The organism is Faecalibacterium sp., from assembly GCF_052358865.1.
Taxonomy (GTDB): domain Bacteria; phylum Bacillota; class Clostridia; order Oscillospirales; family Ruminococcaceae; genus Faecalibacterium; species Faecalibacterium butyricigenerans.
This window is the reverse complement of sequence record NZ_DAWCVJ010000004.1, coordinates 1-55757: the sequence shown is the minus strand read 5'-3', so window position 1 is coordinate 55757 and position 55757 is coordinate 1. Positions and strand designations below refer to the sequence as shown.

Below are 55757 nucleotides of genomic sequence, written 5' to 3'. Positions count from 1 at the left end.
AACGCCCTCCAGAGAGCGGACATCGGCAAACTCGGGGTTGTTGATGATGATGCCGATGGCCTTTGCGGTGTCCATCGAAGAACCGCCGCCGATGGTCACGATGCTGTCTGCCTCAGCAGCCTTGAAGGCGGCCACGCCGTCCTGCACATTGGCAATGGTGGGGTTGGGCTTGATCTCGCTGTAGACGGCGTAGGCGAAGTTTGCAGCATCCAGCAGGTCCGTGACCTTCTTGGTGACGCCGAACTTGATGAGGTCGGGGTCGGAGCAGACGAAAGCCTTCTTGTAGCCGCGGGCCGTCAGCTCGGGCACGATGTTCTCGATGGCGCCGTGGCCATGGTAGGAAATGGTGTTCAGAACGATACGATCAGCCATTGGTAATAAACCTCCCAATTTTGCGTCCCGCCGGGCGGCGGGCACGACTCTCTTTGCTTCTACTTTACCACTTTGTTAAAACATTTTCAATGTCATTTCTTATGATTTTCATGAAATTTTTATACTTTTTTATATTTTTGCAGAGAAATTGCCCAAATCAGGCAAAATATCCGCAACACAAAATCCCCAGCACGATTCAGACCGTGCCGGGGATTCATTGTCAGAGATATATGGATTTTATGCCGCTATGCGGCCCTCTGCCTTGCCATTTGCAATATAATGCTCGTAGTACTTCACATTATCATCTCCAAACATGGCCACAAGCTCGGGGTTATTTGCTTTATAGGTGTTCAGGTCAAATCCGCTGCTTCCGCGACGGCCTTCTTTCATGCCGCTGGTCACAAAGTGGTCAAACAGTTTTTTCTGGTCAGCACCATAAAGGGCAGCGAGGTCAGGATTGTAGGTAAGATAGTCTTGGTAGTTGTAGACAGCCTGATACTGGGCAAGCTGCTGATAAAAAGGCGGGTTTTGGAGAGTCATGCCTTGATACTTAGAGTTCGGATGATAAATTGTTTCCTTCGTGCCATCCATATAAGTGACCACCACTTTATCCACTTGAATATAAGAAATAACATTACTGTACCAGCCAACTCCATCAAATCTGCAATATGTATCTACCATCGCATTTTGGATTTCATCTTCCGTCAGATATGTAGCACTGTATATATCTCCCTGTTTAGCCTGAACAAAGAAATTCCCATTGACATCTCGAAAAACATTTTTCAGTTCATCATTACTTCCAATAGAAACATAGTACCCCGTTTCTTTATAATATTTAAACGGAAAATCTTTTGCAACCCCATATAGAGTGTTCAAGTTATTGTTGTTATCTTCATACACCTGAAAAGGCTCATTGGGACCTACCGCGGTTAATACCTGTGTGGCAATTTCTGGTATCGCATCCCCTACACGATTATATGCCGTGGCATACCATTCTGTATATTTAATATCTTTCGCTGTATTGTTTCTGAAATACACGGTTGGTGAATATGCACAATTATTCCCCCATATAACCTGTAATGTCATAAGTTCCACATTCGGCTTCGCCGCCATCGCCGAAAGTCCAAGACATCCGCACAGCAACACCGCCGTAGACAAAAGAGCTGCAAGTTTCTTTTTCATAACGCTTCCTCCTTTTCCGGAACGCTATTCGTACTTTTCTGCCGCAACCTCATATGGTCTGCCTCTTTAAATAAATTATAGCACTATAAAATCTGCTTATCAATATGATTGCCTCTCCATCTATACAGATTTCAGCTTTTCTACGCAAAAATCCCCCACGTAGCATCAGCCATGTGGGGGTTCTACACTTTATAAGTTTTTCACTTTGCCCCTTCGCCTGCGAAGAACTCCTTCGTGAGCTTTGCCACCGTGCCGGAGAGCAGAAGCAGGGCGATGAGGTTCGGGATGCTCATCAGGCCGTTGAAGGTGTCGGCGATGCTCCACAGCAGCCCGAGGTCCACTGTCGCGCCCAGAATGGACACGAAGGAGTAGACCACGAGGAACGGCCCGACCACCTTGTCGGTGTGGAACAGGAACTCGATGCACCGGGAGCCGTACAGGCCCCAGCCGATGATGGTGGAGAACGCGAAGCAGCAGAGCGCCACCGCCGTGAAGATGGACGACCAGCCGCCGTAGGTGGCCGTGAAGCCGGAGATGGTCAGCTCCGCGCCTGCCGCGCTGCCGTAGCCCACCGGCACACCGCTGCACAGGATGACCATGGCGGTCAGGGTGCAGATGACGATGGTATCGGCAAAGACCTCGAAGATGCCGAACATTCCCTGCTTGACCGGCTTGTGGGTGTCGGCGCAGGCGTGGGCGATGGAGCCTGTGCCGAGGCCGGCCTCGTTGGAGAAGATGCCGCGGGAGACGCCCTTCTGCATACTGAGAAAGACGCTGCCGATGGCACCGCCGGTGACGGCCTGCGGGTCGAATGCACCGCCGACGATGGAGGCAAGGACCGCCGGGAAGCGGCGGTAGTTGAGCGCCACGACGCCCAGCGCCAGTACAATGTAGAACAGCGCCATAAAGGGCACCAGCTTCTCGGTGACGCTGCCGATGCGCTTGACGCCGCCCAGCAGCACCATTGCCACCATCATGGCCACCACGACGCCCACGATGAGGTTGAGGGTGGGCAGGATGCCGTTCAGGCCGCTGCCGGTGGCCAGCAGGGCTGAGTCGATGGCGGTGACGATGGTGTTCACCTGCGTGGCGTTGCCGGTGCCGAAGACGGTCAGCACGCCGAACAGGGAGTAGAGGACCGCGAGGAACTGCCACCGGCTGCCGAGGCCGTTCTTGATATAGTACATGGGGCCGCCCACAAGCTCACCGTTCTTGTTCCGCTCGCGGAAGTGCACCGCCAGCGTCACCTCGGCGAACTTGGTGCACATCCCCAGCAGAGCCGAGCACCACATCCAGAACACCGCGCCCGGCCCGCCGATGGCGATCGCGCCCGCCACGCCGGCGATGTTGCCGGTGCCGACGGTCGCAGCCAGCGCGGTGCAGACCGCCTGAAACGGCGTCATTGCGCCGTCGGAGGCGTCCTTCCTGCGGAAGATGCGTCCGATGGTGGTGCGGATGGCATAGGGGAATTTCCGGATCTGCAAAAAGCCGGTCCGCACGCTGAGCAGCAGGCCCACGCCGATGATGCAGACCATCGCCGGGATGCCCCAAATGAAGCTGTTGACCGCCTGATTGACGGCTGTGATGGTTTCGAGCATGATAGTTTACGCCTTTCTTTGGAAGCTGTTTTTGTAAGCAGTGTGCAATGCTTACGAAAACGGCTTCCTGATTTTAACACAACGAAAGATATTTTATCTCATTCCACACGCTCTGTCAATTTATTCCTGAGATCTGCCCGTTCCGGCTGAAATTTTTTGGATCCGCTTCCCCTGTGTTCTCTCTGCTTCTTTGCCGCTTTTTTGCCTGCCAAAGCTCTACACAAACCACGCCGATTGTGCTATGATAAGGGTGAAATTTCGGTTTGGCACTGCCAACCGCAAGGAGATGTCATTGATGTCTGAAACATCTGGTCTGATGGATACGCTGCGGCAGGAGGGGATCTCCCCCGACCTGCTGCGGGCTGTGGAAGAATACCGCACCGCCCACCCGCTGGCCGAGGCCCTGCGTCCCCGCATCCCGGCCCCTGCTTTCGTCTACTACGGCAGAGAGGTGTGGGAGCAGGCGCTGGCCGCTCTGCTCTGCGGCGAGAACCTGCTGCTGGCGGGCGGCAAGGCCACTGGCAAAAACGTGCTGGCAGAGAACCTTGCCGCCGCCTTCGGGCGTCCCGCGTGGGACATCTCGTTCCACGTCAACATGGATGCAGCCTCCCTCATCGGCATGGACACCTTCGAGGGCGGACAGGTAAAGTTCCGGCCCGGCCCGGTCTACCGCTGCGCCCAGAGCGGCGGCTTCGGCGTGCTGGATGAGATCAATATGGCCAAAAACGAGGCGCTGGCCGTCCTCCACGCCGTGCTGGATTTTCGCCGGGCCATTGATGTGCCGGGCTACGACCGCATCCCGCTGGCCGAGGAGACCCGCTTCATCGCCACCATGAACTACGGCTATGCAGGCACCCGGGAGCTGAACGAGGCGCTGACCTCCCGTTTCGTGGTCATCCAGATGCCCACCATCACCGAAGAGAACCTTGAAAAGCTCCTGCGCACCCAGTTCCCCGACCTGAACGGCAAATACATCCGGCAGTTTGCCCTCCTCTTCCTCGACTTGCAGAAAAAGTGCGACAGCGCGGAGATCTCCACCAAAGCCCTCGACCTGCGCGGGATGCTGGACGCTCTGCGCCTGATGCGCCGGGGCGTCGCCGCCGGGGCTGCGCTGGACATGGGCATCACCAACAAGGCCTTCGACTCCTACGAGCAGGGCCTCATCCGGGACGCCATCGCCGCCCGCATCCCGGCCCAGCTCACCGCCGCAAAGCTCTTCGGCTAAAGGAGCATTCCGATGGAAGCGCAGAGCTACACCGCCGAAGAGCGGCGTGCCGCCAATCAGGTGTGGGCGGCGGCAGGGGCCTACGGCTTCGAGCCGTTGTTCCTTGCCCGCAACACCGACGGCACCATTGATTTTTACATGAACTGCATCGTGGGGCTGGTGCACAAATACTACGGCGACGCGCTGGTGCGCAGCCTCTTCGACACATGGGAGGGCGACCTCCGGCAGACCATGCTGGACGATCTGAGCTGGCTCTACCTCGAAAGCGCGGCTTACGCCCTCGAGCTGCCCGGCCGCCCGGTGCTTTCGGCCCTCCGCCGCGCCCACGCGGATTATTTTTTCGGCATCCAGTACAAGCTCTCGCGGCAGGAGTGGATGGCGAAGAACCAGCTGGTCTACTCCATGCAGGCTGCACGCTGGCGGGCCGTGCAGGGCCGGACGCCGCCCGTCATGACCCCCTACGAAAAGAGCCTCAGCGCTGCCCTCAGCCCCGAAACGCCCCCTCGCCCCGAGGAGCTGAAAGCCGCGCTGCTGGCCGTCTACGCCAAGTTCGAGCTGTTCGACGGGACGGTGCACCAGAAAGCCGGGCTGCACCTCCACTTGGACGGCCTGCTGGCGTCCCTCATGACCCGCACCATGCCCACCCAGATGATAAAGACCGACCGGGTGACGGTGGAGCACTCCGGCGCGGTGGATGCCTCCGGCGGCGGTGTCCATGCGGACAAGCGGCTGGCCCACATCACCCTGCGCCAGCGCGCCGAGGAGGACCGGGCCTACATCGAGAGCTGCTTTGGCCGGTCGCTCTACCCGCCCGAGCGGCTGCGGAAGGCCGAGCAGGAGCTTTGCACCGGCGAGCATCTGGGCTGTCATCTCTGGTTCGCCTCCGGCGTGCCCAGCCCGGAACAGGCCCCCACCCCCGAGGCAAAGCATCTGGCCGAGCAGGCCCAGCTTCAGGCCGAGCGGAACCGGGCCTATTACGCGAAAAACCTTGAGCTTCACCGCAGCGTCGTGCTCCGGCTCTCCGAACAGATCCGCAACTGCATCCTCGTCCACCAGCAGCCCAACGCCCGGGTGGCCCGCAGCGGCAATCTCGACCCCGGGCGGGTCTGGCGCACCGTCATGGACGATGGCCGGGTGTTCCGCTGTGCAGAGGAGGAGAATCATCCCTCCTTTACCGTTGATCTCCTGCTGGACGCCTCGGCCTCCCGCCTCCACTGTCAGGAGGTCATCGCGGCACAGGGGTCTATCCTTGCCCAGAGCCTCGCGGCCTGCGGCATCCCGGTGCGGGTGAGCTGCTTTTCCAGCCTGCGAGGCTACACCGTCCTCCGAGTGCTCAAGGGCTTTAAAGAAAAGAGCCTGCAGGGCATCTGCCAGTATTTCGCCTCGGGCTGGAACCGGGACGGTCTGGCTCTGCGTGCCGCAGGCGACCTCATCGACTTCGACCCCGGCCCTGCCGCACGCCACCTGCTCATCCTCCTGACTGACGCCTCCCCCAACGACAGCCGCCGCATCCCGCCCTCTCCCAACGACCCGCTGGGCCGCGATTACGGCGGGAGCGCAGGCGTGGAGGATGCCGCCGCCGAGGTGCGGGCGCTCCAGCGCAAGGGCCTGCGGGTCTCCGCCGTCTTTATGGGCGAGGACTCCAGCGCCGCCGATGCCTCCCGTATCTACGGCAAGAACATGGCCCGCATCCGGGGGATGGACCAGCTGGCCCGCGCCGCCGGACGGCTCATCCAGAACGAGATCCGGGAGCTGGGCGACTGAGCTTCTTATTTATAAAGAGAGCCTGCGGGGCCGCTGTGCAGTTGTATCTGCTGCCAGCAGCCCCGTATTTTTGTTGTCGTATACAACCATCTTGTTTTGTTTTGTCGGAAAAGCAGAAAGTTTTCTGGTTTTTTGGCAAACTTATAGTTGTATTTTGTCGTGATTTATGATATACTACATCCAACAAAGGGCCGTACCCCTCCGACAACACCCACGCTGCCCACAGGAAGGAGAACCACTATGGATGCCGCACGTTATTTTGAAGAGATGCATCTTGCCATGTCCAGCCAGAAGCCCGAGTACCGCCTTGTGCTCAGTGTCAAGGTACAAGACCTCGGCGGTGCGGACGCCTATCTCGAGCTGCGGCAGGAGCCGGTCAGCGGCAAGGCCCGGGTCTTCTATTCCACGATGGGACGCCAGAAGCTGAACTTCCAGCTCATCCGAAAGGGGTGGCAGAGCTGCCACAACGCCTCCGGCGAGCTGACGGGGCGCTTCCCTGCCACCGCCGAGGGTCTGCTGGCCCAGACGGATTTCTCTGCCTTCATCCGGGACGACGCCCTCGACAGCGGCCGGATGGAACGCATCCTTCATGTGCTGGCCCATACTGCCGGTGGTTGTGGGACGGCCGCTCCCTCCTCTGTCCGGGAAGGGGCGCTTATCACGGTGGAGCGGTTCGCAGGCCGTCCCGCCCATTGGAGCTATTGGAGCGCCCGCGCCGCAGAGCAGCTCAACATCGCGGCCATCCTCTGCTGGCTGGGCGACTATCTTGCCGGGGCCGAGCGCCGCACCCTCCAGAGCTGCCCCGAGGCCATGCAGCTTGCCGCCGCGTGGCAGGCCGCCCTCCTCTCTCCCCTGCCCCAGTCGGCCCAGCGTCCTCAGCCTGCGCAGACGCCCCGGCCCATCCGCCGTGCGCCTGCCGTCGAGAATCCGCGCTGGCAGAGCATCCTCGCCGTGCTGGCGACGGTGTAACAGAAAGGCCTCCCGCATCGGGAGGCCTTTCGCCGTATCCGGCGCGCATTCGTTCATATTTTCAGTTTCGAGAAATCGGTGCAGAGATATTCATAGAGCTTGTCAACGGCCTGAAATCCCATCTTCGCATACAGTTCCTTCGGTGTATCCTCGGAGTCAGCGTGAAGATACAGGATCTCTCCGCGCTCCTGCGCCTTTTCGGCAATATGCTTCATCAGGGTCATGGCGATGTACTGGTGCCGGAAATTCTCGTCCACCAGCAGGCCGTCCATGCAGACATACCCATCGGATGCGAAAATATAGCAATCACCCACCAGCTTCCCGCCCAGATACGCGCCGAGGTAGGTCAGCTTTTCCCGAAGACGCCGGTTGCTCCGCACCGTGTAATCATCCCCGTACAACGGGCCGTAGTATTTCAGTTCGTGTTGTTCCAGCTGGTCTGCGTCCGGGGCCTTGATCGAGACGTCCGGGTTCGTTTTCCAGCTGCGGATGTCTGTTTCCGGGGGCAGAACCATCGTCAGGGTCTCTTCGCACTCCATGCCGAATGCATCGGCCAGCGGCTCGTACCCTTCCAGCTTGAGGAAGGTGTCTCCCCGCTCTTTCTGGTAGGCCAGCGCGGCCCGGACTTCATCTGCCGAGGGCTGGCTGTAATAGCAGAACGCGTTGTGGTCGTATTTATCGCGCAGCTCGCTGTCCTCCCGCTTGGTCAGATGCTCTGAAACGGTGTGAGACGCGGAAAACAGCCGGTAAAAGCTTTCATCGGTCTTTCTTGTAGGGTTCATTGCGCTCCTCCAAACCTTATCGCTCACTTCCAGCCCCGGGCCGAGGGGTCGAGCATCTCGGCGGCGGAGTAGATGAGGGCGTTGCAGATGGCGGCGGCCACATTGCTGCCGCCCTTGCGGCCCATCGCCGCGATGGCGGGCACGCCGTGCTTTTCGCAGACGGCAAAGAGCCGCTCTTTGCTCTCCACCACATTCACGAAGCCCACCGGGACGCCAATGACCAGCGCAGGCCGCAGGCCGTTTTCGATCTGCTCTGCGATGGTCAGCAGGGCTGTGGGCGCGTTGCCGACGGCCAGGATCGCCCCGGGGTGCTCCTGTGCCGCCTTTTTCATGGCCGCAACGGCCCGGGTGGTGCCCGCCTCCTTGGCGGCAGCGGCCACCTCCGGGTCGGCCATGTAGCAGCAGGCCATGCCGCCCAGCTTTGCCAGCCCGGGCTTTGTGATGCCGGCCAGCGCCATGTTCGTATCGGTCACGATGACCGCTCCGGCGTGGAGGGCCTTGACGGCCTGCTCCACGGCGTGGGGGGTAAAGCGGAGATTCCGCGCATAGTCGAAGTCGGCGGTGGTGTGGATGACCCGCTTGACCACGGCTTCGTGCTCGGGCGGCGGGGTCAGGCCCATCATGTCCAGCTCTTCGGTGATGATGCGGAAGCTCGTCCGCTCGATGTCGGCGGGAAGATGATGCTGCGGCGTCAATATTCTATCCCCTTTCGTGCTTTTATCCCCTTCTGGTAGGGGTGGCGGTGGCATTTCATCTCGGTGGAGTAATCGGCGGCATCCAGCATCCACTGGGGCGGCGTGTGGGCCGTCAGGACGCATTCACATCCGGCAGGCCGTTCCAAGACGGCCTTTTTTAATTGGCCGACGTCCACCATCTCCAGTTCCTCGGCGCTTCCGGCCTCGTCCAGCACCAGCAGGTCGGCAGGGCGGGCCATTGCAGCGGCAAGGTTCTGATCTTGCAGTTCACGGGTCGTGGCCTTTTCTTCCGGCGTCATCTGGAACACGAATTTCTGCCCGGCCTTGCCCCGGTAGATCTCCGCCCCCAGCCGGGCCAGAAGCGGGATCTCCCCGCTGTTCCCGCCTTTCAGGAACTGGACGATGACCACCCGCTTTCCGGCTCCCAGCGCACGGAGTGCAAGGCCCATGGCGGCGGTGGTCTTTCCCTTTCCATCGCCCCAGTAGAGGTGCAAAAGTCCCTGCTCCATTTCAGTGCTTCTCCATTCCCATCGCGGCATACACCGCGTCCATGTCCAGCGCCGCCCGGACGCCGTCGGCCAGCTTGTCGAACTGCTGGCGGCGGTACTCCTCCATCGGGATGAGGGCCGCGTCGGAGGGGTCGATGCCCCTGCGGCGGCAGAGCCAGCCCGCCAGCGCCTCGGTGAGGGCGCCAGTGTCAAACAGGCCGTGGAGATAGGTGCCGAACACATTGCCCTGCACGCAGCCCTCCCGCCCGCCGTCCGGGTAGCGGGCGAACGGCTCGCCCTCGGCCTCGGTCACGCCGGTATGGATCTCGTAGGCTTCCAGTTCCGCGCCTGCAAAGGGGGCAGCAGTGACGACGGCCCGGACCTGTGCGCGGCGCTTGCGCTGGCTGAACACCGTCCGGGTGGGCAGCAGGCCCAGCCCCCGCAGCGTCTGCGGACGGCCGCTCTCGCTCCCCTCGGAGTCGTCGAGGGTCTGGCCCAGCATCTGGTAGCCGCCGCAGACCCCCAGCACCGGCGTACCTTTCCCAGCCAGCCTGAGCAGCGCTGCCTCCAGCCCGCACTGCCGCAGCCAGAGCAGGTCGTCCACCGTGTTCTTGGTGCCCGGCAGCAGGATGAGGTCGGGCGTGCCCAGCTCGTGGGCGTTCGCCACATACCGCACTCCCAGCAGCGGGTGCTGCTCCAGCGGCATAAAGTCCGTAAAATTGGACAGGTGTGGCAGACGGAGGATGGCTGCATCCAGCGGCTTTTTTCCACCCCGGCTCTCGAGGCGCTGGCTCAGGGAATCCTCGTCCTCGATGTCCACCTTCAGATACGGCACGACCCCCACCACCGGCAGATGAGTCTTCTCTTCCAGCATCGCAAGGCCGGGGCGGAGGATCTCCACATCCCCCCGGAATTTGTTGATGACAAGCCCCTTGATCCGCGCCCGCTCCTTTTCTTCCAGCAGCTCCACCGTGCCGTAAAGCTGGGCGAACACGCCGCCCCGGTCGATGTCGCCCACCAGAAGCACCGGCGCATCCACCATCTCGGCGAGGCCCATGTTCACAATGTCCTCGCTTTTCAGGTTTATCTCCGCCGGGCTGCCTGCGCCCTCGATGACGATGACGTCAGCCTCCTCGGCCAGACTATCATATGCGGCCATGATGTCCGGCACCAGCTTTTTTTTCGTGCGGAAATACTCCGCCGCCGCCATCTGGCCCCGCACTTCGCCGTTGACGATGACCTGACTGCCCACGTCGCTGCTGGGCTTCAGGAGGATCGGGTTCATCCGCACGTCCGGCTCTACCCCTGCCGCCTGCGCCTGCACCACCTGCGCCCGGCCCATCTCAAGGCCGTCCTTGGTGACGAAGCTGTTCAGGGCCATGTTCTGGCTCTTGAAGGGCACGGCGCGCAGGCCGTCCTGCGCAAAGATGCGGCAGAGCGCCGCGCAGAGCAGGCTTTTGCCCGCGCCGCTCATCGTGCCCTGCACCATGATGCATTTTGCTCTGCTCATTCCAGCACCTCCCTCATGATCTCCAGCAGCCGGGCGTTCTCGGGAGCCGTGCGCACCGCCGTGCGGTACCACTCCGGCCCGAGGCCCGGATAATTCGCGCAGCTGCGCACCTGTGTACCCAGCGGGCGGAGTCGTTCGTTCAGGTCGGCAGGGGCGCGGAAGAGCAGATAGTTCGCCCTTCCGTCGATGACCCGCAGGCCCAGCGCCCGCAGCCCTGCCGTCATGGCCGGACGCTGCTGCGCGATCAGCGCCCGCACCTCGTCCACATAGGCCGTCTCCTTCAAAGCCGCGATGCCCGCCGCCTGCGCCAGACTCGACACGGCCCACGGCTGACCCGCTGCCTGCATCTTCTCTAAAAGCGCCTCGTCGCCGCAGAGGCAGTAGCCCAGCCGGACGCCTGCCATGCCGTAGAGCTTGGTAAAGGCCTTGAAGATGACGAGGCCGCCGCTTTCCAGCAGAGGCTTCGCCGTCCACCGGTCGGCGTCGGGCAGAAAATCGAGGAAGCATTCGTCCACCGCAAGGATCGCGCGGCACGCCTCGCACCGGCGCAGCAGCTTTTCGACCAGCCCGGGCGAAGCAAGCTGTCCGGTGGGGTTGTTGGGCTGGCAGAGGAACACCATGTCGGTGCTCTCGTCCACGGCGTCCACAAGGGCATCCGTCACCGCGAAATCCTCTGCTTCCCTGAGGAAAAAGCGTTTTATCTCACAGCCCGCCGTATCCAGCGCGGCGGCGTACTCGGCAAAGGTGGGGGCCGTCACGAGCGCACGGCGGGGCTTTGCGGCCCAGACCAGCCGGAAGATGAGGTCCGCCGCGCCGTTGCCGCAGAGGATCTGCTCCGGCGGCACGCCCTCGGCCCGACTCAGCGCCGCGCGCAGGGTGCGGCAGAGGGGGTCGGGGTAGCGGTCGGCCTCCGCCAGAGCCTCCCGGATGGCCTGCGCCACCCCCTCGGGCAGGCCGAGGGGGCTGACGTTCGCTGAAAAATCCAGTGCATCGCGGCCAAAGCGTTCGCGGTAGCCCATCCAGTCACCGCCGTGGACCAGTTGTTTCATCCCAAGAACCCCCGTATCGCACATCCAAACGCCAGCGCAAGCCCGCTGGCTGCATACATCATCCGATCTGCCCGCAGAATATCCTCCGGCCCGATGGGCCGCAGCGGGTCGCCGATGGTGGGCTTCGGATAATATTCCCCGAAATAATAGGCCGGCCCGGCCAGCTGGACGCCCAGCGCACCGGCGCAGGCGCTCTCAGTCTGGGCGCTGTTGGGGCTGGCGTGATTGCGGCGGTCCCGCCGCCAGATACGCCACGCGCCCTTGGCGTCATTGCGGGTGAACGCCGCCGCCATGATCCAGAGCAGCGCCGCCAGACGGCTCGGGATATAGTTTGCCACATCGTCCAGCTTTGCCGCCGCACGGCCAAAATAGAGATATTTCTCGTTCTTGTAGCCCACCATGCTGTCCATCGTATTGATAGCCTTGTAGGTCAGGGCCAGCGGCGCACCGCCCAGCAGCATATAGAGCAGCGGCGCGATGACCCCGTCGCTGGCGTTTTCGGCCACGGTCTCCACTGCCGCTCGGGTCACGCCCTCAGCAGTCAGCGCTTCCGTGTCACGGCCCACGATGCGGCTCACGGCTTTCCGGGCGGCGGGCAGGCTGCCTTTTTTCAGCTCGGCATAGACATTCGTGCTCTCCTGCACCAGCCCTTTTGCGGCCAGCGCCTGCCCGCACCAGAACATCTGCACGGCAAGCCCCAGCAGAGGGTGGAGCCGTGCCGCACCCCAGCAGACAAGGCCCGTGAGCAGCAGCGTCCCCACCGGCAGGCAGAACGCCAGCACCGCGCCGCCCAGCAGCTCGCCCTGCGGCGTCTTCGGCAGGCGGGCGCGGAGAAATTTTTCCAGCCGGGAGATGGCCTTGCCCATGTACACCACCGGGTGGGGCAGCCACGCCGGGTCGCCGAAGATGGCATCCAGCACGAAGCCCCCCAGCACAGCCCAGACGGTCATCATGCGTCCGCCTCCGCGTCCTTCGTGTACTGCACGATCCTGACGAGGCGGAGCTGGCGCTTTTCTGCCCAGTCGGCGGCGTCCAACACATAGCCGCCCGCGTTGGGGCCGCACCACTCATAATAGCCGCGCCGGGGCAGGACATACCGCTCCATCGCCGCCATCTGGGTGCCGCCGTGGGCGAGGATGACCAGCAGCTCCTCGCCGTCGGCCAGTGCCTTGTCCACCAGACCGGAGAATGCATTGCAAATGCGGGCGGAGAAATCGTCCTTCCGCTCGCCGTCGGGGCACTTGCTCTCGCAGTTGGCCTTCACCCACGCCTGATAGTCGGCGTCGTGCTCCATCTCGACGTAGTTCTTCCCCTCGAAGCTGCCAAAGCACATCTCCTGCAGGTCTTTGACGACCACGAGTTTTGCGTCCGGGAAGAGCACCCGGGCCGTCTGGGCTGTCCGCTGCAGCGGGGTGATATAGACCACCTTCGGGTCGATGTCGGCCCGGCGCAGCTGGTGCAGGCCCTCCGCCGAGAGCGGGATGTCGCGCTGGCCCTGATAGCGCTTCTGGGCGTTGTATTCGGTCAGGCCATGACGCAGTAAATAGATCAACATGAGGGCAATTCTCCTTTCAATACCGTCGGGATGCCGCAGAACATCTGCACCACGCAGTCGGCGCGGGCGGCCAGCAGGCAGGCCAGCCGCCCGGCGGCCTCCCGCCCGGCACGCGCCCCGGCATCCATCGGGACAACACCGCCGCCGACCTCGGTGGCGATGACAATATCGTATTCCGCCAGCTCCCGGGCCAGCGCTTCGAGCTGCTCCGGGGTCTGGATTTCCGCAGCGGCGTCCTGCACATCGGCGATGACGCTGCCCCGGAACTTCCGCGCAAAGGTGCGCTTGCCGCTGTAGAGCGGCCCTGTGATGAACATCATTTACAGCACTCCTCCCCACTGGCTGACGGCCAGCGCCGCCAGCATCCACAGCTCAGCCCGCTGCAAAAACCATCCGGCCAGATCGCCGGTGATGCCGCCGAACTGCTTTTTTGCCACAAAATAATAGCGGCTCATCGCCAGAAGCGCCGCTGCCGCCAGAGCACCACCCCCCAGCACCGTCAGCGCCAGCACCAGCAGGGCCGACGCTCCGCAGAGGAAACGGCGGACGGTCTGCCTGTCCGCCGCCGTGGCGAAGGTGTGGGCAAGGCCGGTATCCTTCGCCAGCGGGAACGCCGCCACGGCAAAGCCGGACAGCGCCCGTTCCAGCACCAGCGCCAGCGTCCAGCACAGCCCCACACGAGGGGTGAACTGCACACTGCCGCAGAGGCCAAAGTAGGCGACAAAATAACTGCACAGCCGGATGACGGCAAAGGCGCCGCAGTGAGAATCCTTCAGGATCTCGAGCTTTTTTTCGCGGTCGCCGTAGCTCGAGAGGGCATCCGAGGTGTCGGCATAGCCGTCCAGATGGATGCCGCCGGTGACAGCCACCGGCACGAGGCAGAACGCCGCCGCCCGGGCCATGTCCGGCAGGGGCAGGACGCCGCAGAGGCACCACAGCCCGCCGCACACCACCCCGATGAGGGGGAAGGCACACATGGCGTACCGCATATTCTTCTCGTTCCACCCGAACTGCGGCACCGGCATGGCCGAAAACATCGCAAAGGCTACCGCGATGGTCTGCAAAATGGTCACAGCTTCTCTCCCCCCTTGTAATACACCGGCAGGCCGCAGACCACCCGGCAGACGTTGTCCGCCCGGGCGGCGAAGGCGTTGTTTACCTGCGCCAGCGCCCGCAGATACTGCCCGGTATCGCCTACATAGTCGGCCCCGCCGCTGAACACCTCGTTCGACACGACGATGAGGTCGCTGCACCCGGCGGCGAGGCGCTCCAGCCCGGTCAGGACGGCCTTTGCGGTGTGCTCTCCCGCCCCGCCGGGGTCGTAAAGCTCATTGGCCACAAGGTTGCCGAGGTCTTCCAAGAGGACGGTCCCCCGGCCGGGCAGAGCCAGATGGTCGAGGTGGAGCGGGCACTCCAGCGTCTCGAACTGCTTTTCGGCCCGCATCTTCCGGTGCTTTTCCACCCGGGCGGCGCACTCGGCGTCCCAGACCTGCATGGTGGCGAGGTAGTACCGGGGCAGGCCGGTCTTTAACACAAGGCTCTCGGCGTAGGCGCTCTTTCCGCTGGCTGCGCCGCCGATGACCAGCGTCAGCATCCCGCGCCCCCCTGCGGCGTGTAGGCATCGATGCCGCCCTCTGCGAAGGAATAGCAGCCATCGTAGACGGCCAGCGCCATATCCCACAGCGGGATGGCGGCCACCGCGCCGGTGCCCTCGCCCAGATGGAGGCCTGCCGTGATGAGGGCTTTTTTGTTCAGTGCATCCAGCACCAGCTTCGCGGCCGGCTCGGTAGAGCAATGGCTGGCAAAGACCGCCTTTTCCGCCGCCGGGCAGAGCCGGACGGCGCAGAGCGCCGCCACTCCGCTGATGAAGCCGTCGGCCAGCACGGGCACTCCCTCCAAGGCCCCGCCGAGAAAGATGCCGCAAAGCCCCGCGATGTCGAAGCCGCCCAGCTTCGCCATCACGTCCAGCGGGTCGGCGGGGTCGGGCTGATTCCGGACGATGCCGCGATGGATGGCATCGACCTTCCGGGCAAGGCCCGCATCCGAGAGGCCTGCCCCCCGTCCTGTCATCCGCTCCACCGGCTGCCCCAGCAGGACAGCGGCCACGGCGCTGGACGTTGTCGTGTTGCCAATGCCCATCTCCCCGGTGGCCAGCAGGCCGACGCCCGCTTTCTTCTGCTCCTGCACCAGCCGGATGCCCCGTCCGACCGCTTCCACAGCCTGCGCCCGGCTCATGGCCGGGCCAAGGGTAAAGTCCGCCGTGCCCGGGGCGATGCGGCAGTCGAGGACGCCTGCCACAGGCTCGCCCGCGATGCCCATATCCACCGGCACCACCTCGCACCGGGCCGTCTGGGCCATCCGGCAGACGCTGGTGCGGCGGGCGGCGAGGTTCTCGGCCACGGCGCGGGTCACGCTGCTGTCGGTCTGGCTGACGCCCTGCGCCACCACGCCGTTGTCGGCGCAGAGCACCAGCACCGCGCGGTGGGAAAACTCCAGCTTCGCGCTGCCGGTAAGGGCCGCGGCGTCTTCGAGCACGATTTCCAGTGCCCCCAGCCCGCCCAGCGGTTTAGCGAGGCTGGCCCAGTGGGCATGTGCCGCCGCCCGGGCGGCTTCGTCCGGCGGCGTGATGGCCGCACAGAGGGCGGCAAGTTCTGTCTCAGTCATGGTCTCTCCTATATGCTTCCGCCGCAGCGGCAAAACGCTGCGGCAGGGGCGTGCCCGCCCAGTATAAATGCGGGAAACCCGCATAGAAATGCTCGTTTGCAAATCCGCACCGCCATTCCGTGCCCCCCACCGGCTTGCGGGCCGTGAGGGCCGTGCCGTTGGCGGTGGAGTCCCAGTGGTGGAACTCATGGATGGGAAAATGCTCTCCGGCCCGGAAGAGCATACTGTCCTCTTCGGCCCCCAGCTCGGCATAGCCGAACCGGACGAGCCGCCCGGCGTCCTGCGCCGTCCCCGGCAGGACCCCGGCCATCGGCCAGCTCTGCCCGGCGGTGTCGGTGAGTCGCTGCCCCAGATAGAGGAAGCCGCCGCACTCGGCTACTGTGGGCAGACCGGCTTCGACCCTCTTTTTTATCTCGCGCAGAAGCGCGTTATTTTCGCTCAGTGCTCTGGCATGAAGCTCCGGGTAGCCGCCGGGCAGATACAGCCCGCCGACCTTCTCCGGCAGACTTGCGTCCCGGAGAGGGCTGAAAAAGACCGGCTCTGCCCCGGCGTCCCGGAGCGCTTCCAGCGTCTCGGCATAGGTGAAGCAGAAGGCCTCGTCCTGCGCCACAGCAATGCGGACGCGGGCCGGGGGTGTCTCCGCCTGCCCGGACAGGGCGGGCGGCTCTTTTTCGCAGAGGGCCAGCAGGCGGGGCCAGTCGATCTGCTCCTCCGCCGCTGCGGCCAGTGCGGCCAGCTTTTTTTGCAGGTCCTCCACCTCCGCCGCCGTATAGAGGCCGAGATGGCGGCTCCCGATGACGGCCTCCGGGAGCTTGGGCAGGAAACCCAGCACCGGCAGGCCCGTTTCCGCTTCCAGCATGGGGGCCAGCAGGGCGTGCATCCGGGCCGTGCAGTTGTTGAGCAGGATGCCCGCAAGATGGCTGGGGGCACGGAAGCCGTCGAGGCCCCGCAGCTCTGCGGCCAGCGTCAGGCTCTGGCCCTTCGGCTCCACCACCAGCAGCACCGGCAGGCCCAGCGTGTCGGCCAGATGCCACGCGCTGGCCTTGTCGCTCACACCGCCGAGGCCATCGTAGAAGCCCATCGCCCCCTCACAGACCGCCGCGCCGTGGCCGGAGGCTCCCTTCGCGTAGAGGGCGCGCACCGTTTCGGGCGGGGAGAAAAAGAGGTCGAGGTTGTGGCTCTCCACCCCCAGCACCGCCCGGTGGAACATGGGGTCGATGTAGTCCGGCCCGCTCTTGAAGGCGCAGGGCGTGTAGCCCCGCCGCTTGAGCGCCATCAGGAGGGCGCAGGTCATGGTGGTCTTGCCGCTGCCCGAGCGGGGTGCCGCCAGCAGAAATTGGATCATGGTCATTCTCCCGTGATGAGGTAGATGGGGTTTTGGGCCATCATGAGGTGCAGCCCGCCCACGGCTCTGGCCCGGCTGACGGCGATCTGGCTCACCTGCACCGTCCGGCCCCGGGCCGTCAGCGCAGCCACCGCCGCCGAGAGGGTCTCGAGGGCGATGGCCGACGCGCAGATGCGGGCGGCGGGGTTCTTTTCCAGCGCAGCGTCCACGATGGCGGCGAGGCTGCCCTTGCTGCCGCCGATAAAGACGGCGTCCGGCGCGGGCAGGTCGGCCAACGCGGCGGGGGCAAGCCCCTCCACGAGGGTCAGGTTGCGGGCGAGGAATCTCTTGCGGTTGGCCCGGATGAGGGCGCAGCCCTCCGGGTCGCACTCCACCGCGTAGACCCTGCCCCGGGGCGCAGCCAGCGCCAGCTCCACGCTGACACTGCCCGTCCCGGCCCCCACGTCCCATAGGATGTCCTCCGGGCGGACGGCCAGCTTTGCCAGCACAGCAGCCCGCACCTCCTGCTTGGTCATGGGGACACTGCCCCGCTCGAACGCTTCATCCGGCAGGCCCGGCGTGCGGCGGGGCTGCACCTCTGCGGCCTCCACGAGGAGGACGCTCAGGCTGTCGAAGCGGCCCGCCGCCAGCTCCTGCACCCTGCCCCGGAAGAGCTTCTCTTCCGGCGTGCCGAGGCACTGGCCCACGACGGCCTCCACCTCGCCGAAGCCCTCCGCCGCCAGCTGGGCGCAGAGGGTGGCAGGGTCTTCACTGCCGCCGGTGAGGAAAAAGGCGGGCCTGCCCTGCATACACTCGGCCACCGGGTCGCAGGCGCGGCCATGGGCCGAGACGAGGTTCCAGTCCTGCCACGGACGGCCCAGCGCCGCCGCAAGGAGCTGGACGCTGGAAAGGCCCGGCAGCACCTGGGCGCGGATGCCGAGAGCCGAAAGCTTATCCAGCAGCGCGGCTGCGCCGGAGTAAAAGCCGGTGTCGCCGCTGTAGACCAGCACGGCATTCTCTGCGCCGGAGGTGTGCAGAAGCTCCGCCACCTCGTCGGCGCGGTAGGCAGCGGCGCGGTTGGCGGTGCAGCCGGCGGGCAGAGCCGCCAGCAGACGCCGCGCACCAAGGATGAGGTCGGCCTGCCGCAGCGCGGCCAGACTCTGGAGGGTCAGGCTCTCGGGCTGGCCGGAACCCATGCCGATGAGTGTCACGTTCATCTTATCATCTCCTTGCAGCGTTTCAGCACCTCATCCGCCGTCTCGCCCTGCTCGGGCGGGCGGCGGATGACCACCAGCTGCGCCCCTGCGGCGGCAGCGGCAGCGGCTTTTTCGTCGAATCCGCCCGCTGCGCCGCCGTCTTTCGTGACCAGCCAGCGGATATGGAACTGCTCCATCATCGCCTGATTGAGCGCGAAGCTGAACGGCCCCTGCATGGCGATGATGTTGCGGTGGGGGATGCCCGCCGCCTCACAGGCTGCGATGCTTTCCAGCGTGGGCAGGACGCGGGGATAGAGCCGCTGGGGCGGGATGGCCGCAAACTGAGGCAGCTCTTTGGCCCCGGTGGCCAACAGAAGGTTTCCTTCCTTTTGCGCCAGCGCCTCCGCCGCCTGCCCGGCGCTCCCGAAGACAAGACAGCCCTCCGGCAGGGGGCTGGCCGGGCGGAGGAGGCGGAGATACCCGACCCCCGCCGACTCTGCCGCCGCCCGGATGTTCTTCGTCGCCTCCACTGCGTAGGGGTGGGTGGCGTCGATGCAGAGGGCAGCGCCCTTCAGGAGAGCGGCCATCTCATCGGGCAGGAGCCGCCCGCACCGGACGGTGACGCCGGGGGCGCTCCCCTGCTCTTCCTGTCCCAGCGGGGTGGCTACGCTGACGGTGACTTCAAGACCAAGCTCTGCCAGCCGACGGGAAAGCTCCCGCCCCTCGGTGGTACCGCTGAACAGGACCACTCTCATCGGCGATACCCCCGCGGCGTGACCATCCGCCCGTTCAGCGCACGGGTGGCCGCGTTGCCCACAAAGACGGTGGTGAACATATCCACCTCGGTGTCCCGGAGCTGGCTGAGGGGCAGGAGCTGCTTTTCCTGTCCCTCCCGGCCGATGTTCCGCACCCAGCCGCAGAGGGTGTCAGGGGCCTTGCCGTGGGCCAGCAGGATGTCCACGGCCCGGCGCAGGTAGTCGGGTCGGCCCTTGGAGGAGGGATTGTACAGCGCCAGCGCGAAATCGCCCTGCGCTGCGCAGGCCAGGCGCTTTTCGATGACCTCCCACGGCGTGAGGCGGTCGGACAGAGAGAGGACGCAGAAATCGTGGGCCAGCGGCGCTCCCAGCACCGCCCCGCCGCTGAGGGCGGCGGTCAGGCCGGGCACGACCTCCACATCAACATCCGGATACGCCTCGGCCAGCTCCAGAAGAGGGCTTGCCATGCCGTAGACCCCGGCATCGCCGGAGCAGACCAGCGCCACATCCCGGCCTGCCCGGGCGGTATCCAGCGCCCAGCGGCAGCGGTCAAGCTCCCGGGTCATGCCGGTGGCGTAGCACTCCTTTTCCGGGTAGAGGGGGCGCACAAGGTCGATGTAGACCGTATAGCCGCACAACACCTCGGCCTGCTGCAAGGCGCTCTGCGCCTGCACGGTCAGAAACTGTCCGCCGCCGGGGCCAAGCCCCACGACGAACACGGTCTTTCGGTTCTCACTCATTGCTCTGTCCTCCAATCGGGTGCAAAGGGGCGGACGGCCAGCGCCAGCGTCACGCCGCCGCCCGCTGTCTTGGGCAGCAGGAGCGCCCCGCCCGAGGCTTTTGCCGCTGCCCGCTCGCAGACGTTGTCCACGCCGGTGACACCGGCCACGAAGGCCGAAGGGGTGAACTGCCCCGGCACGGCCCGCAGCTGGTCTGCCGAATAGAATGTGATGGGCCAGCCGTGGGCTTCGCAGAACTGTGCAAGCCCCGGCTCCTCTTTTTTCAGGTCGATGCTGGCAGCCGCCGAGACTGCCGCCGGGCTGAGGCCCGACGAGGCACAGAAGGCCGAGAACGCCTCTTCCAGCCGCTCTGCCGTCGTTCCCCGGCGGCACCCCACGCCCAGCACCCCGATGGGGGGCACGAGGTGGAGCGCCCCGCCCTCCGGCGTGAGGGTGAGGGCGAAATCGGCGGCCTCGGGCGTCCCGGCCCGCTCCACCCCGGCGGGGGCCTCCCCCGCCACCGGCCACGCCGACCAGTACCGGACGGTCTGCCCGGCCAGCAGGGCGCCGCTGACGCGCTTGATGCGCTCCGGCTCAAGGAGGGCACAGCCCTGCGCCTTGGCCCAGAGGTCCACGGCAAAAAGGCCGTTGACGTCGGTGGCCGTCGTGATGACCGGCACCGCGCCGCAGACCTCCGCCAGCGCCCGGGCCAGCGCATTCGCGCCCCCCAGATGGCCCGACAACAGGGGCACGGCGAACTGCCCGCCCTCGTCCACAGCCACCACCGCCGGGTCGCTGGCCTTGCTTTTGCAATAAGGCGCGACGGCCCGGACGGCGATGCCCACAGCTCCTACAAAAATAAGCGCCTCGTTCTGTGCAAAGTGCTCCGCCGTCCAGCCCTTCAGGGTCACTTCCCCGCCGCAGCGGCTCACGCTGCCGGGCAGGGCCTCCGCCAGCCGACGGGCCAGTGCCTCGCCCCTTGCCGTAAAGGCCAGATACGCACAGCTCATTTTCCGGCCTCCGTCCCCTGCCGGAACTCGGTGGTAAAGGCAGGGTCGTAGAGCTTGCTGCGGTCGTAATCCCGCCCCAGAAAATCGCCCACGACGATGAGGGCCGTCTTGGTGATGCCGTTTTTGCGGGTCTCCTCGGCCAGTGTGGAGACGGTGCACCGCACCACCTTCTGCTCCGGCCATGTGGCCTTATACACCACTGCGGCGGGGGTGTCGGAGCGGTAGCCGCCGCTGGAAAGGAGGGCCTGCTGGACCTTGTCCACCAGCCCGATGGAGAGGAAGATGACCATGGTGGCCCCATGCGCGGCCAGCTTTGCCAGCTGCTCGGCCTCGGGGACGGGGGTGCGGCCCTCCATCCGGGTGATGATGACGGTCTGGCTCACATTGGGCAGGGTGTACTCGGCACAGAGCGCCGCCGCTGCGCCGCAGAAGCTGGACACGCCCGGGGTGTCATCGTAGGGGATGCCGTCGGCGTCCAGCGCATCCATCTGCTCCCGGATGGCCCCATAAAGGCAGGGGTCGCCGGTGTGGAGGCGGACGGTGGTGCCGCTCGCCTGCTCCGTAGCGCGGATGGTGTCCAGCACCTGTTCCAGCGTCATCTCGGCGCTGTTGTAGATGGCGCAGCCGGGCTTTGCCAGACCCAGCAGGGCCGGGTTGACGAGGCTGCCCGCATAGATGATGCAGTCGGCATCGGCCAGCAGGGCCGCGCCCCGACGGGTGATGAGGTCGGGGGCACCCGGCCCCGCTCCCACAAAATGAACCATATCCGTTACCCTTCCTTTACTAAGATCGTTGTAAAATAGCCCGCCGGACGGCTGGCATCGCAGGCAGACAGGTCGGGCCAGACCTCCTCGTCCGGCAGGCCGCAGTTGCAGACCATCGCGCTGCGGCCCAGAAGCCCGGCTTCGGCCAGTGCGGCCAGTGTCTCCGGCAGCTGACGGCCCGATTTCATCAGCACCTTCGTCCCCGGTGCGGCCAGTACCTCGGCCGCGTGACGTCCCGGGGCGATGGTCAGAGGCGCTTCCATCCCGCCCGTCAGGGGCTGGCCCAGCCGGGCCGCGGCGGCGCAGAAGCTTGGCACCCCGGGGATCCTCACGGTCTTATAGCCCTCCGCCTCCAAGATCTCCTGCAAATAGCCGAAGGTGGCATAGACCGAGACATCGCCGAGGTTGAGCATGGCGACGTCCTGCCCGGCATCCAGATACTCTTTCACCGCCCGAGCGGCCTCCTCATGGGAGGCGCGCAGCACCTCCGGGTCGCGGCTCATGGCAAAGCGCAGGGGCAGGAGGGTCTTGCCGTCCAGCCCGACCGCGCCCCGGGCGATGTCCAGCGCCAGCATCCGACCTCCGGCGGTCTGAGGTGCGGCGATGACCGGGCATTTTTCGAGGCAGCGGACCGCCTTCAGGGTCATCAGCTCCGGGTCGCCCGGGCCTACACTGACGCCGTACAAGACGCCGATCCGTTTTTCCATTCGTCCAGCAGCTCCTTTGCAGTCTTGGTCTGGCCCAGCGGGCCGTATTGGTTGGAGAAGAGCACCGCGCCCACCCGGAACGCCCCGGCGGCACGGCGGTCGAGGTGGAGCTGGATGGCGTCCAGCAGGCTCGACAGGACCGGCTCTCTCATCCCCGCCTTATCTAGGATCTCCATGCAGGCGTCGGTGGTGGCGGCACCCATCAGGGACGCGCAGACGTCCCGGGACGCGCCGCAGAGAGCGGCGTGGGCGCAGAGCAGCTCGGTGCGGCAGTCCGCCGTGCGGGAATGGGTGTTCATGACGCCGCCCGCCAGCTTGACTATCTTGCCTATGTGGCCCACCAGCACCACCTGCTCAAATCCCGACCCCGCCGCCATATCCAGCGCATCGCCGATGAAGTTCGAGGTCTTGACCACCGGGATGCACTTCAGGGCCGGCAGATTCTCGTGGAGGTAGTCCAGCCCGTAGTTGCCCGGGGCGAGGATGAGCCGCCGGGGCGTCCCTGCCCGAAGCGCGGCCTGCCCCATCTCCAGCTGGATGGTGTCGAGGATGGCCTGCTGGCTCATCGGCTCGACGATGCCGCTGGTGCCGAGGACGCTGAGGCCGCCTTCCACGCCCATGTGGGGGTTGAAGGTGCGCTTGGCTGTCTCGGCCCCGCCTTCGATGGAGATGGTGACATCGAAGCCGCCCGCATATCCGGCAGACTCCGCCTCCTTTTCCAGCGCCTCCTTTATCATGGCCCGGGGGACGTGGTTGATGGCGGCTTCGCCCACCGGCTGGTCGAGGCCGGGCTTCGTCACCCGGCCCACCCCCTCGCCGCCGTGGATGCGCACCTCTCCGGCCAGCTCCGGCCGGAGGGTCACACCGGCAATGACCGGCAGGCCGGTGGTCACGTCCACATCGTCGCCGCCGTCTTTGCGGATGGCGCACTCTGCCCCCTCGCCCGACCGGCGGCAGAAGATCGGCTCCACCTCCACCACGATGCCCTTCGGGGTGCGGAGGGCCACCGTCTCCGGGGCGCGGCCGCTGAGAAGGAGACGGGCTGCGCCCGCCGCCCCCAGCGCCGCGCAGGTGCCGGTGGTGTAGCCGCAGCGCAGGAGCTTCTGGCCGCTGCGGACATAGTGCTCAAAGCGGGGCTGCCCCGTCTCGGCGGGCTTTTTCGCTTCACCGTACAGAAAAGCGTACTGCTCGTCGCTCAAATCATAAATTTTACAGATGTTTTCCCGGGCAAACGCCTGTCCGGGCGTCATAACGTCCGAGACGCCCGCCGCCGAGACGCAGACGACCTTATCCGAGATCTTCTGGGCCAGCTCTAATTCGTGGAGGCTGAGGATGACGGCCATCTTCTTGTCCCGGGCGAGGCTCTTCAGGATGGCCAGAAGCTCGGCCTTGCCCTTGATGTCAAGGAAGGACGTCGGCTCGTCCAACAGGATCAGCTCCGGCTGCTGGCAGATGGCCCGGGCCAGCAGCACGCGCTGGCGCTGGCCGTCACTGATGCAGTTGAAGTCCCGTCCCGCCAGCGCTTCGGCCCCCACAAGGGCCAGCGCGGCGTGGACCTGCCGCCTGTCCTCCGCCGAGAGGACGCCCAGCCGCCCCGTGTAGGGGTAGCGCCCGGCGGAGGCCATCTCGAAACAGGTGGTCAACTCAGTGCGGCGGGTGTGGGGCACCATCAGGGCCATCTTCCGGGCGCGCTCAGGGCCGGAGTAGTCCGCAAGGCTCTTTCCGTCCAGCAGGACAGCGCCCCCCTGCGGGGCCAGCTGGGCCGCCAGCGTCTTGAGGAGGGTAGATTTGCCCGCACCGTTGGGTCCGATGAGGGTGAGGATGCTCCCCTTTTCGGCTCCGAGGCGGATGTGCTCCATCAGGGGCGTTTTGCCGTAGCCGATGGCAAGGTCATCGGTGCGGCAGAAGGCTTTTTCTTCGCTCATTCCCGGCCTCCCTCTGTCTGGCGGCGCACCAGCAGCCAGATGACCACCGGTGCACCAAAAACTGCTGTCACCGAGCTGATGGACAGCTCGGTGGGCGCGAACAGGCTGCGGGCGATAAGGTCGCAGAGCAGGCAGAACGCCGCCCCGCCAAGGCAGCAGCCCGGCAGGACATAGAGGGGTTTGGCGCTGCCCAGCAGGCTCTTGACCAGATGAGGCACCGCGATGCCCACGAAGGAGATCGGCCCGGCAAAGGCCGTCACGCAGGCGGAGAGGAGGCTGGAAAGGAGCACGAGAGCCGTCGAGAAGGCCCGCACCGGCACGCCGACGCTTCGGGCATAGCTTTCCCCCATCTGGTAGGCCGCCATAGGCTTGGAGAGGAGGAATGCCGCTGCCAGTGCGGGCAGCACCACGCAGGCCGCAGCGCCCACGTTGGCCCACGTCATGCCGGAAAAGCTGCCCATCGACCAGTTATGGAGGTTGACGATGTTGGAGTCCTGCGCGAAGGTCACGACGATGTCGGTGATGGCCGAGCAGATGTAGCCGATCATGATGCCGCAGATGACAAGGATGCTCATCCGGGGCACCCGCCGGGCCACCACCAGCACGAAGGCCATCGCCGCCATCGCGCCCGCAAAGGCCGCGATGATGAGGGTGGCCGAACCGGTAAGCAGCCCCCTTTGCAGGAAGACCACCATCGTGAGGGCCACGGCCAGCTTCGCGCCGCTGGACACGCCCATGACGAAGGGGCCTGCGATGGGGTTGGCAAAGAAGGTCTGCAAAAGGTAGCCCGCTGCGGAGAGGGCCGCGCCCAGCAGCACCACCATGACGGCCCGGGGCAGGCGCAGCTGCAGCACGATGCCCACAGCCAGCGCATCCCCACCCCGGCCCAGCAGGGCTGCAGCCACTGCCCCGGGCGTCAGCTCCACGCTGCCCCAGAACAGGTTGAGCGCGAACAGCACCGCAAGCCCCGCCGTGAGGGCGAGGTAGGCGAGGCTGAGGCGGCGTGTGGTGGTCATGGCAATGCTCCTTTTATACGATCTGCTGCAAAAAGCGGAGGGAGGCCGGGTCGGGCCTGCCCTCGGTAAAAACGAGGTTCATATCGGAGATGAGGTCGGCCAGCTCCATGCTCTGCTGGAACAGGCTCTGGGCCGTACACCAGCAGTCGCCGGACTGGACAGCCTTGAACTCCTCCAGCATGGGGCACTTTTCGATGAGCTGGTCACGGGTCTCCACGACGCCCTCGATGGTGCTGTTGTAGATGAGGACATCGACGTCTTTGGCCCGGGCGTAGAAGGTCTCGAGGGGCAGCTTGACGGTGGACTGGCCCGGGCTGTCCCCCTCGAGGTCGTCAAAAATGTAGACGCCGCCCGCCATCCCCACCATCTGGGCCACATAGTCGCTGGTGCGGCGGACGGTGATGAGGTTGTTCGACGTGATGGAGAAGAAAGCCACCGTTTTTCCGGTGCTCTCCTGCCCGAGGATGGGGGCCACCTGCTCCACCTTCTGGCGGAAAATTTCCTCCGCCTGCTCGGTCCTGCCCAGCAGGATGCCGTAGAGCTTGAGCCACTCCATCCGGGCCAGCGGGCCGCTCTCATAGCTCGAGCGCTCGATGAGCACCGGCACGCCGAACTTTTCCAGCTGTTCCTTGACCGCCGGGTCATGGAGGATCATGGTGTTCTCGATGGCGAGGCTGCACCCGGAAGCAAGGATCCGCTCATAGTCCGGGGCGCTGTACTTGCCAGCGTAGGCGATGCGGCCCTCCTGCATGGCCTGCTTGGCCTCCTCCACATACCAGCCCTCGGCCTTGGTGCCAGAGAGGGCGATGCAGTCCAGCGCATCCAGATGGACGAAGAGGTCCATCACCGAGGTGGAGACGAGGTAGATGTTGTCCAGCGGCTGGCGGAGCGGGACAACATCGGCGGGCAGGTCATCCACCTCTGCCGCGTCCTCGGGGATCACGAGGAATCTGCCGCTGTCCGGGATGTTCACCAGCACATATCCCCCCTCATAGCAGTCGGCGGAGAACTGAGCCGCGTAGTCCAGCGGATAGCTGTGGTCGAACACGAGAGAGGCCGTATTGGCCGGGGCGGTCTCTGCCTGCCCGCAGCCAGCGAGGGCAAGTGCGGCGGCGGGCAGGGCTTTCAGAAAATTGCGGCGCTTCATAGGCTTTAACCTCTCAGTCTGCGAAGCGGTTTACTTCAGCGTAAAGGTCAGCGTATACTCGATCTCGTGCGGGGTGCTCATGGCGACGGTATCACCCACCACATCCAGCGGGGTGTCGAGGGCGGCGACGGGGATCTCGAAGGTGGAGTTGCCCTCGGTGTTGGTGGGCAGATACTTTTCGCCGTCCACCAGCATATAGTCGTAGTTGGGGCTGGACCAGACGATGGTGGCGGTCATCCTGCCGTCGGCCACGGTCAGGGCCGCAGGGCTTTCCACGGTGGCGCGGCCGGAGCCGCCCTCAAGGGTCACGTCGCAGGTGTAGGCGCCGTCGGCAAGGGCCTCCTCCATCGTGGGCTGTGCATTGCGGACGCTGACGGTGTGGTCATACCACTTGCCCTTTTTACCGAGGATGGCAACGGAGAAGTCCGTGTCCAGTGCCTCTACCGGGATGTCGAAGCCGTACACCTCATCCGAGGTGCCGTCGCTGTAGTTCACCACATCGGTGGTGGGCTGGAGCCAGTCGGCCTCGTGGGAGGCTGCGTCCTCTGCTGTGCCGACGTAGAGGTTGACGATGTTCTTGGAGGCGAGACTGACGTGGAGCGTCATCTGACCGTCCTTCACGGTCAGCGCGCCTTTTCCGTCGAATGCCTCATTGGCGTGGAACATGGAGCTGTCGGTGTCGAAATCGGCAGTATAGGTGCCGTCGGGCAGCGCCGCCTCAGCGGAGGCAGAAGCAGCCTCGCTCACGGCAGAGGAGGCCGCCGGCTCGGAGGAAGCGGCAGAGCTGGCCGGGGCGCTGGATGCGCCGCAGCCGACGAGTGCACCGGCCAGCATCACACCGGCCAGCAGAAGAGAGCATTTATTTTTCAGTTTCATAGCAGTTACCTCGACTTATATCGTACCAAAAAGATTATAACACGCAACGGCCTGATTTCAAAGCAGGCCGAAAAAGAAATTGCCCGAAAAGGCACTCCTTTCCGGGCAATCATAGGGTCAGAATCAGCCGTTCAGGGAATCGACAGCGGCCTTGGTGTGTGCGATGTAGAGCTGCTGGATGTCAGCGATCTCGCCCAGACCTGCGATCTGGCACTCGACGGAGTCGAATGCACCGGAGGCCTCGAACTGGCTCAACCAGGAATCATCGTCGTCGCCCGCCATATCGTTGTTGGCATGGTCGCCTGCAACGACCATCAGGGGACGCAGGACGACCTTGGTGTAGCCGGCGGCCTTGACGGCCTCAATGACGTTCTCGCAGGCAGTCTCCTCCGGCTCACCCTCGACGGTGCCGATGAAGACGTTCTTGTAGCCCAGAGCGTTCATCTGAGCCTGCATCTGGCTGTAGCTCACCTTTGCGGTGTGAGAGGTGCCGTGGCCCATGAAAACGAAGGCGGTGCCATCCGCAGCAGCGGCGTCCACGCTGTCGAAGCCAGCGGTCTTGACGGCCTCAGCGGTGATCGCCTTGGCGACAGCCTCCTTGTCGGCGTTGATGACGGTGGCATCGCTGCCCACCTCGCCCAGCAGAGGCTCGGCGACAGCGACAGACTCGAACTTGTCGCGGTAGCTGTCCACCAGCTCCATCATCTCGTCGTACTCCGCGCCGTGCATCAGGTGGGTGGGCTGGACGACCAGATTCTTCACGCCGTTGGCGACAGCGCGCTCCATAGCCTGCTCCATGTTGTCGATCTTCTCGCCGTCACGGGCCTGCACATGGTTGATGATGATCTGTGCAGTGAAGGCACGGCGGACAGACCAGTCGGGGTAAGCGGCCTGAATGGCATCCTCGATGCCCTTGATGTCCGCTGCGCGGCTGTCGTTGAAGGAGGTGCCGAAGCTGACGACGAGGATCTCGTTGTCGCCGATGTTGTCCTCATTGCGGGGGTCATCCTTGGAGGCGTCGCCGGTGTCGCGGCCAAAGTAATCGGGGTCAGCCTCTTCACCCTCGACCAGCTCCTTCTGGGCGTCGGTCAGGGCGTCCCATGCGGCCTTGGCGGCCTCGCACTGGGCGTCGGTGTTCTCGTTGCGCTCCTGCACATAGATGGCGTCGATGAGATCTGCCACGTTCTTTGCTGCCATTTCATCGGCCTCCTCGCTGCTCACCTCGCTGGCGGCAGCAGAGCTTGCTGCGGCGCTGCTGGCGGCAGTGGACGAAGATGCACCGCAGCCGGTGAGCACACCGGCACACAGAGCCAGTGCGGCGGCAGCGGCGGTGACGCGCTGCCAGTTCTTGTTGGTTGCTTTACGCATTGTTTTGAGTCCTTTCTGTTTGGGTGGGATCGGTATTTCCGATAGAAAGGGTACGAAACGGGGGCCAGCTCAAACGAAAAAGAGCCTTTCTGCCGCGCGGAAGGCACAGCAAAAAGACCCTTTGAACGATTCGGGCTTTTTGGTACGACCAATTCCTCGTGATCCGGAGCTTGGCGCTCCTGTACCAACAGCGGGCAGGTTTCCTGACTGAAAGCTCATCATCCGCTGCCGCCTTCCCAGAAGCAAAGCTCCCAGTGACCGGCGACGTGCGCCAAGGCAGTGGACTCCCTTATCACAGTGACGAGATCGCGCGGGACTCTCACCCGCTTCCCTTTTACCCTCCCGGCCAAAGGACAAGCCCTCGGCGGCAGGCACCTGCTGTTTTCTATTCAGACGAGAGGAAGTATAGCACACCTCACCTCAAAAAGCAATATCTCAGCTCTCCTGCGGCATCGTCCAGACCATCCCCAGCGCCTCAAGCTTCTGGACGTGGGCGGCTGTCAGCCGGTCATCGGCGGCAGCATAGCTCTCCCGCATCCGGCGGATCCAGTCGCCGAGGCAGAAGCCGTCGCCGGTCTTGTAGTTCACCGGCACCAGAAGATCGCCGTGGGCGGCACGGTACTCCTCGGCGCGGCGGAACGCCCCGTCCCATTTGGCCTCCCGTGCGTCCCACTGCATCCCGATGGCGTCCAGCATGGCGATATGCTCCGGCGTGACCTGAAAGGACTCGGGCCGGGCCTTGCGGGCAGCGCGGAGGTTCGAGATCCAGACGCCCAGCCGGAAGCCGCTCTCGTCCACATATCCGGCGGGCACGAGAAGGGTGCCCTTCTTTTCGGCATAGCGCTTGGCGCTTTGATAGTTGTCCAGCCAGTTCTGCTCCCGCACGCTGCACGCAGGCGGCACAGTGGCCGTAAGGCGGCGGGTATTCTCGCCCTGAAACAGCTCCCTGAGGGCGGCGCAGCGCTCCGCGGAGAGCTTTTTGCCCTCCCGCAGCATCAGCTTCTGGCGGGAGAGCCAGCTGCCCAGCCAGATGCCGTCCTCCGTCCGGTACTGCGCCGGGACGGCCAGACTGCCGTGCTCTTTTTTGTATGCCGCCGCCAGCTCGTAGCGGTGCTGCCACGAGTCGGTCTTTTCCCAGATCATGCCCAGCTCATCCAGCAGGGCTTTCCGCTCCGGCGTGACCCGGGCACTGCTGCGCTCGGGGTTCTGCCATGCATACCGCTGGCGGGACACCCACTTGCCCAGCAGGATGCCGTCCTCATCAATGTACTCGGTGGGCACATCAATGTTGCCATGGGCGCTGTAATATTTCACGGCGGCCTCGTAGGCAGTCTGCCACTTGCGGTCGTTCCGGTTCGCCCAGTCCACACCGAGGGCTTCCAGCTTTTCGATCTGGGCGGCGGTCAGGGTTCCTTCTTTATAAGCGGCCCGCTGGCTGCCCAGCCAGACGCCCAGCGCCATGCCGTCCGGCGTGACGTACTTGACGGGGATCTCGAGGTCATCGTGCTCGAGATGGTACTGGACGGCAGCGGCATAGTTCTTTTCCCAGAGGATGCTGCCGGTGTCCCACACCATGCCCAGCGATTCCAGCCGCTCGATGCGGTCATCCGAGAGGCTGCCGCCCTGATAGCGCTGGCGGTTGTAGACAATCCACTCGCCCAGCGCGAAGCCGTTCTTATCTTTATAGTGGACCGGCACCAGAAGGTCGGCGTGGCTGTCGCGGTACCGCCGGGCCGAGGCCCAGCCGTTCTCCCACGCCAGCTCAAGGCGCTTTTTCCAGTTCATGCCGATCTTGTCCAGCCGGGCGACCTGCTCGGCAGTGAGGCGGCCATTCTTCTTTCCGGCCCGCACGAGGCGCTGGTTTTCCAGCCAGCGGCCCACGGCCACTCCCTCAAAGGTGTAGGCGCGGGGCACATCCAGCGGCAGTTTTTTTGCGGCCATCTGTTTCGCGGCGGCAAAATAGCGCTCCCACTCGGCGTCCAGTGCCCGGCGAAGCTGCCGGTAGGCCCGGCGGCAGGCGGACAGCGGCTCAGACAGCGGGAATGGCTTCTCGCCGCACTCCTTCCGGAGCTGCGGCACGCAGGTCAGTCCTTCGAAGGTAGCGCTCAGCTCTGCCACCGGCACACTGCCGCAGGCCGCGAGGGCGCGGGCCAGCATCTGCCGATAGGCGGGTGCCTCAGCGGTGCGGCGGACGAGGACAACGCCTGAAATGCCGGTCAGCGGCGTCTCGACAGCAGGACTGTTGACGCAGACCAGCAGCCGCAGCGCGTCGGCCTCGTCGGTCAGGAAGGGCTCTGCATCGCTGGAAAGCGCATCGGCGCAGCAGATATGCACCCCCGCACCAAACAGCGCTTCGGCCTGCTGGGCCATCTGCGCCGCCGTCTGGGCGTCCTCGCAGAGGACGAGATACCGCCCGGCGGCATCGGGGAGCCACCGCGCCAGCAGCACTTCCACGGAGGGCAGCTGCTCCACAGCAAGGCTCAGAGCCTGATATTTTTCGGCGTTGGGGTCGGGCGTGCCGGGCACGCGGAGATTCTTCACCTCGGCGCGGAGACGGGCCATTGCGGCCTCCTGCGGCCAGAGCAGTGCCGTGTAGGAGGTCGGCATGGGCAGCAGCCCATCGGCCAATGCCCCGCCCAGCGTCAGCGGCTCCACCACAGCATCGCCCAGCAGCTCTTCGGCAGCGCGGCAGCTCTCGCCCGGGGCGTCCGGCTCGGCCAGCGCCAGCACCTTGGCCTCCGGACAGAGGCGGAACAGGAGCTGGACGCAATCCGTCCAGTCCCGTGCGCTCATCTCCCGCCAGCCGTCCAGCACCAACAGACTGGGCCGGAACTCTGCCAGTGCCACCCAGCCCAGCGCGCTCTGTGCAGCCAGCTGCTCACAGTCCATCAGCCGGACGCTGCCGTCCAGCGTTTTGCCCAGCTCCTTCGCCAGCCCGCGGCGCAGTTCGAGCCGCGCGGCGCAGGAGGCCACCCAGAGGACGCGGGTGTCAGGCTGTTCTGCCAGCATCTCCCACACGATGCGGCCCTTGCCGGTGCCCGCCGGACGCACCAGCGCGGCCCGGCAGCCCTGCTGCAAGGCGGCTGCCGCCGCACGGCAGGCCGCTTTGTTTGAATCATGCACTAAAATCGACATATCCTTTTCTGCCCCTCCCGGTGGTTCAGAAATCGTTTTTTCTGCAAAAAAGAAATGCGCCTGCGCAAAGCGGACTGCCCTGCCTGCGCTGCGCCTGCGTTCTTTTTTGTTAAAATGTTAGTTTCATATCCTATTATTATCATAAAAGTTTATTTCTTGTCAAGGCAATTTTGCAAATATCTCTAAAATCTCCTGAAAAATCTTCTCCCCGGCAACAGTTGACGGCAGAGGCCGTTGGTGGTAGACTCTTGGCATCCGCTCCCCTTTTGCGGGAGACATCCCTATTCAGGACAAGTGAGGTAATCGATATGAACATCATCAGCACCGAAAAAGCCCCCGGCGCCATTGGCCCCTACTCTCAGGGCTACACCGTGGGCGGCCTCGTCTTCACCTCCGGCCAGATCCCGGTAGACCCCGCCACCGGCGCGGTCGCTGATGGCATCGCTGCACAGGCAGACCAGAGCTGCCGCAACGTGGGTGCCATCCTTGAGGCTGCGGGTGTGGGCTTCGACAAGGTGGTCAAGACCACCTGCTTCCTCGCCGACATTGCCGACTTTGCCGCCTTCAACGAGGTGTACGCCAAGTACTTCACCTCCAAGCCTGCCCGCAGCTGCGTGGCGGTGAAGGACCTGCCCAAGGGCGTGCTCTGCGAGATCGAGGCCATCGCTGAGGCATAAGTTTCTCCTGGTCTGCAAGGAGGCCGTCTGCACCCTCTCCGGGGCGCGGACGGCCTTTTTGTGCTACTATCGATTCCAGTTTTTCATGGCGGCTTACTTTCTTTTCCGGAGAATTGACTTCACTTTTCACTTTTGTTACAATAGAATCAAACTGTTGTAAAATATTTCCGGTCAGATTCGAAAGAGAGGTCCCCGCCATGTCCAATTCCCGTGTCGAAAGCCACAACCGCGCCGAACTGCGCAACCGGATCATCAGCGCCGCCACGCTGCTCGAGATCCTGCTGTCCGGCCTCGTCCTCATCGGCCTGCTGCTGTCGATGATCCCCCTGCTGCAATGGATGCCCGGCCTGCTGTTCGACGGCAACGACGTCGAGGTGAGCATCTTCTTACAGCGCGCGCTGGACATCGTCATCGGCATCGAGTTCATCAAGATGCTGGCCAAGCACAGCCCCGGCTCCAGCCTCGAAGTGCTGCTCTACGCCATCGCACGCCACATGGTGGTGGGCCACGAATCTGCACTGGAGAATCTGCTGAGCGTGGGGGCCATCGCCCTCATCTTCGTCGTACGGAAATTCTTCTTCGTCCCGGCCTTCGGCGCTCACCTGCCCGACGGCCACCCCGCACCCGACCTCACCCCCTCCCAGAGCGGCATCCCGGAAGACGAATTTGCCGCCCGGCTGCGCAAGCACCTCAGCAGCAAGTCTGCTGAACGGAAAGAGACCATCGCCATCGAAGACCCCGAGTACGAGGACAACACCGAGACCCTTCAGGAAGCCGACGCGGAATAACTCTGCCAAACAGCAAAACGCCCCGCAGGCAGCTCGATGGAACGAGCGCCCTGCGGGGCGTTGTTTTTTGCGGTTACTTGCTCTTGTGCTTCTGACCGAAACGGTACTCCTTGCCGTCCCGGATGCGCTGGATATTGGTGCGGTGCATCCAGATGACCATGCCGCCCACGATGGCAGCGCCCACGGTGCAGACCACGACGTCCTGCGTCGGCAGGCCGCGCAGGAGGCTGTACACCAGCGTCAGCACCGGATAGGCTGCAGCCATCGTAATGCTGCCCAGCGACACCATACCGGTGGGCAGCAGGCAGGCGAGGAAGATGAGCGCCAGCACCGGCAGCAGCACCGGCTGGACGGCGAGGATGGCACCAGCGGCCACCAGCACGCCCTTGCCGCCCTTGAAGCCGAAGTAGATGGGCTTGGAGTGGCCCACCACGGCGAGGATGGCGGCGAGGTAGACGCCCAGATAGGGCGAGATGGCCGCATCGGCGGGCAGATGACTGAACAGCCACCGGCCGAGGCAGACAGCCACGACGCCCTTGAGCACATCGCCCACCGCCGTGAGGGCAGCGGCCTTTTTGCCGAAGGTGCGCAGCATATTGGTCATTCCGGCAGCGCCCGAGCCGTGGGTGCGGACGTCGTCATGATAAAGGTATTTGCTGACGAGGATGCCGGTGTCCACGCTGCCCAGCAGGTAGGCTTCGGCAGCGACAGCCAGCACGATGAGAAATGCAGTCATGCAGCAAGGCTCCTTCCCTTATACGTCCTTTGCGCCCACTTCGCCGGAGCCGCGCTCCCGCACGACAAGGCGGATGGGGGTGTGCTCCAGACCAAAGTTCTCGCGGATCTGGTTGATGATATACCGCTGGTAGCTGAAATGGAACAGGTGCTTTGCGTTGACAAAGGCCACGAACGTCGGCGGACGGGTAGAGGCCTGCGTCAGGTAGAAGATCTTCAGGCGGCGGCCCTTGTCGCTGGGCGGCTGCATCCGGGCGGTCGCACGGGCCAGCATCTCGTTGAGGACGCCGGTGGGCACGCGGGCACCGTTCTGGCTGTCCACATCCCGGATGAGCTGCATCAGCTTGTTGACGTTGTAGCCGGTCTGGGCCGAGATGAAGATGATGGGAGCATAGCCCATAAAGCTGAAGCACTCGGCATAGCCGCGGCGCTGCAGCTCCATCGTGTTGGTCTCCTTGCCCTCCACGGCGTCCCACTTGTTGACGACGATGATGCAGGCCTTGCCCTGATCGTGGGCATAACCGGCCACCTTGCTGTCCTGCTCGGTGAAGCCGACGGTGGCGTCCACGAGGATGAGGGCCACGCGGCTGCGCTCCACAGCGGCCAGTGCCCGGACGACCATGTAGCGCTCGAGGCCGTCGGTGATGTTGCTGCGCTTGCGCAGACCGGCGGTATCGGTGAAGATGAACTTGCCGTAGGCGTTGTCCACCGGGGTGTCGATGGCATCGCGGGTGGTGCCGGCCTCGTTGGCCACAATCATCCGGTTCTCTCCGAGGATGCGGTTGGTCAGGCTGGACTTGCCCACATTGGGGCGGCCGATGATGGCGACGGGGATGCGGTCCTCCTCCACGACGGTCTCACTGAAATCGAGGTGGGCACAGACGGCGTCCAGCAGATCGCCGGTGCCGTGGCCGTGGACGGACGAGATGGGCATGACCTCGTCGAAGCCGAGGTTGTAGAACTCATAGAGTTCCATGGGGGTCTGGCCCACATTATCACACTTGTTGACGGCGAGAATGATGGGCTTATGGCTGCGGCGCAGCATATGGGCCACGTCCTCGTCGGAAGCGGTCAGGCCATTGCGGACATCCACCACCATGATGATGCAGTCGGCGGTGTCGATGGCGATCTGGGCCTGCTCGCGCATATGGGCCAGAATGCCCTCGGTAGCCTTCGGCTCGATGCCGCCGGTGTCCACCAGCAGGAACTCGTGGCCGCTCCACTCGCAGTTGGCGAAGATGCGGTCGCGGGTGATGCCGGGGGTATCCTCCACGATGGCCAGACGCTGGCCGCAGAGCTTATTGAACAGGGTGGACTTGCCCACGTTGGGGCGGCCCACCACAGCTACGATCGGTTTGCTCATAGGGGGTTCCTCCTTTCACAAAAGGGGTAACGATTACGGTCTTCTCCGGCGGGCGATGTGGAGGCCGCTGCGCAGCAGGGCCTTGGCCTCGTCGCCGCCGCTGACGGGCAGGACTTCCACCTTCACACCGAGCCGCTGGCCCAGCTGCTCGATGGTGACATCGTCGAGGAAGGTGTCCTTCTCCTCCCGCAGCATCACGGCAGGCACCCCCAGCGTGCCGCTGGTCAGCCTGCCCTCGCACTGGGCGATGATGTCCGTCGCCGTGACGAGGCCCGCCACGCCGACGTTGCCGCCGAAGAAGTTGTTTTTGATGGTATGCACTGTCACCTCGATCATGGGGTACTGACGGTGCAGCTCGTCCATCATCTCGGTGATGAGGGGGGACGCCATCGTGCCGGTGACGACGTCCAGCTTCTTGGAGCCATAGACACGGTGGGGCTTTTCCAGCTCGGCCAGAAATTCCTGCCGGAAGAGGCTCATCATTCCCACGCCGTTTTCCAGCTGGTCATAGTCCTCATAGAACTCCGGGGCCGGGATGGGCCGGCCCGCCTTGAGGTACCACTCGTCGCTGGGGTAGATGATGCGCTTGCCGTGGCGGCGCTTGCACTCATCCCCAAACTCCTCCATGATGTCGATGACGGCGGCGCTGGTCTCGGCGTCGTAGGGCGTCTGCTTGAACAGGTTCTGCCGGTAATCCGTCACGCCGCAGGGCACCGCTGCCACGCTCTGCACCATCGGGGTCAGCTCCAGCAGGTCGGCGAGGGTGCGGCGCAGCTCGTCGCCGTCGTTGATGCCCCGGCAGAGCACCAGCTGACAATTGACGGCGATGCCGCCCTCCACCAGACGGGGCAGGTACCGGAGCACCTCGCCCGCCCGCTTGTTGGCCAGCATCCGGACCCGGAGCTGGGGGTTCGTCGTATGGACGGAGATGTTGATGGGCGAGATGTGCATCTTGATGATGCGGTCGATCTCGTGGTCCTGCATATTGGTCATGGTGATATAGTTGCCAAACAGGAAGGACAGCCGCTCGTCGTCGTCCTTGAAGTAGAGGCTCTCCCGCATCCCCGGCGGGAGCTGGTCGATGAAGCAGAACATACAGTGGTTGGAGCAGGAGTGCTTCTGGTCGCCCAGATAGGTGGAGAAGTCGCAGCCGAAGGGGCCGCGCTCCTCCCGCCGGACATCCCATTCCCGGATGCCGTCTGCCACCCTCGCCTTGAGGTGGAAGCTCTTGCTGTCGGTATAAAAATCGTAGTCCAGCGTGTCGTTCAGCTCGTTGCCGTCCACGCTCAGCAGCTCGTCGCCGCCAGCGAGGCCGAGGACAGCGGCCTCGCTGCCCTCTTCCACACGCTCGATCCGGATGGCCATGCTTTCACCTCACAGTTTCGTTCCCAGACAAAGCAAGAAGGGGAAGGCATTGCGCCCTCCCCTTCTGTACATAACACCAATGTGCCACCAATTCTGCGCAAATTAGCCCTTCTTGATGACTTCCTCGCCCTTGTAGTAACCGCAGTTGCCACATGCCTGGTGGGGGAGCTTCAGAGAGCCGCAGTTGCTGCACTTCACCAGTGCGGGGGCCTCCAGCTTCCAAACATTGCTGCGACGCTTGTCGCGGCGGGCCTTGGAAAGATGTCTCTTAGGTACTGCCATATTTTTGCACCTCCTTGATGGGTTTGTCAGTTCAGCAGTGATTTGAGTATCGCTAGCCTTGCGTCTGCGGGTTCGGCCTCAGCTTCTGCCGGAGGGCAGGTACATTCGGCCATCTTCTTCCCGCACCGGGGACACAAGCCCGGGCAGTCAGCGCTGCAAAGCAGCACCGTGGGGATCTGGAACATAAATTCCTGACAGAGCCATTCGTCTACATCCAGATGTCCTTTTTCGTCGAGGGGCAGGTCGAAATCCGGGTCATCCAAATCGCGCTCCCTGACCGTCCACTCTGCTTGCACCGTCTCTTCCCGTTCGACCGGGTCGAGGCAGCGGGCGCACTCTCCGTGCACCAATGCGTTTGCCCGCAGCGTCATCCGGATCTCGTCGCCATCCGGCACCGCCTCAAAGCGGGCCGACACCGGCTGCTCGATCCTTGCACCGGCAAAATCCTTGGCAGACAAATCACACTGAAACTCTGCAACATAAGGCTTCGTGCCGGATACGATAAACTTTCTCAGGTCAAATTGCATAGTACACCTCATAAAAGGCTGCTTTGTTAGTATAGCGCCAACACAGCCCTTTGTCAACACCAAAACAGGCAGAAAACCGAAAAAATTTCAAATTCTCCGGTTTCCTGCCTGTCTGGGATGGTTCAAATCAGAAATTTCAGCGTTTTTACAGGTACTTCTTCACATCGTGGGGCAGAGCAGACTCGTCGGCGCTGACCGTGACCGTGACCTTGACAGAGTCGCCGGCGGCAGCAGCCACCTCGTCCAGAACGACGCCCAGACGGTTGATGTCGTGATCCAGCACCTTCAGGATGCCGTCGATGTACAGGTCGGTGATGTCATAATTGCTTGCCAGCAGGCCGGCCACGAAGCCGTACAGCATCTCGCCGCCAGCGATCTTGTACTCGTCCAGATCGATGAGACGGGCTGCATTGTGGATCTCATAGGTCAGCTTCATGCCTTTCTCGACGACAACGACGTTGCCCTTGGAGGTCTTGACCGAATCATTGATCATGTCGATCATAGCCTTGGTCTTACCGGAGCCTTTGGTGCCAACAATCAGTTTAATCATAGTTCTGTCCTCCTGTATTTTCCACGCCTCGCGGCGGGAGATCATTTTTTGTTCCGCCAGATGTTACTTCAGCTTTGCTTCCAACTCAGCGGTCAGGTTCTCGTAGCCCGGCTTGCCCAGCAGTGCGAACATATTCTTCTTATAGCTCTCGACGCCCGGCTGGTTGAAGGGGTTGACGCTCAGCAGATAGCCGCTGCAGGCGCAGGCACGCCAGAAGAAGTAGATGAGGTAGCCCACATTATAAGCAGACAGGTCGTCCACCTCGATGACCACCTCGGGCACGCCGCCGTCGGTGTGGGCGAGGATGGTTCCCTCCATGGCCTTGCGGTTGACCACGCTCATGTTCTGGTCGGCGAGGAAGTTCAGGCCGTCGAAGTTGCCCTCGAGCTTCTCGATGAAGAGATCCTGTGCGGGCTTTCTGACGTCCACGATGGTCTCGAACATGGTGCGGGCGCCTTCCTGAATGAACTGGCCCATGGAGTGCAGGTCGGTGGAGAAGATGCAGCTTGCGGGGAACAGGCCCTTGTTGTCCTTGCCCTCGCTCTCACCGAACAGCTGCTTGTACCACTCGTTCATGAGGGTGAAGTTCGGCTCATAGCACTCGAGGATCTCGATGCTCTTGCCCTTGCGGTACAGGATGTTGCGGATGGCAGCATACTTGTAAGCGTCGTTGTCGGGGCTGAGGACGGAGAAGCGCTCCATGGCGTCGGCTGCGCCCTGCATCACCTCGTCGATGCTGATGCCAGCGGCGGCGATGGGCAGCAGGCCCACAGCGGAAAGGACGGAGTAGCGGCCGCCGACATCGTCGGGGACGACGAAGGTGGGCCAGCCCTGTGCGTCAGCCAGCTGCTTGAGGGTGCCCTTAGCGCGGTCGGTGGTGGCATAGATGCGCTTGTTGGCCTCTTCCACGCCCATCTCGTCTTCCAGCAGCTTGCGCAGCACGCGGAAGGCCAGAGAGGTCTCGGTGGTGGTGCCGGACTTGGAGATGACGTTGATGGAGAAGCGCTTGCCCTTGCACAGCGTGATGATGTCATTCAGATAGGTGGGGCTGATGCTGTTGCCGCAGAAGTAGATCTTCAGGCCGTTGTCCAGCTCGTTGTGGTACATACCCTTGACAGCCTCGATGACGGCGCGTGCGCCCAGATAGCTGCCGCCGATGCCGGCCACCACCAGAACGTCGGAGTCCTCGCGGATCTTGGCTGCTGCGGCCTTGATGCGGGCGAACTCTTCCTTATCGTAATCGCGGGGCAGATACATCCAGCCCAAAAAGTCGCTGCCGGGGCCGTCCTTGGCTTCCAGCGTCTTGTGTGCGGCCTCCACCTGCGGGTAGATGGCCTTGTATTCCTCTTCCTTGATAAAGCTGGAGAGGTGCTTCGTATTCAGAGCGAGACTCATTCTATCAAAACCTCCAAAACATTTTACGGGCACTCTGCCCGGCGAGGGTTTGTCTTGGTATAAGTGTACCGTTCCCGCCGGGCAAAGTCAAGGCCAAAATCCTCGCTTTTCATACAATTTTAATAGTGTTGTTTTGTCAGCTCTTACATCTTTTATACAAACGTCCAAGCTGTTCTTTGCCTGCGCTAACCGTTTTTGGCCGGTAGTGCGCCGTTTTCGGTCAGGATGCTCCGACGAGGCTCTGCCACAGCAGCCCGATGGCATCCCGGACGGTCATTCTGGGTGCATCGGCGGCAGCACGCACCTCATACTCCTCCAAAAGGCTTTCGCCCTGATAGACAGCAGCTTTGCCCACCGTCTGCCCCTGCTCCACCGGGGCTTCCAGCTCCTGCGGCAGGGTCAGCTCGGTGTGGAGGGCGGAGGCCGTCCCCTTCTCCACCAGCACCGTCCCGGGCAGGGCCGTGTAATCCAGCGGGACGCTGCCCGCCGCGCTTCCCTTGACCGCGATTTGGAGCGGCTGGACCTCGAGCTTGGGCAGGGGTGCGGCCTCATAGGCCCCGAAACCGTAGTCCAGCAGTGTCGTGGCGGCGTCGAAGCGGTCAGCACTGGACGGTGCCCCCAAGATGACCGCGATGAGGGAAAGTCCGTTCCGGGTGGCACTGGCTGAAATGCAGATGCCCGCCCCGCCGGTGGTGCCGGTCTTGAGGCCGGTGATGCCCTCGTACCGGCGGAGGAGCTTGTTGGTGTTGACGAGCTGGGTCTGTCCGCCCCGGAGGGTATCCGTCCAGATACCGGTATAATGCAGCACCTCGGGGCAGGTGTTCAGGATGGTGCGGCTCATGACGGCCACGTCCCGGGCGGTGGAAAGATGGCCCTCGGCGTCCAGTCCGCAGGCATTGCGGAAGGTGGTCTGCTCCATCCCCAGCGCAGCGGCGCGGGCGTTCATCTGCTCCACGAAGGCCGGCTCGCTGCCGCCCACCAGCTCGGCCACCGCCACGGCCGCGTCGTTGGCGGAGGAGACGCAGATGGCCTTTATCATCTCGTCCAGCGTAAAATGCTCCCCCGGCTCGAGCCAGATCTGACTGCCGCCCATATGATAGGCGTGCTCACTGACCGGCACCGGCGTCTCCATCGTCAGCCGCCCGTCGTGGACGGCCTCGAAGGTGAGGAGCAGGGTCATGACCTTGGTGATGGAGGCGATGGGCACCCGCTCGTCGGCGTTCTTCTCGTAGAGCACTCGGCCGCTGCCCTGCTCGATGAGGATGGCGGCGCGGCAGTTGAGCGAGAGCTGGGGCGCGGCAGCCGCCGCCGGGAGGGCTGCTCCCTCTGCCGCCTCCCCTGCATCGGCGCTGACGGCCCTCTCCTCCGGGTGCATGACGACCCGCAGACCCACCCCCTCCGCTGTGCCAAGGGCCAGTGCAAACAGCCAGAAGCAGAGCACGGCGGCACAGAGCGCCGCAAAATTCTTTCGTTCCATCCCTTGTCCCTCCCCGCAATGTCTGTCTGATTGCATTCTATGCAAAAAAAGAGGGCGGAATGCCCTTTTCTCTCCGGGAAAAATCTGCTATAATAGGATGGTTTGTTGTAAGGTATCAACCTCTCAGTCTCGCATTCGCTCGACAAGTCCGGGTTGTTGCCCCTACCGAGGGGAGCCTCTGGCGAAGAGAGAAAGCTTGCCGAAATGCCAAGGCCTCTCCTCAATAGGAGCAACGGCGACGACCGCCGCCAGTGGCGGAAACAGGGAGTCGCTGTTGGGGCCGCGGCCAGCAAGACGCAAGCGAAGCGCTGCGGATGCTGGGTGCCGCAACCCGGGCAGTGGTATTGCGAAGCAATGACGGAGAGGTTTTCAGAAAGGACACCCCCATGCGAGTTTGTTTTTATACCCTTGGCTGCAAGGTCAATCTGAACGAGACCGGCGCACTGGAGCAGATGTTCCGCTCCGCCGGTTTTACCATCGTGCCGGAGGGCGAAGAGGCCGACGTCTTCGTCGTCAACAGCTGCACCGTCACCAACTTCGGCGACCAGAAGAGCCGCAAGTGGCTCCGCCGGGCCAAGCGCGAGAACCCCGGCGCTGTGACGGTCCTCACCGGCTGCTATCCGCAGGCCTTCCCGGAGGAGGCGGCACAGTTCATGGAGGCCGACCTCGTCTGCGGCAACGGCGACCGGAAGGCCATCCTCGACAATGTGCTCAAGCTGCTGGACGGCCACGAGCGCATCGTCGCCATCGCCCCCCACGCCAAGGGCGAGCAGTTCGAGGAGCTGCCGGTGGAGCGGTTCGAGACCCACACCCGCGCCTTCATCAAGGTGGAGGACGGCTGCAACCGCCAGTGTGCCTACTGCGTCATCCCCCGTGCCCGCGGCCCGGTGCGCAGCCGCTCGGAGGAGAGCATCCTCGCCGAGCTGCGCCAGCTGGCCGCCTCCGGCTACCGGGAGGTGGTGCTCAGCGCCATTTCCCTGCCCAGCTACGGCCTCGACACCGGCACCGACCTCGTGGAGCTGGTGGAGAAGTGCGCCGAGGTGGAGGGCATCGAGCGGATCCGTCTGGGCAGCCTCGACCCCGATATGCTGACGCCCGAGTCCATCACCCGGCTGGCTGCGGTGGACAAGCTCTGCCCTCAGTACCATCTGAGCCTGCAGAGCGGCTGCAGCGCCACGCTGCGCCGGATGCGCCGCGTCTACACCGCCGAGCAGTATGCCGAGGTGGTCAGCCAGCTCCGTGCCGCCTACGGCGGGCGTCCGGTCAGCTTCACCACCGACTGCATCTGCGGCTTTCCCGGCGAGACGGAGGCAGACTTCCGGGAGAGCTGCGATTTTCTGAAGCAGATCGGCTTTTTGAAGGTCCATGTCTTCCCCTACTCCCGCCGCAGCGGCACCCCCGCCTACGACTTCCCCGATCAGGTGCACGAGCGGGAGAAGCAGGCCCGCAGCCGGGAGATGAACGCCATCGCCGAGGACATCCGCCGCGAGGTGCTGGCCGCCTACGAGGGCAGCGAGGACGACGTGCTGCTGGAAACGCCCCTGTCCGGCACCCTCTTCACCGGCTACACCCGGCTGTACATCCCCGTCGTGGTGTCGGCCCCGGGCCGCAAGAGCGGCGAGATCGTCCATGTCCGGCTGGGCCGTTACGATGGCGAGCGCGTCCGGGCAGAGCTGGCCTGAGTTTTCGCCGTTTCTTTGCTATTTTGTACAAATCCAAATATTCTCATTTGTGCAAGATATACCAGTTGTGAATTTCATAACGAATTTTGGACTTTCCCCTTTTCATCCCGAAAGGTTTATGCTACAATAAAAGTGGATCATTCGGGGCATCGGGCTGTTTGCAGCAGCCCAGTACCGACCCGCCCCGGATAAAGCCGCGTACCAGCGGCCTTTTGTTCTGTTGTTTCAAAGCAAGGAGAGATTGGAATGAGTTTCAGAGGAATCAATACGACGGTCATCCAGATCCGCCGCCAGGTGTTCACCGAGGTCGCACGGATGGCCTATGCCAACGTCAAGGGCGAGCAGGCGAACCACCTGATGCGCAAGATCCCTTACACCATCATCCCCGGTGAGGAAGGCAAGCTCCGCAAGGACATCTTCCTTGAGCGCGCCATCGTCGAGGAGCGCGTGCGTCTGGCCATGGGCCTGCCCACCCGCCGCATGGACGAGCACAACAGCGTCGTCTCCGGTCTGGAGGACGCTTCCATCGCCGATAAGTATTACGACCCCCCGCTGGTGAATGTCATCAAGTTCGCCTGCAACCGCTGCCCCGAGAAGCTGGTCAAGGTCTCCGACCTGTGTCAGGGCTGCCTCGCTCACCCCTGTATGGAAGTCTGCCCCAAGAAGGCCATCACTTGGGAGAGCGGCCGTTCCACCATCGATCAGGACAAGTGCATCAAGTGCGGCCGCTGCGTGACCGTCTGCCCCTACAACGCCATCGTCAAGACTGAGCGCCCCTGCGCCGCTGCCTGCGGCATGGGTGCCATCCACTCCGACGAGCTGGGCCGCGCTGAGATCGACTACAGCAAGTGCGTGTCCTGCGGCCAGTGTCTGGTCAACTGCCCCTTCGGTGCCATCGCCGACAAGGGCCAGATCTACCAGCTCATTCAGGGCTTTAACCGCGGCGACCGCATCTACGCCCTCGTCGCCCCTGCCTTCGTCAACCAGTTCCCGACGCTGGCCTCTACCGGCAAGCTCAAGGCTGCGCTGAAGGCTCTGGGCTTCTGTGACGTCGTCGAGGTCGCCATCGGCGCTGACCTGTGCACCGTGGACGAGGCCCACGACTTCCTCGAAGAGGTGCCTGGCAAGCTGAACTTCATGGCTACCTCCTGCTGCCCGGCATGGAGCATGATGGCCAAGACCGCTTTCCCGGATCTGGCCAAGAACATCTCCATGACCATGACCCCCATGGTCTTCACTGCCCGCATGATGAAGCAGGCCGACCCCGAGGCCCGTATGTGCTTTATCGGACCCTGCGCTGCCAAGAAGCTGGAGGCTTCCCGCCGCACCGTCCGCTCTGATGTGGACTTCGTGCTGACCTTCGAGGAGCTGGCCGGCATCATCGAGGCCAAGGACATCGATGTGGCCAATCTCGAGGTCGATCCCGATGAGATCGATCTGGTGCATGCTTCCGGCGCAGGCCGCGGCTTCGCTCAGTCCGGCGGCGTCGCCAAGGCTGTCGCCGATAAGATCAAGGAGTGGAAGCCCGATATGGACGTCAAGATCGCGTCCGCACAGGGCCTCGCCGAGTGCAAGAAGCTGCTGATGCTGGCTAAGGCCGGCAAGTACAACGGCTACCTGCTGGAGGGCATGGGCTGCCCCGGCGGCTGCATCGGCGGCGCAGGCACCATCGCCGACCCCGCCCGCACTGCCATCGCACTGAACAAGTACGTCAAGGAGGCTCCGTTCCAGGATCCTGAGCAGAGCGCCTTTATGACCAGCATCCATGTGCTGAAGGACGACCCCGACTTTGAGGTCTGATCTTCCCTGACCTCTGCCGCCTCCCGCCCGCCGGGAGGCGGCTTTTTTGCGCCTTCGGCCGCATTTGCGGTTTTTGCTACACAAAATATGTCCAATGTGAAACAGTTTTGTGAAACAATGACAAGGCAGATTGACTTTTTCTTCTGAATATGTTATTTTTGCGGTGATAAATCCTTCTCGTTCGTTCCGGCTGCGCAGCAGGAAGCAAATGCCCGCTCTGCACAGAACGCACGAATAGAGCCGCACCTGCGGCTGGAAAGGTCGATCTTTGCTATGATGATTTCTTTAAAGCATCTGAACAGACGCGTCGGGGCGATCCTCGTCTCGCTGCTGCTCCTCCTGACGCTGGCGGTCAGCGCCAGTGCCGCCGCCGTCAAGATGAGTGTCGGCGTCCGGTTCTGGCGGGAGACCGGAGATAAGGAGTCGATGGCCGACAGCGCCGTGGACACCGCCCGCGAAGCCACCCTCACCCGCCAGCCCAACGGCACCTTCACCCTCGAGCTTCCGGTCAAGCAGATCTCTTCCATGAACGTGACCGGTTCCCTCACCGGCATCCGCATCGGCGAGGTGAACTATGAGGGTACCCTGAGCGGCGAGCTGTCCAACGGCACCGCCGTGCTGACCCTCAAAAACCTGCCCGCCTCGGTGCTCACCGGCAGCGACTCCAATCAGGCGCTGGCCGTCACCTGCAGCATCAAGATGGACACCGTCCTCCTCGGTGACATCACCACCAGCGCGCGGATGTCCGTCTGGGTCGAGCGCTGAATACGCAGCACAAAAAGCGCCCCGCAGTTCGCAACAGAACTGCGGGGCGCTTGCTTTGTTTCAGGTAGTGCTTACTCGGCGATGATGCTCTTGCCGGTCATCTCGGCCGGGACGGGCAGGCCGATGTAGGGCAGCATGGTGGGGGCAATGTCGGCCAGACAGCCGCCCTCGCGCAGCTTCACGTCGCCGCAGCCGATGGCCACGAAGGGCACGACGTTGGTGGTGTGGGCGGTGAAGGGGGTGCCATCCGGGTTCTTCATCTTTTCGGCGTTGCCATGGTCGGCGGTCAGGAAGGCGCAGCCGCCAGCGTTCAGCACAGCGGTGACGACCTTCTCGACGGCAGCGTCCACAGCCTCGACGGCCTTGACTGCTGCCTCAAAGACGCCGGTGTGGCCGACCATATCGCAGTTGGCGAAGTTCAGGATGACCACGTCATACTTGCCGCTCTCGATGCGCTTGACGCACTCGTCGGCCACCTCGGGGGCGCTCATCTCAGGCTTCAGGTCATAGGTGGCCACCTTCGGGCTGGGGATGACGCAGCGGTCCTCGCCCTCGTAGGGAGCCTCAACGCCGCCGTTGAAGAAGAAGGTGACGTGGGCGTACTTCTCGGTCTCGGCAATGCGCAGCTGGGTCTTGCCGTTCTCGGACAGGTACTGGCCCAGAACATTCTTCAGCTCGACGGGAGGATATGCGACCTCACAGTTGGGCATGGTGGCGTCATACTCTGCCATGCAGACGTAGTTGACCTGCTTGCGGCCGCCGCGGCGCTCGAAGCCGGTGAAGGCGTCGTCGCAGAAGATACGGGTCATCTGACGGGCACGGTCGGGGCGGAAGTTCATGAAGATGACGGTGTCGCCGTCCTGCACGCGGCCACCCTCACAGGTGACGCAGGGCAGAACGAACTCGTCGGTCTTATCGTCGGCGTAGGATGCCTCAATGGCCTCCTGTGCGTTGGCGGCGTGGTTGCCCTCGCCGTAGACGAAGGCCGCGTAGGCCTTCTCCTCGCGGTCCCAGTTGTTGTCGCGGTCCATTGCGTAGTAGCGGCCGGAGACACTAGCGATCTTGCCGATGCCCAGCTCGTCCAGCTTAGCCTGCAGATCGGCGAGGAAGCCCTTGCCGGAGTGGGGGTCGGTGTCACGGCCATCGGTGATGCAGTGGAGGTAGACCTCCTTAGCACCCATGTGCTTTGCCATCTCCAGTACGCCGAACCAGTGGTCTGCGTGGCTGTGGACGCCGCCGGTGCCCACCAGACCCATCAGGTGGATGGCCTTGCCTGCGTCGATGGCGGCCTTCATGTTCTTGACGAGGACGGGGTTCTTGAGCATCTCGCCGTCGCGGATGGACTTGGTGATGAGGGTCAGCTGCTGGTAGACGATGCGGCCAGCGCCCATGTTGGTATGGCCCACCTCAGAGTTGCCCATCTGACCGTCGGGCAGACCGACTGCCATGCCGGAGGCGTCAATGGTGGTCATGGGGTATTTTGCCATCAGGGAATCGATGAAGGGCTTGTTGGCTGCGGCCACGGCGTTGCCGTAGGTCTCGTTGGGGGTCCAGCCAAAGCCATCCATGATACAGAGCAGAACAGGTTTCTTGGACATAAAAATGAGTCTCCTTTGAATGTTCAACAAACAGCGCCCGGCTCGATGCCGGAAATGCGGCGCAGCCGGGCGCAGGGAAAGCGTTTTTTCCGTCAGCGCTTACGCTCAGCCCTTGGAGGCAGCGTTAACGATGACAGCAAAGTCGGGAGCCTTCAGGGATGCGCCGCCGATGAGGCCGCCGTCCACATCCTTCTTGCTCAGCAGCTCCTCGCAGTTCTTGGCGTTCATGCTGCCGCCGTACTGGACCGTGGTAGCCTCGGCCACAGCCTCGCCGTAGACCTCGCCGATGACCTTGCGGATCTGAGCGCAGACCTCCTCGGCCTGCTCGGCGGTGGCGGTCTTGCCGGTGCCGATGGCCCAGATCGGCTCATAGGCAATGACGACATTTGCCATTTGCTCGGCGGTGACATCACGCAGGGCGATCTTGGTCTGCATCCGGACCAGCTCCTCGGTGACGCCCTCCTCACGCTGCTGCAGGCTCTCGCCCACGCAGATGATGACCTTCAGGCCGGCGTTCAGAGCGGCCAGAGCGCGCTTGTTGACGGTCTGGTCGGTCTCGGCGAAGTACTGGCGGCGCTCGGAGTGGCCGACGATGACGTACTCGACGCCCAGATCCACCAGCATATCTGCACTGATCTCGCCGGTGAAGGCACCGGACTTCTCGAAGTGGACGTTTTCAGCGCCAACATGGATGTTGGTGCCCTTGGTCTTTGCCACAGCCGTGACCAGATCGGTGTAGGGAGTGCAGATGACGACCTCGCAGGATGCGTCCTTGACGGCGGGGATCAGCTCGTCCACCAGAACAGCAGCCTCGGAGGCGGTCTTGTTCATCTTCCAGTTGCCAGCAATGATAGCCTTGCGCTTTGCCTTATCCATGATATGTTCTCCTTACCTTCTTATTGATAAAAACAGAAAGGTGCGGCGGCGAAACAGCCGCCGCACCCGTTTATGATGCCGGAATTATGCGTTCTGGATGACTGCGATGCCGGGCAGCTCCTTGCCCTCCAGATACTCCAGAGAAGCGCCGCCGCCGGTGGAGATGTGGGTCATCTTATCGCCCAGACCCATCTGCTGGACAGCTGCTGCGCTGTCGCCGCCGCCGATGACGGTGGTAGCGTCGCTCTCAGCCATTGCCTTGGCCACAGCCAGAGTGCCAGCTGCCAGAGTCGGGTTCTCGAAGACGCCCATGGGGCCGTTCCAGACGACAGTCTTGGAAGCCTTGACTGCATCAGCGAACAGCTTCATGGTCTCGGGGCCGATGTCGCAGCCCTCCATGTCAGCCGGGATGGCGGTGACAGGGACAACGGTGGTCTCGACGGGAGCGTCGATGGGGTCAGGGAAGTTCTCGACACAGGCAGTATCGACAGGCAGGAGCAGCTTGACGCCCTTCTCCTGAGCCTTTGCCATCATCTCCTTGCAGTAGTCCAGCTTGGAGTCGTCGCACAGGCTCTTGCCGACCTCATAGCCCTGTGCCTTGATGAAGGTGTAGGCCATGCCGCCGCCGATGATGAGGGTATCGACCTTCTCCAGCAGGTTGGAGATGACATTCAGCTTGTCAGCGACCTTTGCGCCGCCCAGAATGGCGGTGAAGGGACGGACGGGATCGTTCACGGCGTTGCCGAGGTACTTGATCTCCTTCTCCATCAGGTAGCCGACAGCGGTGTCCTTGATGTAGTCGGTGACGCCTGCGGTGGAGCAGTGTGCACGGTGGCAGCTGCCGAATGCATCGTCAACATAAGCGTCGGCCAGAGAAGCCAGCTCCTGAGAGAACTCGGGGATGTTCTTGGTCTCTTCCTTGCGGAAACGGGTGTTCTGCAGCAGGACGACGTCGCCGTTGTTCATGGCAGCGACAGCAGCCTTTGCATTCTCGCCCACGACGTTGTCGTCGTCAGCAAACACGACGGTCTTGCCCAGCTTTGCGCTCAGAGCCACAGCAACGGGTGCGAGGCTGAACTTTGCCTCGGGGCCGTTCTTCGGCTTGCCCAGATGGCTGCACAGGATGACCTTTGCGCCGTCATTGACCAGCTTCTGGATGGTGGGCAGAGCCGCATTGATGCGGTTCTCGTTGGTGATGACGCCGTCCTTCATGGGGACGTTGAAATCGCAACGGACAAGGACCTTCTTGCCGCAGTAGTTCTGATCGTCGATCGTCTTTTTACCTAAACCCATAGTGATTATTCTCCTCTCAATTCATTCTTCGGAATCGAATTTCGCTCACTCTCGGGGCCTTGACCCCTATGACACTATTATAAACAAAATGTGTGTGTATTGCAAGGACGGCGGATGGATAATTTATTAACAAACTTTTCCCGGGATATTCTGGAATTGTGTCTATTTTGACAGTGGCTTGACAAAGAGCAGCCTCTCAGTCTGCTTCGCAGACAGCTCCCCTAGCGAGGGGAGCCTCTGGCGAAGAGGGAAAACTTTACGGAATGCCAAGGCCTCTCCTCGATAGGAGAGGTGGCACGCCGTAGGCGTGACGGAGAGGTTTAGTCTCTCCGGAACAGGTCGCGGGTGTAGACCTTCTCCTGTACATCATCGAGGCAGCTGTCATAGCGATTGGCAATGATGGCCTGACTCCGCTTTTTGAACGCCTCAAGGTCGTTTACCACCTCGCTGCCAAAGAAGGTCGTGCCGTTCTCCAGCGTCGGCTCGTAGATGATGACGGTCGCTCCCTTGGCCTTGATCCGCTTCATGACGCCCTGAATGGAGGACTGACGGAAGTTGTCGGAGTTCGCCTTCATGGTCAGGCGGTAGACTCCGATGACGCAGGGCTTCTCCTCCCTTGCATCGTACTCGTTCTCCTCCCCATAGCTGTAGTAGCCCGCCATCTGAAGCACCCGGTCGGCGATAAAGTCCTTGCGGGTGCGGTTGGACTCCACGATGGCCTCGATGAGGTTCTCGGGCACGTCGGCGTAGTTGGCAAGAAGCTGCTTTGTGTCCTTGGGCAGGCAGTAGCCGCCGTAGCCGAAGCTGGGGTTATTATAATGTGTGCCGATGCGGGGGTCGAGGCAGACGCCCTCGATGATCTTCTGGGTGTCAAGGCCCTTCATCTCGGCATAGGTGTCCAGCTCGTTGAAGAAGGAGACGCGGAGCGCCAGATATGTGTTTGCAAACAGTTTGACGGCCTCTGCCTCTGTGAAGCTCATGAAGAGGGTCTCGACATCTTTCTTGATGGCCCCCTCCTGCAGCAGATGGGCGAAGGTGTGGGCCGCCTCCACAAGGCGGTCGTCCTTCATATCCGTACCCACGATGATGCGGCTGGGGTAGAGATTGTCATACAGCGCTTTGGACTCCCGCAGAAACTCCGGGCTGAAGATGATGTTCCTGCACTGATATTTTTCCCGGATCGAAGCCGTGAAGCCCACCGGGATGGTGGACTTGATGACCATGATGGCCTCGGGGTTCACCTTCATCACCAGCTGGATGACCGCCTCCACCGCAGAGGTATCGAAGAAGTTCTTCCGGCTGTCGTAGTTGGTCGGGGCGGCAATGACCACGAAGTCCGCGTCCCGGTAGGCCGCTTCCCCGTCCAGCGTAGCGGTCAGGTCGAGATCCTTTTCTGCAAGGTATCGTTCAATGTAGTCATCCTGAATGGGAGACTTTTTGTGGTTGATCTGCTCCACCTTCTCCGGCACGATGTCCACAGCGGTAACATGGTGGTGCTGGCTCAGCAGGGTGGCGATGGACAGGCCGACATAGCCTGTGCCTGCAACGGCAATGTTCAGTTTTTCGAATGCTCTCATGGCTTTCGCTCCTACGACACAACTATAAAATGTTCGGCGGCTTCTGTTTTATTGTATCATGAAGCAGGCCGAACAGCAAGCAAGGATAAACAAAAAACACCCTTCCTCTCACGGAAACCCGTAAAAGGAAGGGTGTCGGACTCACTTATTGGCATCCGTGCTTTTCAGCACGACACCTCAAGCACTTCTGAGCGTAGAGCCGTGATCAGCAGTTCTCAGCGAAGTACTTAATGGTACGGACCATCTGAGAGGTGTAGGAGTTCTCGTTGTCGTACCAAAACCGGCTTGTTCATATCAAGATTATACCACGTTTCAGCGTTATTTTCAAGTTTTTTCGCAATTTTGTATTTTTGGATGTTTTTGCATCCTTGTGCGTTTTATGCGTATACATTTTTCATGTGATATCGCGTGCATTCCTCGGAGCGTCCGGGGCCCGGGGCATCCGCCGGGCGCGTTCGCCCTGCCCAGATGCGCTCCTCTGCTGCCTCTTTTGCTGAAATTTCGCCGGAAGTGATTTTGGGAGATGGTGTGGGAAATAGTGCATTTTTGTTCGATACGGAACATTTTTATTATAAAACCGCATGGTCTTGGAAAGTGAAAGTTGTATGCTCGTATAGGTGGGGTGCTAAGTTTCCAAAGTGTCCGCGGTGCGGAATCACCATGGAGCATGAGTGCCAACTCTTCTGTGACCGCTGCGGCCAAAAGCTGAACTGGAGTGGTCCTGATGATGTAGAAGTACGGTACATAGGGTGGGATTTTCATTTCAAACTATATAGGGCAGATCGTGCTTACTTCATAGCTTCCATCATGAGCCTGATTCCGACTTTCAGCCCTTCCTCAAAAGCAGTCTTCTCCCATGCGCAGCACACCGTCCCCTGCCGGTCCATGATCTTTTCCCAGAGCGGCATCTTATCTCCAACATAGCCATCTACAAGTCTATTCATTCCGTCCAAGCTGCGCAGCCACTCTTCCAGTTCCTTTTCTTTGGCCTTTGCAACTTTCCCGGCAGCTGTGTTTTTCTCTACTGGATTATTCTCCGTGTAATGCTCGTAGATCAGATCCAGCAGGTTCTCCACCGGCGGATAATACTCCGGCTCCGTTTTCTTCATGTACTCTTCCAGCATCTCTCTTAATTTTTCTATAATGCTACCCTCCTTCCCAACTGAGATTCACATCCTCAGTTACGGCACATATTACCGCACACTTCTGTACATAGCAACCTATTTTTTGCGGGCTTTTGGACGGCCCATCTTCTCCTTTACCTCATCTGGCACATCGATCAGACCGAACCGATAGAACATCCCGTAGATGTAGGTCACGCCTCGAATATCGCCCAGCGCTTTTGGGCGGTCTACCACTTCTCTTTTAATATTCTTCAGCGTCAGCAGCACCGAGCTCCACGCCAGACTTTTGCTGTTTTCCCAGCGGTCGATCCAGAGTTCCTTTGTATACTCGCCGTTCCGACCTTTCCGTACCTCATAAGAAAATGGCAAACCGGAGTAGGTTTTGAATCGCACACCGGAATAACTAACAACCACATCCCAGAAGTTTTCTTCTGTCGGGTTTTCTCTCCATCGCTTCATGGCTCTGAATCTTCTCTGCCGCTCTGCTCCAACACTGATCTTCTCTTTATCAGCTGTACTCGGAAAGTACACGCCTTTTTTATAAGGCAGGTATGAGGTGACGGAGGCTTTGGAAAGCTGAAGAGTGTTTGCAGTTGAGAGTATGGAGGTTTTGTAGTCTTGTGTTTCTCGGTATTCTTCAAAGGTACCCTGTACCTTCTTTGCCACTTCCGATTCATACACACCGGCCGTGATGAGTAGCTTTCTTACTTTGATGGGGTTTAGAGCTAGAGCATCTGCGTTGTCTTGGAGGGAGCATTCCTCCTCATAAAGTGCCACAGCACTTTCCATCTGCTCCTTCAGATTCTTCCTGGCATCGTACTCCGGCTTCAGCTTCTTCCGACCTCCGCCGGGTTTCCGGGGCTTATACGCTCTTTTCTCTCCCATAGTTCACATTGTCTCTCCATCCCTTACTCATGTAACTCCAGCGGCAGTCCGTCCGGGTCATGGAAGAAAGTCATCTTCTTTCCGGTGTAATCATCCACACGGATTGGCTCACATTCAATCCCAACCTCCGCCAGCTCATTCACTGTCTGTTCCACGCTATCAACGCAGAACGCAAGGTGACGTAGGCCGCAGGCCTCTGGGCGATTAACACGCTTCGGTGGATTTTCCTCAGCGAAAATCTCAAGTTCCGTAAGTTCATTGACACGAAGATCCAGCTTCCAATCCTTGCGCTCCGGGCGATAATTTTCTCGGATAACAGAGAATCCCAGCTTGTTCACATAGAAATCCTTTGCGGCTTCGTAGTCAGATACGATAATTGCGATGTGGTGTATTTTAGATAAGTTCATTTTGTGTCACGCTCCATTTCTTTTATTCGCATTTCATTCCAATTTTATTTTCGTTTTAAACTATATATCGGTTTTCAAAATATGCCGTGCGTGTTTCGGACTCAGATTGGAGCCTATGTTCCACACACGGCAATATTATTAGAACTTGATCACTTTCGGCTCATGGGTGAAAGAACTAATGGTAGTCACACCATTCTTAAAGTAGAACACCTCAGTGTTGCCATCATCTGCAGCATACATCTTCTTCAATCCTGGATAAGCATCCAGCATAGATTCTCTCGCTTCAACACGGTCATCCTCTACCAGTTCACCGGCAACGCGAATCCACTCGCCGCCTTTGAATGCACACAACTCTACTTTCGGATTAGCATGCAGCTGCTTGGAAACATCCTTCTTCTTGCCAGTCTGGATGTACAGCTTGCCTTCAAAAATATGTGCCGTGCCAAATGGGCGCACTCTCGGCTGGTCGCCTTCGACCGTTGCCAAGTAATATGTTTCAGCTTCTTTTAAGAACTTTACGATTTCTTCCATTTTATTCTTTCCTTTCCCACACGGTCGTGTGATTTATAGTTTTATGGTTTTATTTCAGCTTTTCCAGAATCTCATCTGCGCTCACACCGCTGGCCAGCAGCTTCTTCAGCACAGCTTCGGCCTCGGCTTTCTTTGCTTCTTCGGCGGCCTTGGCATCTGCCTTCGCCTTTTTCGCTTCCAAAGAGGTCAACTCTTTTTCAGCTTTCTTCAGCGATACCTTCTTCTCTTTCAGGTCGGCTTTCAGAGCATCGATATTTGCGGTGATGGTAGCGATTTCTGTGTTCAGGGAAGCGATGGTTTCCTGCTTTTCTACGATTTGGGATGCGAAGTCGTTGGTGATCTTGGGGCGATTTTTGCTTCCTTTAGTTCTGGGCATAGGTGTGTCCTTCTTTCGATTTATAGTAGTTTAAGTATTATCAATATCCGGGTTAATTCTTGATGCTTTCCAACGCTCTGTAAAATCTATTGCGACCTTTAGTGCTTTCAAAATGTAATCCATTCCTTCAAGGAATTCATCTCCTTGATCAAAAAACGTTCGATGTACATCATCGTACATTTCGGAAACTTCCTGCAGTGCCTTCTCTGAATAATAGTCCGTCATGTCATCAATCGCAAGGTATGCATATTTAGATTGCATTATTTCGTCAAATTTGTCATGTCCATCAAAAGTTGCTAAGTTATACAGCGCACCATCTTCTGATACAGTTTCTTTTAGGCCCTCAATATCAAGACTTTCAAATTCGTCCTTCAAATCCTCAAGTTCTGAATTAAACTGCTCATTTTCTTCATCATAACAATCTTCAGCTGCTGAACTCACATCTTCAAGTTCCTCTAAATCCCGATAGATGTTGCCCAATTCATCAGTGTCTATAAAAATCGTGTCTGCAACCACAAGCCTTGTCCTTTGATAGTCTGTATAAACATCTCTTGGCAGAATATTGTAATGATGTTCAAACTTTGCATAAAGAGACAAGAGAAAAAGATGAAATGCATTAAAATTGTCATCAAGGTAAGAAAGCGACTCGCTTGCCACCTTATCAAAAAACTCAGAATACAATTTACTTATAAAATCTCTATCCTCAATAAGAATTCCCGTTTCAATATTATCTGCACTTTTATTTGAAAAGTTCGCCGACCCAATATAAACTATGTCTTCTGTTCCTATTATTTTTGCATGATTATGAACATTGAAATATGGCAAAAAATTACCCGAAAAATTTTCAGGATTCAATTTTGCAATGTATATTTGAATATTACGTCTTGCGGTTTTCCTCATACTTCTCCCAGCTTCATTGTCGAAGTATTCTTCCATTCGTGAGGGCACATTCGTTATAAGCTGTATTTCCGCATCCGTGTCTCTCAATGCTTCGAACAATTTGTCTTGCCTTTGATTTCTCGAAATATTATATGTAATTATCCTGATTATACTTGCGTTTGGAAAGTGCTCTAAGACTTCTTTATAGTTCAATTCTCCTCTATTTGAAACAAATCTTCCACCTGTAAATGATAGTTCCATATAGATTTCCTCCGTACTCTTTCTCTTCTATCATATTTGATGGGGTATAACTTGCGTAAAGCTAAGCTGAATTGGCTCTATGCCTTAATTAAACCACACTGCGCCAGTTCTTGCAAGGATTTAGCACTTTTATCTTTTTCCGATATTATATACGCTCCTTCCAGCCACGACTCACCTTCCCAGACAAAATCCGAATCATACCGCACAGCCTTGGCAGCTTCACCGCAGAAATCATTATCCACACACCACTGCATCAAGGTATCATCTTCCAATGTTAGGTATCCATGCGCAAAACCTCTGGGAATCAGCATCTGCTTTCGATTTTCAAAAGACAGCACCGTACTGTATGCATGACCGAAGGTTTCTCCTGGACGCAGATCTACGGCTACATTGAAGATTGAACCGTGCAGGCAGGACACCAACTTCGCCTGGGCGTGTTCCCCTTCCTGAAAGTGCAGTCCACGCAGCGTGAACGCTTTTTTGCTGTATCCCTGGTTGATCTGTCGAACAGTAAAATTTATAGATTGGTCGTATGGCACGGCAAGATATCCTCTGAAGTCTTCAAAGACTGGGACTGTGAGTATTATTGGCTTCGTTCGTCTTGTATCCATTGTTGGGTTCCTTTTTTATTTTCGTTTCAAACTATATGCTTTTTAGGAAAACACAGGGTGTTCTCCCCTGTGTCACCACTGCTTCCGATATTCTCTTGGACTGCAGCCTTCAACCTTGCGGAAAAGCCTACTAAAATA

General features: G+C 61.5%; 55 protein-coding genes and 1 riboswitch (1 of these 56 running past the window's edge). Of the genes, 8 read left to right on the top strand and 47 right to left on the bottom strand.

Annotation, left to right across the window (positions count from 1 at the left end; all coding sequences use genetic code 11):
* The 3 genes from fucO to ACT8X9_RS01555 form a co-directional block, all read right to left on the bottom strand.
* Nucleotides 1–372, bottom strand: partial view of a lactaldehyde reductase gene (gene fucO, locus ACT8X9_RS01565; protein ID WP_444267899.1) — the start only. The gene continues 777 nt to the left of window position 1, outside the view; 372 of the gene's 1149 nt are visible here — the first part of the coding sequence; the start codon lies at nt 370–372; its stop codon lies off the left edge, out of view.
* A gap of 237 nt (nt 373–609) precedes the next feature.
* Entirely contained in the window at nt 610–1554 is a 945-nt protein-coding gene (locus ACT8X9_RS01560; protein ID WP_444267898.1) for a hypothetical protein, read from the bottom strand.
* A 200-nt stretch (nt 1555–1754) separates the two neighbouring features.
* Entirely contained in the window at nt 1755–3152 is a 1398-nt protein-coding gene (locus tag ACT8X9_RS01555) for an alanine/glycine:cation symporter family protein (RefSeq protein ID WP_444267897.1), read from the bottom strand.
* A 295-nt stretch (nt 3153–3447) separates the two neighbouring features.
* Between ACT8X9_RS01555 and ACT8X9_RS01550 the strand changes: the two genes are divergently transcribed.
* From ACT8X9_RS01550 to ACT8X9_RS01540, 3 genes are all read left to right on the top strand, one after another.
* Complete coding sequence (locus ACT8X9_RS01550; protein ID WP_444267896.1) at nt 3448–4377, top strand: AAA family ATPase; 930 nt, start codon at nt 3448–3450, stop codon at nt 4375–4377.
* A gap of 12 nt (nt 4378–4389) precedes the next feature.
* Complete coding sequence (locus tag ACT8X9_RS01545) at nt 4390–6141, top strand: hypothetical protein (protein ID WP_444267895.1); 1752 nt, start codon at nt 4390–4392, stop codon at nt 6139–6141.
* A 240-nt stretch (nt 6142–6381) separates the two neighbouring features.
* Nucleotides 6382–7110, top strand: coding sequence for a hypothetical protein (locus ACT8X9_RS01540; protein WP_444267894.1), 729 nt, complete (start codon nt 6382–6384; stop codon nt 7108–7110).
* A gap of 53 nt (nt 7111–7163) precedes the next feature.
* On the opposite strand, the gene ACT8X9_RS01535 is transcribed toward ACT8X9_RS01540, so the two are convergent.
* From ACT8X9_RS01535 to ACT8X9_RS01420, 24 genes are all read right to left on the bottom strand, one after another.
* Nucleotides 7164–7892 carry a GNAT family N-acetyltransferase gene (locus ACT8X9_RS01535; RefSeq protein WP_444267893.1) on the bottom strand — a complete coding sequence of 243 codons (729 nt, stop codon included), beginning with the start codon at nt 7890–7892 and terminating at the stop codon, nt 7164–7166.
* A 23-nt stretch (nt 7893–7915) separates the two neighbouring features.
* Complete coding sequence (locus ACT8X9_RS01530) at nt 7916–8587, bottom strand: precorrin-8X methylmutase (RefSeq protein ID WP_444267892.1); 672 nt, start codon at nt 8585–8587, stop codon at nt 7916–7918.
* Nucleotides 8584–9096 (bottom strand): cob(I)yrinic acid a,c-diamide adenosyltransferase, encoded by a 513-nt coding sequence (locus ACT8X9_RS01525; RefSeq protein ID WP_444267891.1) that lies wholly within the window; start codon nt 9094–9096, stop codon nt 8584–8586. Before ACT8X9_RS01525 ends, ACT8X9_RS01530 begins: the two co-directional genes overlap by 4 nt.
* Nucleotide 9097: 1 nt before the next feature.
* Nucleotides 9098–10585, bottom strand: coding sequence for a cobyric acid synthase (locus ACT8X9_RS01520; RefSeq protein ID WP_444267890.1), 1488 nt, complete (start codon nt 10583–10585; stop codon nt 9098–9100).
* Nucleotides 10582–11634, bottom strand: coding sequence for a pyridoxal phosphate-dependent aminotransferase (locus tag ACT8X9_RS01515; protein WP_444267889.1), 1053 nt, complete (start codon nt 11632–11634; stop codon nt 10582–10584). The genes ACT8X9_RS01520 and ACT8X9_RS01515 overlap by 4 nt, the downstream gene beginning before the upstream one ends.
* On the bottom strand, nt 11631–12584 hold the full coding sequence (gene cbiB, locus ACT8X9_RS01510; protein ID WP_444267914.1) for an adenosylcobinamide-phosphate synthase CbiB: 954 nt from the start codon (nt 12582–12584) through the stop codon (nt 11631–11633). Before cbiB ends, ACT8X9_RS01515 begins: the two co-directional genes overlap by 4 nt.
* On the bottom strand, nt 12584–13189 hold the full coding sequence (locus tag ACT8X9_RS01505; RefSeq protein ID WP_444267888.1) for a histidine phosphatase family protein: 606 nt from the start codon (nt 13187–13189) through the stop codon (nt 12584–12586). The genes cbiB and ACT8X9_RS01505 overlap by 1 nt, the downstream gene beginning before the upstream one ends.
* Nucleotides 13183–13509, bottom strand: coding sequence for a bifunctional adenosylcobinamide kinase/adenosylcobinamide-phosphate guanylyltransferase (locus tag ACT8X9_RS01500; protein WP_227619805.1), 327 nt, complete (start codon nt 13507–13509; stop codon nt 13183–13185). Before ACT8X9_RS01500 ends, ACT8X9_RS01505 begins: the two co-directional genes overlap by 7 nt.
* On the bottom strand, nt 13510–14262 hold the full coding sequence (locus ACT8X9_RS01495) for an adenosylcobinamide-GDP ribazoletransferase (protein ID WP_444267887.1): 753 nt from the start codon (nt 14260–14262) through the stop codon (nt 13510–13512).
* Nucleotides 14259–14783, bottom strand: coding sequence for a bifunctional adenosylcobinamide kinase/adenosylcobinamide-phosphate guanylyltransferase (locus tag ACT8X9_RS01490; protein ID WP_444267886.1), 525 nt, complete (start codon nt 14781–14783; stop codon nt 14259–14261). Before ACT8X9_RS01490 ends, ACT8X9_RS01495 begins: the two co-directional genes overlap by 4 nt.
* On the bottom strand, nt 14777–15853 hold the full coding sequence (gene cobT / locus ACT8X9_RS01485) for a nicotinate-nucleotide--dimethylbenzimidazole phosphoribosyltransferase (RefSeq protein ID WP_444267885.1): 1077 nt from the start codon (nt 15851–15853) through the stop codon (nt 14777–14779). The genes ACT8X9_RS01490 and cobT overlap by 7 nt, the downstream gene beginning before the upstream one ends.
* Complete coding sequence (locus ACT8X9_RS01480) at nt 15846–17198, bottom strand: cobyrinate a,c-diamide synthase (protein ID WP_444267884.1); 1353 nt, start codon at nt 17196–17198, stop codon at nt 15846–15848. The genes cobT and ACT8X9_RS01480 overlap by 8 nt, the downstream gene beginning before the upstream one ends.
* Nucleotides 17199–17200: 2 nt before the next feature.
* Nucleotides 17201–18394: a precorrin-6y C5,15-methyltransferase (decarboxylating) subunit CbiE gene (gene cbiE, locus ACT8X9_RS01475; protein ID WP_444267883.1), complete on the bottom strand. Its 1194-nt coding sequence runs from the start codon at nt 18392–18394 to the stop codon at nt 17201–17203.
* Nucleotides 18391–19128: a precorrin-6A reductase gene (cobK, locus tag ACT8X9_RS01470; RefSeq protein WP_444267882.1), complete on the bottom strand. Its 738-nt coding sequence runs from the start codon at nt 19126–19128 to the stop codon at nt 18391–18393. The genes cbiE and cobK overlap by 4 nt, the downstream gene beginning before the upstream one ends.
* Nucleotides 19125–19868, bottom strand: a complete 744-nt coding sequence (gene cobJ / locus ACT8X9_RS01465; RefSeq protein ID WP_227619812.1) for a precorrin-3B C(17)-methyltransferase — start codon at nt 19866–19868, stop codon at nt 19125–19127. Before cobJ ends, cobK begins: the two co-directional genes overlap by 4 nt.
* The gene (locus ACT8X9_RS01460) at nt 19865–20857 is read right to left on the bottom strand and encodes a cobalt-precorrin 5A hydrolase (protein ID WP_227619813.1); all 993 of its coding nucleotides are present in this window, start codon (nt 20855–20857) and stop codon (nt 19865–19867) included. Before ACT8X9_RS01460 ends, cobJ begins: the two co-directional genes overlap by 4 nt.
* Nucleotides 20854–21621, bottom strand: a complete 768-nt coding sequence (gene cobM / locus ACT8X9_RS01455; RefSeq protein WP_444267881.1) for a precorrin-4 C(11)-methyltransferase — start codon at nt 21619–21621, stop codon at nt 20854–20856. The genes ACT8X9_RS01460 and cobM overlap by 4 nt, the downstream gene beginning before the upstream one ends.
* A gap of 5 nt (nt 21622–21626) precedes the next feature.
* Nucleotides 21627–22328 carry a precorrin-2 C(20)-methyltransferase gene (cobI, locus tag ACT8X9_RS01450; RefSeq protein WP_444267880.1) on the bottom strand — a complete coding sequence of 234 codons (702 nt, stop codon included), beginning with the start codon at nt 22326–22328 and terminating at the stop codon, nt 21627–21629.
* A complete protein-coding gene (cbiD, locus tag ACT8X9_RS01445) occupies nt 22289–24253 on the bottom strand; it encodes a cobalt-precorrin-5B (C(1))-methyltransferase CbiD (protein WP_444267879.1) in 1965 nt (654 codons plus the stop codon). The genes cobI and cbiD overlap by 40 nt, the downstream gene beginning before the upstream one ends.
* Nucleotides 24250–25269 carry a FecCD family ABC transporter permease gene (locus tag ACT8X9_RS01440; RefSeq protein ID WP_227619817.1) on the bottom strand — a complete coding sequence of 340 codons (1020 nt, stop codon included), beginning with the start codon at nt 25267–25269 and terminating at the stop codon, nt 24250–24252. The genes cbiD and ACT8X9_RS01440 overlap by 4 nt, the downstream gene beginning before the upstream one ends.
* A gap of 13 nt (nt 25270–25282) precedes the next feature.
* Entirely contained in the window at nt 25283–26416 is a 1134-nt protein-coding gene (locus tag ACT8X9_RS01435; protein WP_444267878.1) for an ABC transporter substrate-binding protein, read from the bottom strand.
* 30 nt (nt 26417–26446) lie between these two features.
* The gene (locus ACT8X9_RS01430; protein WP_444267877.1) at nt 26447–27292 is read right to left on the bottom strand and encodes an iron transporter; all 846 of its coding nucleotides are present in this window, start codon (nt 27290–27292) and stop codon (nt 26447–26449) included.
* A 123-nt stretch (nt 27293–27415) separates the two neighbouring features.
* Entirely contained in the window at nt 27416–28660 is a 1245-nt protein-coding gene (locus tag ACT8X9_RS01425) for a sirohydrochlorin cobaltochelatase (protein ID WP_444267876.1), read from the bottom strand.
* A gap of 176 nt (nt 28661–28836) precedes the next feature.
* Nucleotides 28837–29054: riboswitch (cobalamin riboswitch) on the bottom strand.
* A gap of 41 nt (nt 29055–29095) precedes the next feature.
* Nucleotides 29096–31795: a helicase associated domain-containing protein gene (locus ACT8X9_RS01420; RefSeq protein WP_444267875.1), complete on the bottom strand. Its 2700-nt coding sequence runs from the start codon at nt 31793–31795 to the stop codon at nt 29096–29098.
* A gap of 308 nt (nt 31796–32103) precedes the next feature.
* Here ACT8X9_RS01420 and ACT8X9_RS01415 point away from each other — a divergent pair, with 308 nt between their 5' ends.
* On the top strand, nt 32104–32472 hold the full coding sequence (locus tag ACT8X9_RS01415; RefSeq protein ID WP_444267874.1) for a RidA family protein: 369 nt from the start codon (nt 32104–32106) through the stop codon (nt 32470–32472).
* 197 nt (nt 32473–32669) lie between these two features.
* Entirely contained in the window at nt 32670–33260 is a 591-nt protein-coding gene (locus ACT8X9_RS01410; RefSeq protein ID WP_444267873.1) for a transporter, read from the top strand.
* A gap of 73 nt (nt 33261–33333) precedes the next feature.
* Here ACT8X9_RS01410 and plsY read toward each other — a convergent pair whose 3' ends face one another.
* The 8 genes from plsY to ACT8X9_RS01370 all read right to left on the bottom strand — a co-directional run bounded on the left by plsY (nt 33334) and on the right by ACT8X9_RS01370 (nt 40954).
* Nucleotides 33334–33996, bottom strand: coding sequence for a glycerol-3-phosphate 1-O-acyltransferase PlsY (plsY, locus tag ACT8X9_RS01405; protein WP_249234426.1), 663 nt, complete (start codon nt 33994–33996; stop codon nt 33334–33336).
* A gap of 18 nt (nt 33997–34014) precedes the next feature.
* Nucleotides 34015–35358, bottom strand: a complete 1344-nt coding sequence (der, locus tag ACT8X9_RS01400) for a ribosome biogenesis GTPase Der (RefSeq protein WP_227619824.1) — start codon at nt 35356–35358, stop codon at nt 34015–34017.
* A 33-nt stretch (nt 35359–35391) separates the two neighbouring features.
* Nucleotides 35392–36723 (bottom strand): DUF512 domain-containing protein, encoded by a 1332-nt coding sequence (locus ACT8X9_RS01395; RefSeq protein WP_444267872.1) that lies wholly within the window; start codon nt 36721–36723, stop codon nt 35392–35394.
* Nucleotides 36724–36825: 102 nt separating this feature from the next.
* A complete protein-coding gene (rpmF, locus tag ACT8X9_RS01390; protein WP_015563707.1) occupies nt 36826–37005 on the bottom strand; it encodes a 50S ribosomal protein L32 in 180 nt (59 codons plus the stop codon).
* A 26-nt stretch (nt 37006–37031) separates the two neighbouring features.
* Nucleotides 37032–37532: a YceD family protein gene (locus ACT8X9_RS01385; protein ID WP_249234425.1), complete on the bottom strand. Its 501-nt coding sequence runs from the start codon at nt 37530–37532 to the stop codon at nt 37032–37034.
* A 145-nt stretch (nt 37533–37677) separates the two neighbouring features.
* Nucleotides 37678–38082 carry an ATP-binding protein gene (locus ACT8X9_RS01380; RefSeq protein ID WP_227619827.1) on the bottom strand — a complete coding sequence of 135 codons (405 nt, stop codon included), beginning with the start codon at nt 38080–38082 and terminating at the stop codon, nt 37678–37680.
* A gap of 63 nt (nt 38083–38145) precedes the next feature.
* The gene (locus tag ACT8X9_RS01375) at nt 38146–39477 is read right to left on the bottom strand and encodes a glucose-6-phosphate isomerase (protein ID WP_444267871.1); all 1332 of its coding nucleotides are present in this window, start codon (nt 39475–39477) and stop codon (nt 38146–38148) included.
* A 220-nt stretch (nt 39478–39697) separates the two neighbouring features.
* Nucleotides 39698–40954 carry a D-alanyl-D-alanine carboxypeptidase family protein gene (locus ACT8X9_RS01370; RefSeq protein ID WP_444267870.1) on the bottom strand — a complete coding sequence of 419 codons (1257 nt, stop codon included), beginning with the start codon at nt 40952–40954 and terminating at the stop codon, nt 39698–39700.
* A gap of 386 nt (nt 40955–41340) precedes the next feature.
* Here ACT8X9_RS01370 and mtaB point away from each other — a divergent pair, with 386 nt between their 5' ends.
* The 3 genes from mtaB to ACT8X9_RS01355 all read left to right on the top strand — a co-directional run bounded on the left by mtaB (nt 41341) and on the right by ACT8X9_RS01355 (nt 45201).
* Nucleotides 41341–42636 carry a tRNA (N(6)-L-threonylcarbamoyladenosine(37)-C(2))-methylthiotransferase MtaB gene (gene mtaB, locus ACT8X9_RS01365; protein WP_227619830.1) on the top strand — a complete coding sequence of 432 codons (1296 nt, stop codon included), beginning with the start codon at nt 41341–41343 and terminating at the stop codon, nt 42634–42636.
* A 246-nt stretch (nt 42637–42882) separates the two neighbouring features.
* Nucleotides 42883–44436 carry a 4Fe-4S dicluster domain-containing protein gene (locus ACT8X9_RS01360; protein WP_444267869.1) on the top strand — a complete coding sequence of 518 codons (1554 nt, stop codon included), beginning with the start codon at nt 42883–42885 and terminating at the stop codon, nt 44434–44436.
* Between the two features lie 273 nt (nt 44437–44709).
* Complete coding sequence (locus ACT8X9_RS01355; RefSeq protein ID WP_444267868.1) at nt 44710–45201, top strand: pilin; 492 nt, start codon at nt 44710–44712, stop codon at nt 45199–45201.
* A 71-nt stretch (nt 45202–45272) separates the two neighbouring features.
* Here ACT8X9_RS01355 and gpmI read toward each other — a convergent pair whose 3' ends face one another.
* The 12 genes from gpmI to ACT8X9_RS01295 all read right to left on the bottom strand — a co-directional run.
* Nucleotides 45273–46799 carry a 2,3-bisphosphoglycerate-independent phosphoglycerate mutase gene (gene gpmI, locus ACT8X9_RS01350; protein WP_249234421.1) on the bottom strand — a complete coding sequence of 509 codons (1527 nt, stop codon included), beginning with the start codon at nt 46797–46799 and terminating at the stop codon, nt 45273–45275.
* Between the two features lie 105 nt (nt 46800–46904).
* Nucleotides 46905–47675 (bottom strand): triose-phosphate isomerase, encoded by a 771-nt coding sequence (gene tpiA / locus ACT8X9_RS01345; protein ID WP_227619834.1) that lies wholly within the window; start codon nt 47673–47675, stop codon nt 46905–46907.
* A gap of 84 nt (nt 47676–47759) precedes the next feature.
* Nucleotides 47760–48968, bottom strand: a complete 1209-nt coding sequence (locus ACT8X9_RS01340) for a phosphoglycerate kinase (protein WP_227619835.1) — start codon at nt 48966–48968, stop codon at nt 47760–47762.
* 320 nt (nt 48969–49288) lie between these two features.
* Complete coding sequence (locus tag ACT8X9_RS01335) at nt 49289–50527, bottom strand: nucleotide sugar dehydrogenase (RefSeq protein WP_444267913.1); 1239 nt, start codon at nt 50525–50527, stop codon at nt 49289–49291.
* Between the two features lie 806 nt (nt 50528–51333).
* The gene (locus ACT8X9_RS01330) at nt 51334–51654 is read right to left on the bottom strand and encodes a hypothetical protein (RefSeq protein WP_444267867.1); all 321 of its coding nucleotides are present in this window, start codon (nt 51652–51654) and stop codon (nt 51334–51336) included.
* 111 nt (nt 51655–51765) lie between these two features.
* Nucleotides 51766–52554: a hypothetical protein gene (locus tag ACT8X9_RS01325; protein ID WP_444267866.1), complete on the bottom strand. Its 789-nt coding sequence runs from the start codon at nt 52552–52554 to the stop codon at nt 51766–51768.
* A gap of 23 nt (nt 52555–52577) precedes the next feature.
* Nucleotides 52578–52961 (bottom strand): SMU1112c/YaeR family gloxylase I-like metalloprotein, encoded by a 384-nt coding sequence (gene gloA2 / locus ACT8X9_RS01320; protein ID WP_444267865.1) that lies wholly within the window; start codon nt 52959–52961, stop codon nt 52578–52580.
* Between the two features lie 138 nt (nt 52962–53099).
* Nucleotides 53100–53492, bottom strand: coding sequence for a pyridoxamine 5'-phosphate oxidase family protein (locus ACT8X9_RS01315; RefSeq protein ID WP_444267864.1), 393 nt, complete (start codon nt 53490–53492; stop codon nt 53100–53102).
* A 49-nt stretch (nt 53493–53541) separates the two neighbouring features.
* Nucleotides 53542–53868 carry a hypothetical protein gene (locus tag ACT8X9_RS01310; protein ID WP_117805415.1) on the bottom strand — a complete coding sequence of 109 codons (327 nt, stop codon included), beginning with the start codon at nt 53866–53868 and terminating at the stop codon, nt 53542–53544.
* Between the two features lie 30 nt (nt 53869–53898).
* Nucleotides 53899–55008 carry a phospholipase D-like domain-containing protein gene (locus ACT8X9_RS01305; protein ID WP_444267863.1) on the bottom strand — a complete coding sequence of 370 codons (1110 nt, stop codon included), beginning with the start codon at nt 55006–55008 and terminating at the stop codon, nt 53899–53901.
* Nucleotides 55009–55085: 77 nt separating this feature from the next.
* A complete protein-coding gene (locus tag ACT8X9_RS01300) occupies nt 55086–55619 on the bottom strand; it encodes a dTDP-4-dehydrorhamnose 3,5-epimerase family protein (RefSeq protein ID WP_444267862.1) in 534 nt (177 codons plus the stop codon).
* A gap of 72 nt (nt 55620–55691) precedes the next feature.
* Nucleotides 55692–55757, bottom strand: a 66-nt coding sequence (locus ACT8X9_RS01295) for an AraC family transcriptional regulator (RefSeq protein WP_444267912.1), incomplete at its 5' end; no start/stop codon positions are given.

Coding starts and splice junctions, on each gene's coding strand:
- ACT8X9_RS01560 (WP_444267898.1), bottom strand. CDS start 1,554: ATGAAAAAGAAACTTGCAGCTCTTTTGTCTACGGCGGTGTTGCTGTGC.
- ACT8X9_RS01555 (WP_444267897.1), bottom strand. CDS start 3,152: ATGCTCGAAACCATCACAGCCGTCAATCAGGCGGTCAACAGCTTCATT.
- ACT8X9_RS01550 (WP_444267896.1), top strand. CDS start 3,448: ATGTCTGAAACATCTGGTCTGATGGATACGCTGCGGCAGGAGGGGATC.
- ACT8X9_RS01545 (WP_444267895.1), top strand. CDS start 4,390: ATGGAAGCGCAGAGCTACACCGCCGAAGAGCGGCGTGCCGCCAATCAG.
- ACT8X9_RS01540 (WP_444267894.1), top strand. CDS start 6,382: ATGGATGCCGCACGTTATTTTGAAGAGATGCATCTTGCCATGTCCAGC.
- ACT8X9_RS01535 (WP_444267893.1), bottom strand. CDS start 7,892: ATGAACCCTACAAGAAAGACCGATGAAAGCTTTTACCGGCTGTTTTCC.
- ACT8X9_RS01525 (WP_444267891.1), bottom strand. CDS start 9,096: ATGGAGCAGGGACTTTTGCACCTCTACTGGGGCGATGGAAAGGGAAAG.
- ACT8X9_RS01520 (WP_444267890.1), bottom strand. CDS start 10,585: ATGAGCAGAGCAAAATGCATCATGGTGCAGGGCACGATGAGCGGCGCG.
- ACT8X9_RS01515 (WP_444267889.1), bottom strand. CDS start 11,634: ATGAAACAACTGGTCCACGGCGGTGACTGGATGGGCTACCGCGAACGC.
- cbiB (WP_444267914.1), bottom strand. CDS start 12,584: ATGACCGTCTGGGCTGTGCTGGGGGGCTTCGTGCTGGATGCCATCTTC.
- ACT8X9_RS01505 (WP_444267888.1), bottom strand. CDS start 13,189: ATGTTGATCTATTTACTGCGTCATGGCCTGACCGAATACAACGCCCAG.
- ACT8X9_RS01500 (WP_227619805.1), bottom strand. CDS start 13,509: ATGATGTTCATCACAGGGCCGCTCTACAGCGGCAAGCGCACCTTTGCG.
- ACT8X9_RS01490 (WP_444267886.1), bottom strand. CDS start 14,783: ATGCTGACGCTGGTCATCGGCGGCGCAGCCAGCGGAAAGAGCGCCTAC.
- cobT (WP_444267885.1), bottom strand. CDS start 15,853: ATGACTGAGACAGAACTTGCCGCCCTCTGTGCGGCCATCACGCCGCCG.
- ACT8X9_RS01480 (WP_444267884.1), bottom strand. CDS start 17,198: ATGATCCAATTTCTGCTGGCGGCACCCCGCTCGGGCAGCGGCAAGACC.
- cbiE (WP_444267883.1), bottom strand. CDS start 18,394: ATGAACGTGACACTCATCGGCATGGGTTCCGGCCAGCCCGAGAGCCTG.
- cobK (WP_444267882.1), bottom strand. CDS start 19,128: ATGAGAGTGGTCCTGTTCAGCGGTACCACCGAGGGGCGGGAGCTTTCC.
- cobJ (WP_227619812.1), bottom strand. CDS start 19,868: ATGAGTGAGAACCGAAAGACCGTGTTCGTCGTGGGGCTTGGCCCCGGC.
- ACT8X9_RS01460 (WP_227619813.1), bottom strand. CDS start 20,857: ATGAGCTGTGCGTATCTGGCCTTTACGGCAAGGGGCGAGGCACTGGCC.
- cobM (WP_444267881.1), bottom strand. CDS start 21,621: ATGGTTCATTTTGTGGGAGCGGGGCCGGGTGCCCCCGACCTCATCACC.
- cobI (WP_444267880.1), bottom strand. CDS start 22,328: ATGGAAAAACGGATCGGCGTCTTGTACGGCGTCAGTGTAGGCCCGGGC.
- cbiD (WP_444267879.1), bottom strand. CDS start 24,253: ATGAGCGAAGAAAAAGCCTTCTGCCGCACCGATGACCTTGCCATCGGC.
- ACT8X9_RS01440 (WP_227619817.1), bottom strand. CDS start 25,269: ATGACCACCACACGCCGCCTCAGCCTCGCCTACCTCGCCCTCACGGCG.
- ACT8X9_RS01435 (WP_444267878.1), bottom strand. CDS start 26,416: ATGAAGCGCCGCAATTTTCTGAAAGCCCTGCCCGCCGCCGCACTTGCC.
- ACT8X9_RS01430 (WP_444267877.1), bottom strand. CDS start 27,292: ATGAAACTGAAAAATAAATGCTCTCTTCTGCTGGCCGGTGTGATGCTG.
- ACT8X9_RS01425 (WP_444267876.1), bottom strand. CDS start 28,660: ATGCGTAAAGCAACCAACAAGAACTGGCAGCGCGTCACCGCCGCTGCC.
- ACT8X9_RS01420 (WP_444267875.1), bottom strand. CDS start 31,795: ATGTCGATTTTAGTGCATGATTCAAACAAAGCGGCCTGCCGTGCGGCG.
- ACT8X9_RS01415 (WP_444267874.1), top strand. CDS start 32,104: ATGAACATCATCAGCACCGAAAAAGCCCCCGGCGCCATTGGCCCCTAC.
- ACT8X9_RS01410 (WP_444267873.1), top strand. CDS start 32,670: ATGTCCAATTCCCGTGTCGAAAGCCACAACCGCGCCGAACTGCGCAAC.
- plsY (WP_249234426.1), bottom strand. CDS start 33,996: ATGACTGCATTTCTCATCGTGCTGGCTGTCGCTGCCGAAGCCTACCTG.
- der (WP_227619824.1), bottom strand. CDS start 35,358: ATGAGCAAACCGATCGTAGCTGTGGTGGGCCGCCCCAACGTGGGCAAG.
- ACT8X9_RS01395 (WP_444267872.1), bottom strand. CDS start 36,723: ATGGCCATCCGGATCGAGCGTGTGGAAGAGGGCAGCGAGGCCGCTGTC.
- rpmF (WP_015563707.1), bottom strand. CDS start 37,005: ATGGCAGTACCTAAGAGACATCTTTCCAAGGCCCGCCGCGACAAGCGT.
- ACT8X9_RS01385 (WP_249234425.1), bottom strand. CDS start 37,532: ATGCAATTTGACCTGAGAAAGTTTATCGTATCCGGCACGAAGCCTTAT.
- ACT8X9_RS01380 (WP_227619827.1), bottom strand. CDS start 38,082: ATGATTAAACTGATTGTTGGCACCAAAGGCTCCGGTAAGACCAAGGCT.
- ACT8X9_RS01375 (WP_444267871.1), bottom strand. CDS start 39,477: ATGAGTCTCGCTCTGAATACGAAGCACCTCTCCAGCTTTATCAAGGAA.
- ACT8X9_RS01370 (WP_444267870.1), bottom strand. CDS start 40,954: ATGGAACGAAAGAATTTTGCGGCGCTCTGTGCCGCCGTGCTCTGCTTC.
- mtaB (WP_227619830.1), top strand. CDS start 41,341: ATGCGAGTTTGTTTTTATACCCTTGGCTGCAAGGTCAATCTGAACGAG.
- ACT8X9_RS01360 (WP_444267869.1), top strand. CDS start 42,883: ATGAGTTTCAGAGGAATCAATACGACGGTCATCCAGATCCGCCGCCAG.
- ACT8X9_RS01355 (WP_444267868.1), top strand. CDS start 44,710: ATGATGATTTCTTTAAAGCATCTGAACAGACGCGTCGGGGCGATCCTC.
- gpmI (WP_249234421.1), bottom strand. CDS start 46,799: ATGTCCAAGAAACCTGTTCTGCTCTGTATCATGGATGGCTTTGGCTGG.
- tpiA (WP_227619834.1), bottom strand. CDS start 47,675: ATGGATAAGGCAAAGCGCAAGGCTATCATTGCTGGCAACTGGAAGATG.
- ACT8X9_RS01340 (WP_227619835.1), bottom strand. CDS start 48,968: ATGGGTTTAGGTAAAAAGACGATCGACGATCAGAACTACTGCGGCAAG.
- ACT8X9_RS01330 (WP_444267867.1), bottom strand. CDS start 51,654: ATGAAGAAAACGGAGCCGGAGTATTATCCGCCGGTGGAGAACCTGCTG.
- ACT8X9_RS01325 (WP_444267866.1), bottom strand. CDS start 52,554: ATGGGAGAGAAAAGAGCGTATAAGCCCCGGAAACCCGGCGGAGGTCGG.
- gloA2 (WP_444267865.1), bottom strand. CDS start 52,961: ATGAACTTATCTAAAATACACCACATCGCAATTATCGTATCTGACTAC.
- ACT8X9_RS01315 (WP_444267864.1), bottom strand. CDS start 53,492: ATGGAAGAAATCGTAAAGTTCTTAAAAGAAGCTGAAACATATTACTTG.
- ACT8X9_RS01310 (WP_117805415.1), bottom strand. CDS start 53,868: ATGCCCAGAACTAAAGGAAGCAAAAATCGCCCCAAGATCACCAACGAC.
- ACT8X9_RS01305 (WP_444267863.1), bottom strand. CDS start 55,008: ATGGAACTATCATTTACAGGTGGAAGATTTGTTTCAAATAGAGGAGAA.
- ACT8X9_RS01300 (WP_444267862.1), bottom strand. CDS start 55,619: ATGGATACAAGACGAACGAAGCCAATAATACTCACAGTCCCAGTCTTT.